This is a genomic window from Streptomyces sp. 12E, from assembly GCF_055633275.1.
This window is the reverse complement of the sequence record NZ_JBVNCJ010000001.1, coordinates 5,350,670-5,408,340: the sequence shown is the minus strand read 5'-3', so window position 1 is coordinate 5,408,340 and position 57,671 is coordinate 5,350,670. Positions and strand designations below refer to the sequence as shown.

Here is a 57,671-nt window from a genome sequence, read left to right as displayed (position 1 = left end):
GTCCGGGTCCGCGAGCACCACGCGCGGCCGGATGGTTCCGTACCCGGCCTTCTGCGTCGGCTTGTCCTTCGCCCACTTGCGGCCCGCCGTGTCGATCAGCGCGCGGGTGACCTGGTTCGCGGTCCAGTCGGGGTGCGCGGACCAGATGAGGGCGGCGGAGGCTGCGGTGATGGCGGTGGCGTGACTCGTGCCCTGACTATCGTGGCAGTAGGTACTGAAATCGGGTCGGCAGTATGCCGGGATGTTCTCCCCTGGGGCTACAAGGTCAACGTACTGCCCATAGGAGGAAAAATTCGATACCTTGCTGGACTCATCGATGGACGAGACGCCCAGGACATATGGGTAGGCTGCCGGATACTCGATGAATTCTTCACCATCGTTTCCCACGGCAGCAATCAGTATCTTTCCCTTCGAAGCGACATGCTTGATCGCCGCTTCAATCTCGGGGTAGGCGATACTCGATCCGAATGACATGCTGACGATCTGCGCATCGGTATCCGCAACCGCTCGGAGGGCTTCCAACGATGTAGCCGTCTTCCGCTTGCCCTCACCGTTCGACTGGGTCTCAAATGAAACCCGGTACGGAACGATTTTCGCTCCGGGGGCAAGGCCTTGGATGCCACCGTTCGCTCCAGTACCGGCGATCAGCTCGGCCATGGTCGTCCCGTGACCGTCGTAGTCATCGGTGGCGCCGTAAGCAACGCTCTCGGGTACTTCGTCGGCGAGTACCTGCCCTTTGAGCGAATCCGTATGGGGATTGACTCCGGAGTCAATAACCGCAACCTTGATGCCCTTGCCCGTGCTGACCTTCCACATCTGCTCGGCTTGCATGGGCTCCAGGTACCACTGCTCCGACTGGACATCGGCGGCAGCAGCACCCGGGGCGAACGCCACGCTCGCCGTGACCAGGGCGCTCACGACGGCGCCCATGGCACGTACGCGTCGTCCTCGACGTGTCCCTGATTTCATGGTGTGGTGAGTCCTCGCTAGCGCTTAGTTGACTGGCGGCGCATCGTGCCGCGGTTTGCCGGTTTCACCCGTCTCCTCGTCTCCGGCCACGCGCGGGGGCCGCTGCGCCCTCTCCGTTCTGCGGTCTTTACCGGGCCTGCCACGGCCACCGGGACCCCGTACCAACCCAGTTCCGCCCTGAGTCATGCCGTTGCGCGTTGCGTTGGCGGCGGACTGTCGTCCAGCAGGGTTTCCGACGATTCCGGGCACAGGGGAGCCTCCTCGGGCGTTGCCTGTGCTCGAACCGGGTCGTGCCGGGGAACCAGCCGCCCCGAAAACACCGGACTGTCCGGGTGCGCCGACCGAGGGCCGGGAACCGGAGACTGTCCCGGCACCGCCCACCGTGCCCTGAGAAATCCTCTGCCCGCCTCCCACCGGGCCCCCGACAGCGGTCGAAGGACGGCCTCCCACTACGCCGCCCGTATTGCCGGCACCAGTGACCGTGCCCCCCATCGCCCGAGGCACCGCCGTACCGCCGGCTCGCGGCGTACCGCCGCTCACCCCCGGCCCCATGGGGAACGACTGGGCTGCGGAGGTCCCGCCCTGAGCGACCGGCGGCACTCCCGCAGCTGCCGCTCGACCCACTTGGCCCAAGGGCGCTCCGGCCGCCGCATGTCCTGGCGTCACGCCCGAAGCACTCCCACGAACCGCACTCGCTCGCCCTTGAGCCGCAACAGGCAAGGTAGGACGCGCACCACTTGGCCGCCCGTCGGAACGACCCGAGAGAACCGGAGGGAGCGGGGAGCCGAAGCCGTTCGTAGCTGGGTTGGCCGTCCCACTCGCGGTACCGGGAACACCAGTGGGTGCCGTCTGTCCTGTGACGGACGCTGGCGAGGGCGGCAGGGTGCCGACACTGTCGATGGTCGTCCCGACGGGTGCGCCGAGGTCGATGCTCTGATTTGTGACGGCATCCTCTGGTACTGCGAGACCGCGCATGCTCTGTGGAGCGGCATGCCCCTCTACAACGTCCGCCGAGCGACGCCCCTCAGCGCCTCCTTCTGTGGCTACCTGGGCCGTTCCGTAAGTCGGCGCTTCGGGCGACTTACGCGGCCGGATGTATTCCGGCTCCGGCTTCGGCACCCCCACATCCGGCATCGCCTTGAACTTCGGCGGCTCCAGCGCCGCCAGTTGTTCCTGGGACACCGCGTAGTACGACGACAACCGGTTCATCTGGTTGATCGCCTCTTGGCGGTTCTTCTCCACCTTCAGGGCCGCGGTGTACTCGTCGTTGCTCTCGACCCGCTCGTCCTTCGGGAACTGGCCGGGGCGCAGGGCCTCCGCGCGGGTGTCGCGAGGGGGCATCGCCTTGCGGACGTCCGCCAGGCCCACGGCGGCGGCGGTGATCTGGTCACCCGCTCCGCCGGCGAAGTCGCTCAGCGCGTACGTGTCGGTGACGAGTGAACGCCCCCACTTGCGGAACGCGTCGCCCGACTCCCCGACCCAGCGGACCCTTTCGATGTGGCCGTCCAGTTCCTTGGCCGCGTCCTTGATGGCGTCCCGAGCCGACCACAGGGCCTTGCCCGAGGACTCCAGGTCCTCCGGGTCGGTCTGCTCGACCAGGTCGACCATGGCGTTGAGGCTGTGGTTCTCGAAGTTCGTACGCCCCTGCAGGGCCTGCCCGACGGGGGTCGATTCGACCGCCGTACGCATCAGCCTGCTGAGGGGGTCGATCGCCGGCCGTTCCTCGAGGCCTCGGGTGAAGTCCGTGAGGAAGTTCTGCTGGGAGACCCGCTCCAGGTCCGCCTCGTGCTTCTTGTCCGTCATCGTCACAGGCTCCCGCTGGTGTCCCCGCCCTTGGCGCGTCGCTCGCCGTCCCTGGCGTCCTGAATCTGCCCGATCTGTACCTGGATCTCATGGAAACGACGGCGCTGTTCCTCTTCGAGGTTGTCGAAGCCCACATGCGCACCCTTGACGGCGATGCCGATCGCCTCGATCTGCAGGTGCAGTGTCCTGGAGAGCGCGGTCAGTTCCTCATGGACGCGGTTGTACTGGAGGTACAGCCCGTGCGCCTCCGGGAAGGCGGCCGTGCTGCCGCTGTTCAGCGACGTGGGCTTGATGGTCTGGTTGCCGACCCGCGTGGGGTGGGCGGCCGAGCTCTCCAGATCGCGCAGGACGCCGTCCACACGCTTCACGAACGTGGTCAGCGCCTCGTCGGCGACTTCCAGGTTCAGTGCCCTGGTGGCGGACACGCCACCCACCATGTCTGCTGGAAGCACGTCGCTCCCTCCCCGTTTCCCCGTGACACCGTCGGCCGAGACCGACCAGTTGGCCAGTTGTGCGCCCTACGTTCGCAAACCAGTCGTGATCGCCACTCTAACGAACGGGTACGACAGAGCCAATCGTGATGTGTGCCAACTCAGTTACGGCTGTGTCCCGGAGATGCCTTTTCGGCCGATGCTCGGCCGGCACCCCCATCGCACCGCGCACGCGGACATGATGACGACATCGAGGTGCGCTTCGCCCGGCATCTCGACCGGAACGAGTGGATCCGCCCAGAACCTTTACGTCAGCAACCGGGTTATGGAAGCCGCAGCGTCTTGGTGCTCTCGGGTGGGTTGCTCACCGGCGCCGGAGTCCGGACGCCGCTGAGCGCCGTCCGACCGGCAACGGCGCTGACGGTCCTGACACACGGGGAAGGTAACCGTCCATGGCATGGGACGAATGGGAGCAGCTCAAGGCCGACGCCCTGCAACGGCAGCAGGGTTCCACGCGGATGCAGCTCAACGAGCTGGACGGGGGCGGTGGTTTCAGCGGCCCCGGCAGGCCGGGCACGTACGGCGGACTCAAGGTCGCCAACGACGGCCTCTCCAAGATCGGCAAGGCCGCCTTCGGGCTCTACAACCAGTTGTGGGACAAGGCGCGGGTCGCCGTGCCCAGCAGCGACTCGGCCGCCGCCGACCTGTCGAAGCAGGGGTTCGCGCTCGGCCCGGGACTCAAGCACGTGTCGAACCGGTGGGAGGAGCAGCTCAAGTCCCTGATGGACGCGTGCGCCCACATCTCGAACCACATGCGGGTGACCAAGAAACTGCACGACAACGACGAGGGCTACATCCAGCGCCAGATGAGCAGCATCGCCGCCCTGGACGCCGGGTTCGACGAAAGGGTCGGGGCTCCGGGCGAGAAGAACAGCATCTACGGGGAGCCGGGCAAGAAGAAGAAAGAGGAGTAGCGGGGCGCTGAGGACGTCTTCTGCCGCGTCCCGCGCTCACCGCTGCTCGCGCCATCTCCCTCAGCCTGCTTCTCGTTTCACTCCCAGGACGTGCATCCATGGAACTCGACACTCTCCGTGACGCCAACTTCACACTGCTCGACGACGCCGTCGAGGACTGGTCGACGCTCGTCAAGAGCCTCGAGGGTCTGAAGAAGGACGCCGAGGACGATCTGCGCAAGAGTGCCAACAGCGCCGATTGGGCCGGCGTGAACGCCAAGGTGTCCAAGGAGTTCATCGGCAAGACGGCCGGCGAGTTCGCGGACGCCCACACCCAGGCGAAGAGCATCCACCAGATCCTCAGCGACACGGTGGGTGAGCTGAAGGGCTACCACCGACAACTCGTCGAGGCCATCGACGGCGGCCGGAAGAAGAACCTCACGGTCATCGGGTACGAGGGCGGCTTCACGGTCACCACGAACGCTCCCCCCGAGGCGCGAAGGGTGATGGATCAGGACAACAAGGATGACATCACGGCCCTTCGCGACGAGATCCAGGGGATCCTCGACAAGGCCACCGAGAGCGACAACTCGGCCAGGACCGTTCTGCAGGCCCTCGCGAACCAGAGCAAGATGGGTTTCGCCGACGCCAGTTACGCGGACCGGGACTCCGCCGCCGAAGCGCTCAGGCAGGCCGACCAGTTGGCCGCCCTTGCCAGGAAGAATCCCGACGACCTGACGGTCAAGGACTTCGACAGGATCAACGCCGGGCTCAAGAAGTACGCCGGTGACGATTTGTTCGCCGAGCGGTTCGCCACGGCGCTCGGACCCAAGAAGACGCTGGAGTTCTGGGCCGGGCTCAGCGATCCGCACAGGGGTGACCGGGGACTGGAGCTCGACCGTCTGGAGCAGTTCGACGATCTGCAGCGGAACCTGGGCATGACCCTGGCGAACGCCACGCAGAGCGATACGGCGGCCATGGCGGACTGGAAGCGCACGATGATCGACATCGGCGACAAGCCGATCCACGGCAGCCGCGGCGGCCCGATGGGCTTCCAGGTCATGAGCAACCTCATGCGCACCGGCGACTACGACGACCGCTTCCTCAAGGACTACGGCACGAAGCTCATGGCCACCGAGCGCAAGTTCACCGGTAACGGTGAGCATGCGAACACCGCCTGGAACAGCGGCCCTGCGACTCCCCGACTCAACCGGATCGGGGAGGACAGCGGGGCCGACGCGTTGACGGGATACCTGAAGGGTTTGTCCAACAGCCCGGACGCGGCCACCGACTTCTTCAACCAGCGGTTCGTATCGAAGGACGACCCCGACAACCCGTTCGAGCGGGATTCCGATGACGAGAACGACTACGAGGGAAAGATCTCCCTCAGCAACTTCCAGTACCTGTTCGAAGAGCGAGACTGGCCCCGGGAGGCAAGCTCCAAGGGAGATGACCTCCACACCGGGCAGAACAACTTGGCACTGGCGCTGGAGGCCGCGATGACGGGACATCCAGCGGGTGAGCTGCCGACGGCGGATACGCCACCGCACAACGCACAGCAGGCGAAACTCATGGAGAGCCTGGTCGCCTCCATCGCGGAAGACCCCGGACGACTGACCAGCAACGGATACATGTCCGACAGTATCGGACAGATCACTTCCGAGTACCTTCCTGACCTGAATCGCGCCTTGAGCGATGTGAAGAGAGATCCTGAGTCCGCAGACTGGCGAGACATTGAAAAGTTGCATCCAGTCGTCGGGGCAGAGGCCGCACTTGCCCACGGCGACGTAACCAGGCTCCTTTTCGCCATTGGACGGAACGAAGAGGGTTACGCTGCCGTGGAAGTCGGCCAGAAGGCGTACATGGGCCGCCTTCTGGACTACCACCTGAATCCCGAACTACCGACGGATCGACGGGTATCCGACAATTACCAACTGCTCATTGAGCAGATCACCGGCAGGTCAGGAGAGATTTCCGGGACGCTTGGACTTGGCGTCCAGGAGGCTATTGGGAAGGAAGCATCAGACAAGGACAAAGGGTACGAACATACGGTCGCCCAGCGAAAGAACATGATCTCCGGCACGGTCGGTACCGTGGTCGGCGTGGGTACGACCTCCATTGCAACACCTTGGGTTGGGGCTGTGATCGGCGGAGGTGTCAGCACCGTAACCAGCGTTGTCCTGGAATCCGTATTCGAAGATGCCGAGGGCAAGGCCAGAGAAAAAGCCCAGATCACAGGTGGACAGTTCTGGGAGAACGGCGTGAGAAGAAACGTCGATATCACGCAAACTGCCGCGCGCGCAGCGGCTGACAAGCACCACACAATCGACTCGGGAGATGCGGCTATTGCCGCACGGGAAGCGAATCGCCAGGGCTACCTTAACGCCCAAGCTATTGTCAACGGCCAAGCTCCCGGCACTATCACAAGTTACTCTTAGTATCACAACAGTCGAAGGAGGCTCATGAAGCCCCACCAAAGGAACTCGCTACATCGCAGGGTTACCTACATCCTTTCAATCACCCTCCCTATAGCCCTCCTTACAGGCTGTAACACAGACGAACAAGCTCGTAATTACACGACGCCTCATAGTTTGTGCGGAATCAAAGTGGATCCCAAAGAACTAACCCCATTTTTACCCCCAGGGGAAAACATTGAAATCGAAAAGGAAAGTCTCTCCGGGGTCACCACGTGCAAAGTCGTAGTGGATGACACTCTCATTTTAACGACCACTCAGGCGTGGCTAAAAAGGGGGGGAACCACCACATACTTCGCTTCCAGCCAGACACTCGAGGACATCAATCTCTCAGCAGAGGGCGACCGTTTCAAATATTCAGGAAACGAAGGGTTCGGAAAAACTCAAAATTGCGTGGATGAAGTCTACGAACAGGAGTTGTATGCAGCGGTACAAGCTTCTGGCTCGGCACATCGCGACCCCGACTCCATGAAGCGACTTATCGTTTCCTACACAGCAGAGGTTGAAAATTCCCCTGAATGCGCCAAATCAGCACTGTGACGGCTCAATCGCCTAAAGGACTGTCCCGTAAATGATCTCTGGATCACCTCGGCCGTGCCTGGTCGCCGTATGTCCTGTTCGTTTATCCAGCAAGAGTGAGGTTGTGCAGGCGGGCGATGCCGCGCATGACGTGGTGGACTCCGTGTGCCGTCCAGGGCCGTCACGGTCTGGTGCGTCGCACCGGTCGGTTCGGCGTCGCTCCCCTACGCGCCGTTCCCGGTGGCCAGGCCGCGGACGTCCATGACGATCATGACTACGGCCATCGTGACCAGCGTCAGGCGTGCGACGACGAAGGTCGAGTCGGGAACGTCGGGGCCGAGGGGTTGAAGGACTCGCGCCAGGCCCGTACGCGGTCGGTCTTGAGGCAGGCCATCGCGAGCAGTACGGCGGCCAGAACCAAGCACACTACCGACAGTTGTGCCAGTGGTGTCATGCGTGGTCTCCCCTTGCTCCGTGCCTGCGTCGTGCGTCCCTCACCGCGACCGCCGTGCCGGCCAGGCCCGCCGCCAGGACGAGACCGCCAACCACCACGTACGTCCCCAGGCGGGTGTTGCGTTCCTCGGCCGTCTCGCCGAGGTGCAGGGGGGCCACGGAGGGCGCCTTCGCGTGGATCTCCCCTTGCTCCGCCCGGGGGGACTCCACGGGGCGGGCCGGATCGACGTCGGTGAGGGCCTTGACGGGGTCGATCACGCCCCAGCCGACCAGGCGGTCGTGGCCGGGGATCGAGCGTTCGGCGGTCTGCTCGATCTGGGCGACGATCTGGCGGGCGGTCCACTTCGGGAACTTGGCCTTCAGCAGTGCCGCGACCCCGGCCACGTACGGGGCCGAGAAGCTGGTTCCGTTGTCCGAGCAGTGGCCGTTGCCGGGGACGGTGGAGATCATGTCCACTCCGGGGGCCGCGACGCCCACGAACTCTCCGGACTGGGAGAAGGGAGCGCGTTCGTTGTTGCGGTCGGAGGACGCCACGGCCAGAACGCCCTCGTAGGAGGCCGGGTAGGTGACCTTGACGTTGCCGCCGAGGCCGTCGTTCCCGGCCGAGGCGACGACCACGACCTTCTGGTCCAGGGCGTGGTCGACCGCCTCCTCCAGGCTCGGGTCGGGCCGAACGGCGTTGGCCGTGTCCTGGGAGATGTTGATGACGTCGGCGCCCGCCTGGACGGCGTAGCGGATCGAGTCCGCGAGGGTCTTGGCGGTGCCGTTGCCCTCCGCGTCGTTCTGCTTGATCGGGATGATCGTGGCCTCGGGGGCCAGACCGACGAAGCCGGTGCCTTCGGCGGGGCGGGCCGCGATGATGCCGGCCACACGGGTGCCGTGGCCGACGGTGTCGGTGGTGCCCTGCGCGTTGCCGCGCTCGATCTTCTCGCCCTTGGCGTTCTTCGACGGCAGGAAGTTCCTGCCCTTCGAGGCGTCGACGGCGTCGGAGAGCTGTGGGTTCTTCACGTCGACGCCCGTGTCGATCACCGCGACCCGGACGCCCTTCCCCTTCGACTGCGCCCACAGCGCGTCGAGGTTGACGCGTTGCAGCGCCCACGGGCGGCCTTCGTACTTCTTGGACGGGAACGTGCACCGTCCGGCGTCGTCCGCCCGTGCCTCGGGGGCCGCCGGGAACACGAGGACGGTCCCCGTGAGGAGGGTCGCGGCGAGCACGGCCCCCGTCGTGCGCGGCAGTGCACGAGGATGTCGGACCGCACGTACGTCGTCGGTCCGTTCGGTGGCGTCGCACCCGGTGGGGATGTTCGTCGGCATGGCTGGTCGCTTCCTGGCGGGCCGTGGCGGTCAGGAACCCTGCGGCTGTCGTGCCGCCGCTTCCGACAGGCGCGGGCCGGTGGGCAGGAACGTCGACCACTGTGCCGGGACGGGAGAGGGGGCCACCTTCTCGTAGCCGAGGCGGGTCTGGGCGATCTTGGCTTCGTTGAGCCCCTGCTCGCGCTGTTCGTCGGAGGTTCCGATCCCCTCGTCGTCCGTGGCGCTGTCGCTGTTGGACTGCAGGGCGTAGCGCAGCCCCGTGTCGGTGACCAGGAAGACTCCGCCGGCGTCGGTCTCCGTGCCCTGGAACTGCCGGTAGAGCTGGCCGGAGCCCGGGGTGACGTAGGCGCTGGACGAGCCGGTGGGCAGCTGCGCGGGGAAGTCGGTGCCCGCCCAGGTGGACAGGGTCGTCCGGCCGTTCTTGGCGTCCACCGAGCGCAGGACGCTGCAGACGGTGTTGGTGCCGGACGTCGCGGTGGTGCCGTCGTTGACCGTCTCCGGCCGGTACTCGGGCCAGTTCCGCTGCCCCTCGAACTCCGTGCTGTCGACGACCGCGCCGGGGCTGACCTGCTGGGCCTCACCCGCCTGCCCGACACCGACCAGGTCGCCGCTGTTGAGCAGCAGGGTGGCGGTGAACTCGGAGATGCGTGCCACCTCGCCGGTCAGGACGACGTAGTACTGCATGCGCCGGCCGTCGTACGCCTTGATGACCATGCCGACCTTGTCGTACTCGCGGAGTGCCTCGGCGGCTCCCGCCTCCGCACCCGGGGTGCCCTCGATCTCCGGGATGGAGACCGGGTCGCCCTGGTGGAGGGTGTCCAGCCACTCCTGGGAGACGCGCTGCGGGGCGCGCCCCTGGGTGTCGAGGGCCTTGAGGAGTTCCTTGTCGGCCGGGTCCGCCAGCGGATAGGCGTAGCCGCGGGAGTCGACCACGTACTGGGAGGTGCCGTCGGGGCCGACGACGTACATCAGCTCGCCCCCGGTGAGCTTGCCGGAGCCCTCGGTCCTGGACCACTCCTTCTTCCCGAGGACGAACGCCGCCTTCTGGATGGCGCGTCCGCCGGCGCCGGGCCGCTCGCAGACCGCCCAGCGCTTGGCGGCCTCGGCCTCCTCGGGCGAGGGCAGCCGGTCGGGCGCGTAGGGGATGCCGATCGTGGCGCCGTGCGGTGGTTCGCCGCTGTCGAGGACCTTCTCCTTGACGGTGATGACGCTGTCCTTGTCGGGGTCCAGGAGGAGTTTGGCGGACGCCATGTTGAGGACGGGGTGCAGTTGCGTCTTCCCTTCCGTCTTGAGCACGACGTACCGCGTGGTGGAGTCGCTGGCCACGATCACGTGCGCCCCCGGTTCGTCCCACCCCTTCGGGGCCGTCGGACTGAACAGGCCGATCGCGCCGAAGACGGCGAGGACGACCACGGCGACGATGACGCCCGGCACGACTGCTCTGAGCGGCTTGGGGGCGTCCTCTTCCGAGCCCGAGGGGGAGGGGCGCAGGAAGGACGCGAGCGTGCGGCGCTTCGCGAAGGTGTAGGCGTTCAGTTCGTCGCGCCGTGATGCCATCTGCTTTCGCTCTCTCCCCGTGCGAGGAAGTGGAGGACCGGTGGATGTTCAGTGGGCGACCACTGAACGTCCGTCCCCACACCCCCGGCTGCCTCTGGAACCCCGACTGTCGGTCTCGGCCCCTACTATGCCTGCTGCGCGTCCGGGTGTGCGGCACGGGTAGGGTGCTGGGGCCCTGCCGGTTTCCTGCGGGCAGTGTTTTAGGGAGAGTTCGGGGGTTTTTCAGTGATGGCTTCCGCGCCGCGGACCCGGTCGCGATCGCAATCGACGACGTCGAGGGCCGTCGCGCCCCGTCTGCGGACGCGTTCGGGACGCGGTGGGTCCTTCCTGGTCCAGCGGCTGGTGCTGCTGGAGTTGGCGGCCGCCCTGGTGGTGTGCGGTTGGCTCATCGGCCCTGTCGTCCTGGTGCCGGGTGCCGTCGTCGCCTTCTTCCTCTGCGTGCTCGCGGTCGTACGGCGTCGGGGACACTCCCTGCCGGAATGGCTGGGCAGTCGGCTGGCTCTGCGCGCGCGCCTGCGGAGAGCGGGGAAAGCGCCGGTACCGCCGGACGTCGATCCCGGTCTGGTGCCCGCGGTGGAGTGCGAGCCGAACCTGCGGACGCACACCTACAGCCACGGCGACGACCGGGACCGGCGGCCGGTGGGCATGGTGGGCGACGGGAGTTTCCTCAGCGCCGTCCTCCAGGTGGAGGCCGACGCCGGTGCTCTGCGTGCCGAGCGCGGTCGCAGGCCGCTTCCGCTCGCTCTGGTCCGGGACGCGCTGGACGTGGACGGCATCCGTCTCGAGTCGGCGCAGATCGTGCTGCACACTCAGCCCGCACCCGCGCCGCACCTGCCCCAGCAGTCGGTCGTGGTGACGAACTACCAGCAGTTGCAGACCGGAACCGACTCGCCGGCGGTCCGCATCATGTGGATCGCGCTGAAACTCGACCATGAGCTCTGTCCCGAGGCGGTGGCCGCGCGTGGCGGCGGGCTCCTCGGGGCGCAGAAGTGCCTGGTGCGGTCGGCGGAGCACCTGTCCAGCCGGCTGACGGGCGCCGGTTTCCGGGTGAGCCTGCTGACCGAGGAGGAACTGACGGCCGCCATCAGCACGTCGGTGTGCGCCAACCCCATGGTGACCGCCCAGGCCGGACAGAGCGACGCGCCCCGGCGGCGGACCGAGGAGTCCAGCCGCAGCTGGCGCTGCGACAACCGCAGGCACACCACGTACTGGGTCCGTCGCTGGCCCCCGCTCGGCGGCCCCGGCGGCGGTCTGCCCCAGCTCGTCGCCGGGTTGACGGCGGTTCCCGCGCTGGCGACGACGTTCAGCCTGACGCTGGCCCGCAGCGGACAGCGGGACGTGGCGGTCACCGGACACGTGCGGGTCACCGGCCGCAGCAGCACCGAGCTGGCCGCCGCCCGCCGCGCACTGGAGCATGCCGCACGCCAGGCGCGCACCGGGATCGTACGTCTGGACCGGGAGCAACTGCCCGGTGTGCTCGCCACTCTGCCGCTCGGAGGTGCCCGCTGATGGTCCTGTCGACCTCCACCACACCGGCCGGTCCGGCCGCCGGTGCGCAGCCGCCCGCCGGCCTCCGGGACCGTCTGCGCACCGGGTTCGGGTTGCTGGGACCCCGGCATCCACGGCACACCCTGTCCTTGGCCGAGGCCGACATGCTGGCCCTGCCCGTGGGCGACGACGGAGTCGTGGTGGGTGTGAACGCCGAGGGACAGCCCGCCGTCCTCGGGGTGAACCGCCCGACGCCGTTCGACATCCTGCTCATCGGTGGTCTGTGGACGACGCAGGTGCTGGCGCTGCGCGCGGCGGCGACGGGGGCGCGGGTCGCGGTGGAGACCGGCCGGCCCGCGCACTGGGCGCAGGTCGTGCAGGCGGTCGGCGGCGGCCAGTCCGGGATGACGGTGCACGAGGTGGGCCGGGTACCGCCGCTCGGCGCCTCGGCGACGGGCCCCGTCCTGGTGATCCGGGACTGCGGCATGCGGCCGCCGCGCGGGCGGGTGACCTCGGCGCCCTGGCAGTCCGTTCTCACGCTCCTGCCCTATCTGAGTCCGGTCGCGCCGAGGCTGGCGCGTCAGGCACGCCTGGTGGGCGTGCAACGCGTCTCGCCCGACGAGGCGGTGGAGATCGGGCGGGTGACGGGACTGCCCCGGGCCGAGTACGAGGCGCTTCCCACGCTCGCCGACGGCGTCACCCTGTGGTGCACGGAGCGGGACCGGCAGTACGTGATGACGCAGCCGACGGATGCCGAGATCGGTCTGATGGGAACGCCGCGCCGCATGGACTGACCGGTCGGCCCACGGTTCTTCGGGCGTCATGTGCGGTTTGACGCTTCCGCGGGTGTTTGTCGGCCGGCGGGTGACGGCGCTCGACGCGATCCACGGGTGCTGCCGGCGGGCGGGGCTGACGGGGCGGGGCTACTGGTGATTAGGCTGGTACCCGGCGCGACGCCAGAACCCGGGGGCCGGGCATCGGCGTCCTATCGGGAGGGCCGGTTCGGACGACTTCGTTTCCCTTTCGGACACGTCGGACGACGAGAAATGGTCGCCCCAGCACGGCACAAGGGTGCTCGACCACACCAGGAGGAACTGTGAGCAGCGATCGGGACGGGACGCGCGGGGGCTGGGCGACACCCGGCGATGACCAGCCCGACGCCGAGTCCGCCATCGAGACGACGGGCGAGTTCACCATCGACTACGCGCCGCCGGCCTGGTACACGCAGAACGCCTCGGGGAGTTCGGATTCGGGGGCGCCGTCCGCCTCGTCCGCTCCGTCACCCTCCGGTTCCTCGCCTTCCCACCCCGCTTCGGCCCCTTCCTCCAACGGGCCCGTTCCGCCGCCGCCCGCGCCCGCGTCAGGGGCGCCCTTCCCTCCGTCCGCGCCCGCGTCCGCACCGGGCGCCCCGTTCACGCCGCCCCCGCCGTCCGGGGAGCCGGTGGCCGTGCCGAGGCTTCCGGTGGGAAGCGGGTTCGAGCCGCAGCGGCCGGAAGCGGAGAAGGAGCCCGGGGAGTCGGGCACGGCTTCCCCCCCGGCCGACAACGGTGATCTGGAGAGCGGTGCGACGATCCGCTTCTCCGCCGCCGCGCTGAAGCGGGAGATCGCGGAGCGCGAGGCCGAAGCCGAGGCGGGCGCGGAAGCGGAGACCGCGGCTGAGGCCGGGGGGCGGCTGGAGCCGTCCGCCGGTGAGGGCGGGGCCGACGATGCCGCCGGGAGCGCCGCGGAGACCTCCGACGGCCCGTCGGACGCCGACGGCTCCGAGGAGGCTTCCGGTACGGCCGACGCGTCCGGAGCCGGCGCGGTCTCCGACTCCGGGGACATCGCGGCCGATGACGTGGTCACCGAGGAGGGCGAGTCCTCGGTGACCGGCGTGGCGGACGACGCCGCGCCGGTGGAGCCGAAGGCCGAGTCCGAGGACACCGGGCCGGTGGACGACGCGGTGCAGGCCGACGCGGCTCCCGCGGACGACACGCCCCAGGGCACCGCCCCGGCCGCGCCCGCCGCCCCGCCCACCTGGAATCCCCCGGCGCCGCAGGGCGTGCCCCCGGCGCCGCAGGGCGTGCCCCCGGCGCCGTCGGCGTACCCCTCCGCCCCGGCGCCGGCCGGCCAGTGGCCCGCGCAGCCGCCGCAGGCACCCGGCCTGCCGACGGACGCGGGCGCGCAGCCTCAGTCCGCGGCGGCACAGGGCCAGCCGGCCGTCCCTGCCCAGCAGCCACCGTTCCAGCCCCAGGCTCCGCAGCCCGCGCCCGCCGCCTGGAACCCGCAGGCCGGTCACGGCTTCCCGCAGCCGGGTACCGCTCCGACTCCCCCGGCCCAGCCCGCCGGTCACGGCTTCCCACCCGCCGGTCCCCCCGGCGCGGCGACCCCGCAGGCCGGTCACGGCTTCCCGCAGCCTCCCGCACAGCAGCCCGGGGCCCCGGCCGCGCCGGCGCCCCACGCCCCCGCCGGCTACGGCTTCCCGCAGCCGGGTACCGCTCCGACTCCCCCGGCCCAGCCCGCCGGTCACGGCTTCCCACCCGCCGGTCCCCCCGGCGCGGCGACCCCGCAGCCCGAGGCCGCCCCCGCGCCCGGCCCGCAGGCCGGCTCCGGCTACGGCTTCCCCCAGCCGGGCGTCGCCCCGGCGCCGGCCCCTCAGCCCGGGGGCCCGCCCGTGCTCGGCCCGCAGGCCGGTTACGGCTTCCCGCAGCAGCCCGGCGTGCCCCCGCAGCAGCCCGTGGATCCGCGTACCGGGGCCGCCTGGCCGCAGCCCGTCCAGCACGACCAGCGGCAGCCGACCAACCCCGGTGCGGCGCCCCTCGGTTACACCGCCGCCGTGGAACTGTCCTCGGACCGGCTGCTCAACAGCAGGAAGCAGAAGGCGAAGAGCAGCCGTCCCGCGGCCGGCGGTTCGCGCTTCAAGCTGGGCGGGAAGAAGGAGGAGGCCGAGCGGCAGCGGAAGCTGGAGCTGATCCGCACGCCGGTGCTGTCCTGTTACCGCATCGCCGTCATCAGCCTCAAGGGCGGCGTCGGCAAGACGACCACGACCACCGCCCTCGGGGCCACCCTCGCCACCGAGCGGCAGGACAAGATCCTCGCGATCGACGCCAACCCGGACGCCGGTACGCTCGGCCGCCGTGTGCGGCGCGAGACCGGGGCCACCATCCGCGACCTCGTCCAGGCGATCCCGTACCTCAACTCGTACATGGACATCCGGCGGTTCACCTCCCAGGCGCCGTCCGGTCTGGAGATCATCGCCAACGACGTCGACCCGGCCGTGTCCACGACGTTCAACGACGAGGACTACCGGCGCGCGATCGACGTGCTCGGCAGGCAGTACCCGGTCATCCTGACCGACTCCGGTACGGGTCTGCTCTACAGCGCCATGCGCGGCGTGCTGGACCTCGCCGACCAGCTGATCATCATCTCCACACCGTCCGTGGACGGTGCGAGCAGTGCCAGTACGACGCTGGACTGGCTGTCCGCGCACGGGTACGCGGACCTCGTCTCGCGGTCCCTCACCGTGATCTCCGGGGTGCGCGAGACCGGCAAGATGATCAAGGTCGACGACATCGTGGCGCACTTCCAGACCCGGTGCCGGGGCGTGATCGTCGTACCGTTCGACGAGCACCTGGCCGCCGGTGCGGAGGTCGACCTCGACATGATGCGGCCGAAGGTGCGGGAGGCGTACTTCAACCTCGCGGCGATGGTCGCCGAGGACTTCGTGCGGCATCAGCAGTCGCACGGCCTGTGGACCTCCGACGGCAATCCGCCGCCGGTCGCCGCCCCGCCGCTGCCGGGCCAGCCCGTCCCGGGCCAGCCCTTCCCCGGCCAGCCCATGCCCGGCCAGGCCGTCCCGGGTCAGCCGGGCCCGTACCCCCAGCAGCCGCAGCCCGGGCAGCCCCCGGCCCAGCCCGGCCCCCCGTACCCGCAGGCTCCGGGCCACCCCTACCCTCCGCACCCCGGCCCGCGGTAAGGCACCGCAGCAGAGCGGCCCCTTTCGAGGGGCCGCTTTCGCGTGCGGGGCCGGACTCCGCCGTCAGCCCCTGGCCAGCGACGCGTCATCGGTCTCGACCAATGAGCGCGTCCTGCGCGTCAACTCATCGTTTTCGCAGGCCACATGGGGTGTCCGCGCCGTTGACGCCCGCAGTGGTCGCTGATAGACACACTCATCACCCACCTGATCAGCCCGTCCTTCCCGTGCGAGCGATGACGCGAGGTCAGCGACCATGGAAACGAACGATCAGTACGGCGGTCACCTCCGCACCCCGGGCCGCGCCCGGCTCGTCATGGCGGCCGGCGCCGCCGCGCTCGTCCTCGGCGCCGGGCTCGCCGCCCCGCTCGACCCGGCGCCGCAGCAGGCCCAGGCGGCCGAGGACGGCGGCAAGGTTCTGACCGTCGCGGTGGCGCAGAGCGTCGACTCGCTCAGCCCGTTCCTGGCGGTACGGCTGCTCAGCACGAGCATCCACCGGCTCACCTACGAGTACCTGACGAACTACGACCCCGAGGACAACCACGTCATCCCCGGCCTGGCCACCCGGTGGGAATCGTCACCGGACAAGCTGACCTGGACGTACACCATCCGCTCGGACTCGACGTGGTCGGACGGCGAGCGGGTCACCGCCGAGGACGCGGCCTGGACGTTCAACACGATGATGTCCGACCCCGGCGCCGCCACCGCGAACGGCAGCTACGTCGCCAACTTCGAGAGGGTCACCGCGCCGAGCCCCACCCGGCTGGTCATCGAGCTGAAGAAGCCGCAGGCCACGATGACCGCGCTGGACGTGCCGATCCTGCCCAAGCACGTGTGGGAGAAGGCCGGCGACTACTCCGAGTTCAACAACGACAAGGACTTCCCCGTCGTCGGCAACGGACCGTTCGTCCTCACCGGCTACAAGGCGGACAGCCATGTGCGGCTGAAGGCCAACAAGGACTTCTGGCGCGGGGCGCCCGAGTTCGACGAGCTGGTCTTCCGCTACTACAAGGACCAGGACGCCGCGGTGTCGGCGCTGCGCAAGGGCGAGGTGTCGTTCGTCGCCGGGTCGCCGTCCCTGACGCCCGCCCAGGCGGACTCGCTGAAGGGCGAGAAGAACATCCGCGTCAACGACGCGCCGGGGCGCCGCTTCTACGCGCTGGCCACCAACCCGGGCGCCAGGGCGAAGAACGGCGAGAGGATGGGTGACGGTCACCCCTCGCTGCTCGACCGGCGGGTGCGCAACGCGCTGTTCATGGCGGTGGACCGGAAGACCATCATCGACAAGGTGTTCCAGGGGCACGCCGTGGAGGGCGCCGGCTACATCCCGCCCCGTTTCCCGCAGTACTACTGGGAACCGTCGGCCGACCAGGAGCTGGCGTACGACCCGGCGGAGGCGGCCCGGCTGCTCGACCGGGCCGGGTACCGGAGGAACGGCGACGGCGAACGGGTCGGCAAGGACGGCGAGCCGCTCGATTACCGCGTGCTGTGCCACGCCACCGACCCGAACGACAAGGCGGTCGGCCAGTACCTCGAGGAGTGGTGGGGCGACCTGGGTATCGGGGTGAGACTCAACTGCCTGGACAACGTGACCGATCCCTGGCTCGCCGGTGAGTACGACCTCGCCTTCGACGGCTGGTCGGTCAACCCGGACCCCGATTTCGTGCTGTCCATCCACACCTGTGCGGCGCTCCCGGCGACCCCGGAGGAGACCGGCGCGACCGACAACTTCATCTGCGACAAGACGTACGACGAGCTGTACGCCCGGCAGCTCGCCGAGTACGACGCCGGCGAACGGGCGGACATCGTCAAGCAGATGGAGTCGCGGCTGTACGACCTCGGGTACATGAACGTCATGGCGTATCCGAACGCGGTCGAGGCGTACCGCACGGACCAGATCGAGTCGATCACCACCATGCCTGCGAAGGCGGGCAACATCTACGGCCAGGACGGCTACTGGAGCTGGTGGTCGGCGGTGCCCGCGGACTCCGGTGACGCGGGCGGTGGTTCGTCGTCGACGGGCGTGGTCATCGGGATCGTCGCGGGTGTCGTGGTCCTCACGGGGCTGGGGGCGTTCGCGGCGATGCGGCGACGGGCCACGGCCGAGGACCGCGAGTAGACGGCGAACGGGCGTCCATGACCTCCGACGCGACATCCGCACCCGTAGGCGGGGGCACGGGCGACGCCGGCGGTTCGCCGACGGACGGCGGCCGCGCCGCCACCGCCTGTCCCCGGTACGTGGCGGGCAAGGTGGCCGGCGCGGCCGTGTCCCTCCTCGCCGTCCTCGTCACCAGCTTCTTCCTGTTCCGGCTGATCCCCGGCGATCCGGTGAAGTCCATGACCGGCGGCCGGCAGGTGTCGGCCGAACAACTGGCCGCCTACCGGGAGCAGTTCGGTCTCGACCTGCCGCTGTGGCAGCAGTTCGCCGACTACTGCGGCAAGGCGCTCACCGGTGATCTGGGGACGTCGTACCAGTTCAACGCGCCCGTGGCCGAAAAGATCACGGAGGCGTTGCCGAACACACTGCTGCTCACCGGCACCGCCTTCGTGCTGTACACGGCGCTCGGCATCGTCCTCGGCGCCCGGTCGGCGTGGCGGCACGGGCGGTTCGGGGACCGGTTCCACACGGGGCTGGCGCTGCTTCTCCACTCCCTGCCGTCGTTCTGGCTGGGGCTGCTGCTGATCGTCACGCTGTCCGTGGGGATCGGCCCGCTGCCCGGGCTGTTCCCGACCGGCGGCATGGAGTCGGGCGGCGAGGAGGGCTTCGCGTACGTCGTGGACGTGGCGCACCACCTCGTGCTGCCGGTGATGACGCTGGTGGCCGTGGAGTACGGGCAGACCCTGCTGGTGACCCGGTCGGCGCTGCTGGACGAGATGGGCAGCGACTACCTGACCACCGCGCGCGCCAAGGGGCTGCGCGACGACCTGGTACGGCGTCGGCACGCGGTGCCCAACGCCCTGCTGCCGACCGTGACACTGATCTTCATCAACCTCGGACGGACGGTGGCCGGTGTGATCCTGGTGGAGACGGTCTTCTCCTGGCCGGGCCTCGGCGGGCTGTTCTACCAGGCGCTGAGCGTGCCCGATCTGCCCTTGGTGCAGGGGCTGTTCTTCGTGTTCGCCGCCGCGGTGATCGTGATGAACACGCTCGCCGATCTGATCTATCCGCTGTTCGACCCCCGGGTGGGCCGATGACGACCGGGAAGCGGCCGGCCGCACGCCCTCGCGCCCTGGCGTGGCAGCGGCGCCGGGCCTCGGCCGCGCGTTCCTGGCGGCAGTACCGCACGCACCGGGCCGGTGTCCTCGGTCTGGCCACGCTCGCGCTGTTCGTGCTGCTCGCCCTGGCCGCTCCGCTGCTCGTCGGATCCGACGTGACCGACGTGACCGACGCGCCGGGCAGCCCGATGGAGCGACCGAGCGGTGAACTGCCCCTCGGAGCGGACCGGTTCGGACGGAATCTGCTCGGCCTGGTGATCTGGGGCGCACGGGTGTCACTGCTGGTGGGACTGTTCGCGGCCGTGCTGTCGGTGGCGATCGGCACGGTGATCGGGGTGACGGCGGGGCACTTCCGGGGCTGGTACGCGACGGTGGTGATGCGGATCACCGACTGGTTCCTGGTGATGCCGACGCTGGTGCTGGCGATCGCGCTGGCCACGGTGATGTCCCGCTCGCTGCTGACCGTCGTCGTGGCGATCGGGGTGACGACCTGGCCGACGACGGCCCGGCTGGTGCGGGCGCAGACACTGGCGGTGGAGACCCGGCCGTACATCGAGCGGGCGCGGGCGCTGGGCGGCGGGCACTGGCACGTCATGTCCCGGCACGTGCTGCCCAACGTGATGCCGCTGGTGCTGGCGCAGACGACGCTGATCATCTCCTCGGCGATCCTGGCGGAGGCGACACTGGCCTTCCTGGGGCTCGGTGATCCGACGGTGGTGTCGTGGGGCGGGCTGCTCCAGGACGCCCGGGAGGCGGGCGCGGTCAGCGCCGGGCACTGGTGGTACCTGGTGCCGCCGGGCATCGCCATCGCCCTGGTGGCGCTGGCGTTCACACTGTGCGGACGGGCCGTGGAGTCCGTCCTCGACCCCAGGCTGGGGGTGTCCCGTTGAGTCTGCTCGACGTCAGGGGGCTGACGGTCACGTACGCGGGCGGGACGGCCGCCGTGCGCGGGGTGGACCTGCGACTGGAGGCGGGCCGCAAGCTGGGGATCGCCGGGGAGTCGGGCTGCGGCAAGTCCACCCTGGCGCTGGCGCTGCTGCGGCTGCTGCCGGCGGGGACCCGGGTGGGCGGCGAGGTCCTGCTGGACGGCGAGGACGTACTGGCCATGAGGTGGGGCCGGGTCCGGGCGGTCCGGTGGGCCGGGGCGTCCATCGTGTTCCAGGGGGCGATGCACTCCCTCAACCCCGTGCGGCGCATCGGCGACCAGATCGCCGAGCCGGTCCTGCTGCACCGGAAGGCGACCCCGGCCGGGGCCCGGAGGAGAACCGGGGAACTGCTGGAGCAGGTCGGTCTTCCGGCCGCCCGTGCGACGGCCCACCCGCACGAACTGTCCGGCGGGCAGCGGCAGCGCGTCATGATCGCCATGGCACTGGCCTGTGATCCGCGGCTGATCATCGCCGACGAACCGACGACCGCGCTGGATGTGATGGTCCAGGCGCAGATCCTGCGGCTGATCGAGCGGCTGGTCACGGACCAGGACGTCGGGCTGATCATGATCAGCCACGATCTGGCGGTGCTCGCCGGCACGTGCGACCGGCTCGCGGTGATGTACGCGGGCCGGGTGGTCGAGGAGGGCCCGGCGGGAGAGGTGTACGAGGCCGCCCGCCACCCCTACGCCCGGGCGCTGTCGGACGCGTTCCCGCGCATCGGCGACCCGGCGGCGCGCTTCGCGCCGCGCGGTCTGCCGGGCGACCCTCCGGATCCGGCGGCGCTGCCGTCGGGCTGCGCGTTCCATCCACGGTGCCCGGTGGCGCTGGACTCCTGCACCACGGAGGACCAACTCCTGGCAGACGCGGGGCCGGACCGGCGGGTGGCGTGCGCACGGGTCACCGCGGAGAACAGGACGGCCGACGAGCCGGTTCCCCTGCGGGACACGGGGGCCGACGACTCGGACCCCCGGCACGGCAAGGCGGCCGGCGGACCGGACCCCCGGCACGGTACGGCGGCCGGCGAACCGGGGGTCCCGGAGGAAAAGAGGCCCAGTACCCCATGACCACCCCCACCTCCCCCCTCCTCAGCGCCCAGGGCGTGCGCATCGCCTTCCCGGGACGGCGTGGCGCCCCGGACGTCCGGGCCGTGGACGGTGTCCACCTGGACATCCGTCCCGGCGAGATCGTCGCCCTGGTCGGTGAGTCGGGCTGCGGCAAGACGACGCTGGCCCGCGCCCTGCTGGGCCTGGTCGAGCCGACCGCGGGCCGGATCACCTTCGACGGGCGGCCGCTGGAGTACTCCGGCCGTTCCCTGAAGGCGTACCGCAAGCGTGTGCAGCTGGTGCTGCAGGACCCCGGCGGCTCGCTCAACCCGCGGCACACGGTGTACGACGCGGTGGCCGAAGGGCTGCGCGTCCACGGTCACGGCGGTGACGAGCGGGCCGTGGTCGCCGACGCCCTGTCGCGGGCCGGGCTGCGCCCGCCGGAGCGCTTCTTCCTGCGCCGCCCGCACGAGCTGTCCGGCGGTCAGCGGCAGCGCGTGGTGATCGCGGGCGCGCTGGTGCTGGAACCCGAGCTCCTCGTCGCCGACGAGCCGGTGGCCTCCCTCGACGCGTCGGTGCGCGGGGAGATCCTCGCCCTGCTGCTGCGGCTGCGCGCCGAGCTGGGCCTGTCCGCGCTGGTGGTCACGCACGATCTGGGGCTGGCCTGGAACATCGCCGACCGGGTCGCGGTGATGTACCTGGGCCGGATCGTGGAGACCGGACCGGTGGAGCAGGTCCTGACGGCGCCCCGGCACCCGTACACCCGGGCCCTGCTGTCGGTCCTCCCCGAGGCGCCGGGCGAGCCGGTGGTCCTCACAGGCGAGCCCCCGGACCCGTCCCGCGTCCCCTCCGGGTGCCGGTTCCACGCCCGCTGCCAGGTCCTGGCGGACGGCGGGGCGGACCGGGCGGGCGTGGCGGAGGCGTGCCGGGACCGGGACCCGGAGATCCTCGACGGGGGCGGCGCGGCCCAGGTGGCGTGCCACTGGGCGCACGCCGGGAAGGGCTGACGGACTACGGTCTCCCGGCCGCGGCCACGAGGGCCTTGCAGCGCTCGACGTCCTCGGCCATCTGCTCCAGCAGCGCCTCCAGCGTGTCGAACTTCGCCTGCCCGCGCACGAAGGCCAGGAAGTCGACGGCGACGTGGAGCCCGTACAGATCGAGGCCGACGCGGTCGACGGCGTACGCCTCGACCGTGCGCTCGGTGCCGTCGAACTGGGGGTTGGTGCCGACGGAGATCGCGGCCGGCATGGCCTCGCCCTGGGCGTGCAGCCAGCCCGCGTAGACGCCGTCGGCGGGGATCGCCGTGTGCGGGAGGGTCTCGACGTTGGCCGTGGGGAAGCCCAGGTCGCGGCCGCGCTGGGCGCCCCGGACGACGACGCCCTCCACCCGGTGCGGGCGGCCCAGGATCTCGGCGGCGCCCTCGACCTCGCCCTCTGCGACCAGGCGGCGGGTGAGCGTGGAGGAGAACGGCTCGCCGCCGCCCGCCTCGCCGGTCACGTACAGGTCGACGACCTCGACGTCGAAGTCGTAGACCTCGCCCTGCTCGGCGAGGAACTCCACGGTGCCCGCGGCCTTGTGGCCGAAGCGGAAGTTGGGGCCCTCGACGACCGCCTTGGCGTGCAGCTTGTCGACCAGGACCTTGACGACGAAGTCGGCGGCGGACAGCTTCGAGAACTCGGTGGTGAAGGGCAGGACGAGGACCGCGTCGACGCCGAGGCCGGCCATGAGCTCGGCGCGCCGGTGGTGCGGGGCGAGCAGCGGGGGGTGGCTGCCGGGGCGGACGACCTCGCTGGGGTGCGGGTCGAAGGTCACGACGACGGCGGGGACGCCGAGGTCCCGGGCCCGGTCCACGGCATGCCGGATGATCAGCTGGTGTCCGCGGTGGACACCGTCGTAGGAGCCGATGGTGACGACGCTGCGCCCCCAGTCCTGGGGGATGTCCTCCAAGCCACGCCAGCGCTGCACTGTGCCTGCTCCTTGTCGAAACCTCGTCGAACGAACCCGAGTCCACGGACTTCCCTGCGCAGCTCTAAGGGTGCCATGCCGCATGCCGGGGGCCCGCATCGGCATGGGACCTGTGTGACGGGGTGCACGTGCCGGGCGGGGTCAGGCGGGGGCGTCCGCGCCGGCCGGGTCCTCGATCGTCCTGCGGATGGCGGGCCCGGTCAGCGCGGCCCACTCGTGTGGGGCGTCCGTCAGCCAGCCGGTCAGGGCGGCGGCGAAGCCCGGCACGTGACGGGCCAGGTCGGCCAGGCAGCGGTCGAAGCGGGCGGCGCCCTCCGCGGTGCGGGCGAGGAGCAGCCCGGTGCGGTGGACGAGGACGCGCGGTTCGGGGCCGGTGTTCCGGGCCGCGGCGCGCAGCACCGCCTCCAGGACGGAGGCGTCGGACTCGCGGGCGAGCAGGGTGTCCAGCAGTTCGCGGCGCAGCGGACGGGAGTCAGGTGTCCCGGGGCCGGCGAGGACACCGGCGAGGGCCACCCGGAGCGGTTGCGGGCCGCCGTCGAGCAGGCCGGTGAGCAGGCTCCTCAGCGCGGCACGGGCGGCCGGGCCCCGCTCCAGCCTCCCCTCGGCGTACGCGGCCACGTGCCCCGTGAGCTCGGGGCGCCGCTCCACCGCCTCCCGCACGAGTGCGGCGACCGGGCGGACCAGGGCGGGCGGGGCCGCGTCGGCGAGGGCGCGGAACGCCTCGTCCGCACCCTCGCCGAGCCTGGTCCGGAAGGCGTCGAGGACGGGCTCCGGGTGGGTGTCGAGGGCGGGGGTGAGCGCGCTCGGCGGGAGGTGGGGATCGCCGGCCCTGAAGCGCTCCAGGGCCCGTGGGAGGTGGCGGTCCCTGCTGTTCGGGTCGCGGACCAGGAGGGCGAGGGCGCCGCCGTGCAGATCGCGGTCGGCGGTGCGGACGAGGACGGCGAGCGCCGCGTACCGCAGCAGGGTCCGGTCGGCGTCGTCGCGCGCGTACGGCGCGACCCGCAGTCCGTGGGTGACGGCCGTGGCCCGGCGGGCGGGCCGTTCGTCCTTCGCCCACCGGTCGACGGCCCTGCACATCACGGCGGGCTCCTCCTCCGTCAGCACCGTGAGCAGCTGGTCGGCCCGCCGGTGCCCGCTGTCGGCGAGCGCCTCCGTCAGCGCGTCCGGGGCCGCCTGCCGGTGGGTGTACAGCAGCGCCTGCGCGGCGGTCGCCACGGTGGCGTGCGGGGTGGCGGGCAGCGGCCGCTCGTCCTCGAACCAGCGGACGAGGTACGGCGGTACGGCAACGGGGTCGGCGGCGAGCAGCCGGGCGGCGGCGTCGAGGAAGCGGGGCCCGTTCTCGCACGGGGGGCCGTCGGCGTGGACAAGCCGGCGCAGCAGCGCGCAGCGCGTCTCCAGCGGCAGCCGGAGAGCGGTCCAGAAGGCGGGCCCCAGCTCCGGCGGCACGTCCCGCCGCTGCTCCCGCCAGGCCACGAGACGGTCGGCCAGCAGCCGCAGCACGTCCGTGTACGGCGTCGCGTCGGTCACGCGCGCGAGGGTTCCGCGGAGCAGGCGGGCGGCCCACCAGGAACCCGGAGCGGCGTCGAGGGCGTGCACCAGGTCCGTGAGCCGTGAGGAGAGCGCCCGGCTCCCGTGCCGCCGTGCGAGGAACAGCAGGGCCTCGACGACGACGCCGAGGCGGTGGTGCGGGACGGGGGCGACGGCCGGAGGGGCGGCTTCGGCGTCGGGGGCGGTCCGGCGGCCGGCCGGTGGGAGACGGAGGCCGGCCGCGGACCGCGCCCGTGCGTCGGGACCGGCGGCGGGCGGTACCGGACGTCCGACGGCCGCGCCGGCCCCACCGTCCTCGGCGGCGAGTCCCGGGTGGGCGCCGGCCGCCGCGCCGTCGCGGCCGACGGACCCCGTCGGCAGGAGGCCGTCGTCGGCAGGCCGGTGGCCGGTGTCGGCGACGGCCCAGGGGTCGGGGCCGGCGACGGTCCAGGGGTCGAGAGCGACAGCGGGCAGAGCACGACGGCCGGCGGCCGGGTCGGCCCGGCGACCGGGCAGCGGGAGAAGACCCTCCGCGGCGTCCCCGCCGCCGGAAGCGGCCCGCACGGCCCGACGTCCGTCAGCCGCACCGGTCCTGCGGCCGGGCACCGGAAGAAGGTCCTCCGCGTCACCCCCGTCACCGGGGGCGGCGGCGGGCCGCGGAGTACGGCCGTCATGGGCGGCCGGGGCGGCGGGGGCGGTGTGGACCAGGGCGCGCAGGGCGTCGTCCACGTCCAGGTGGGTGCCGTGGAGCCAGTCGGCCAGCTCCTCGTCCGCGAACCGGTGGCCGGTCGCCCCGGCCGGGACGAGGAGCCCTTCGGCGAGGACGGCCGAGGCCCAGCCGGTGCCGCCGCCGAGCCGGCCGGGGGCGGGCCCCCGGGGGAACACCGCCTCGAACGCCTCCCGGTCCAGCTCACCCGTGCCGAGGCTGCGCCGGGCGGCCTCGTGCACCTGTCCGGCGACCTTGGCTGCGAGCCGGCGTACGGCGGTGCCGCGGATCCCGCTCCCGTCGGCGAGGCGGACGGCGATCCGCAGGCACACCAGGTCCAGGTGGGCCGAGAAGACGTCGTCCCGGTCGACGGGGACGTCGGGGGCGGTGTCGCCGAGGGCGGCCCGGACCTCCGCGAGCATCCGCAGGGTCAGGGGGTGGCGGGCGTCGGCGTCGGCGACCGTGCCTTCGGGGATGCCGTGACGGGCGCGCGCCTCGCGGGCCTCCTCGGCGGTGAGGTCGCCGAGGACCACACAGGCGGGGAGCCCGACGGGGCGGGGCGCGCCGGCGTGCAGCAACTCTTCCGGGAACCCCGTCTCCTCCCAGTGCTCCGCCCGGCACGCCACCACCAGCCGGGCCCCCGTCGCCCGCAGCCACCGCACGGTCCCGGCGGTCCACCCGGCCGGGTGGGAGAGCGCCGCCTCCTCGGGGCCGTCGAGGAGGAGCAGCAGGGGGTGGCCGGCCGTGCGGGCGAGTCCGGCCAGGTGCTCCGGGCTCACGTCGCCGAGGGCGTCCGGGCCGGCCGGGAACGGGGCGCGGGAGGCGGCGACGACGGCGGCGGCCCGGTCCAGTGCCCGGCGGGCGGCGTCGGCGACCGAGCCGTCGCCCTCCCTCACGTCGGCGCCGCGCAGCCGGAGCGTGGGCCGCCCCGCGCGGTGCCGGCGGGCGGCGAGCGCCTCGAGCTGCGTCGTACGACCGCTGCCGGGCGGGCCGACCAGCCCCAGCACCGCCGCCTCGCCCCGCTCGAACGCGGCGAACTCCGCCAGTACGGCGGGCCGGCCGACGGGGTCCACGGCACCGGCCGGCCCGTCCCCTCCGGCCGGGACGGCCGTGAGCCGCACCACCCCGGCGAGGTTGAGATCGGCTCCGTGGGCCGGGACCGTCGCCGCGTTCTCGGCCAGCAGCCCGGCGAGCGGGCCCTCGGCACGGGCCGCGGGCGGCAGCGGTACGGCGAAGCCCCCGTCGCGGTCGTCCGCGCGGAGCGCGGTGCCGAGGACGCCCAGCACGGCGTTGGTGGTGGCGTCGAGCACCGGGCCGCCGGCGGCTCCGCCGCCGAGCCGCAACGCGTCCCGGCCCGCGGTGCCGACCGCCAGCTCCAGGGCGCCGCCGAGGGGGTACGTGCGGTCGGTGGCGGTGTAGGTCACGGGTCTCGTGCCCAGCACGCGCGCCCCGCGCCAGCCGCCGGCGGCGATCCGCACATAGGTGCCGGGCCGGACGGTGCGCCGCGCGGTGACCGGCAGCGGTGCGACGCCGAGCCCCTCGCTGCGGACCAGGGCCAGGCCGAGCGCGGGCAGTGGGGTCACCGCGTCCGCGGTCACCACGCACTGGCGGCCGGCCGCCGCGCGCAGCACGAGCCGGGACAGACCGTCGACCGCCTCGTGACTGGTGAGCACCGTGCCGTGGTGGTCGGCCACGAAGCCGGTCCCGCGCGGCCGGCCGGCGAGGTCGTGCAGGCGGACCAGGACGTCGCACGGGCCCGGAGTCCCGTCCGGCGTGTCCCGTTCGTGACGGGGTTCGTAGGGGGACGGCATCGTCGAAGCCTCCCGTCGCGCATCCGTGCCCTCGGCTGCGACAGTAGGGCCGGGATGATCAGCGGGACAGATCACCCGGTGAACGCGCCCCCTTCCGCTCCCCCGGTTCACTCCGAGCGCCCGCACTTACGGGTGAACAGGCGGGGGTGGATGGATAACCCTAGGGGTGGGGGAACCGAGGGGGGCCGTGGAGCGGCGTCATGTGCGTCATATGACGCCGCTCCACGGGCGGACCCGCGGCGGCGGTCAGCCGAAGACGGCCAGGCTCCTGGCCTTGCCCCGCTGTTCCTCGACGAGCGCCAGGAACCGGCTCTCGGGGCCGAACACGGCCACGGCTCCGGAGCCGGCGTACTCCTCGGGCATCTCGAGCCGCACCCCGTTGGTGAGCAGCCTGGCCCGCCGGCCGTCGACGTCCCAGCGCGGGAACGCGGCCGTGGCGGCCTCGGCGATCGGCATCACCGTCAGCTCCTGCTGGAGCTGGTCCAGCGTCTTCGCGGAGTCCAGCTTGTACGGGCCGACGCGGGTCCGGCGCAGCGCGGTGAGGTGCCCGCCGACCTCCAGGCCGGCGCCCAGGTCGCGGGCGAGGGCGCGGATGTAGGTGCCGGAGGAGCAGACGACCGACACCACAAGGTCCAGTACCGGGGTGCCGTCCCCGGCGACCGCCTCCCGGACGTCGTAGACGGAGAACGAGGAGACGGTGACCGGCCGGGCGGGGATGTCGAACTCCTCGCCCTCCCGGGCCCGCTTGTAGGAGCGCACCCCGTTGATCTTGATGGCGCTGACCTTGGACGGCACCTGCATGATGTCTCCGGTCAGCGCGGCGACGCCGGCGTCGACGGCCTCGCGGGTGACCGCGGAGGCGTCGGTGGAGGAGGTGATCTCCCCCTCGGCGTCGTCGGTGAGCGTGTTCTGCCCGAGCCGGATGGTGCCCAGGTACTCCTTCTCGGTCAGCGCGAGGTGGCCGAGGAGCTTGGTCGCCCTCTCGACGCCGAGGACGAGGACGCCCGTCGCCATCGGGTCGAGGGTGCCGGCGTGGCCGACGCGCCGGGTGCGCGCGATGCCGCGCATCTTGGCGACCACGTCGTGCGAAGTGAAGCCCGACGGCTTGTCGACGATGACGAGGCCGTCGGGCGTGGTGTGCTTCTGGGTCATTCGGCGGTGTCGTCCGTCTCGTCGTCTTCCGGCTTGCGGTACGGGTCGGCATCGCCGGCGTACGTGGCGCCCGCGGACGCCTCGCGCACCTTCGCGTCGGACTCGCGCGCCTTGTCGAGGAGGTCCTCGATGGTGCGTGCCGTGTCCGGGAGCGCGTCCATGACGAAGGCCAGGGTCGGGGTGAACTTCACGCCCGCCGCCCGGCCCACCTCGGAGCGCAGGACGCCCTTGGCGCTCTCCAGGCCCGCCGCGGCGGCCTTGCGCTCCTCCTCGTCCCCGTACACCGTGTAGAAGACGGTCGCCTCCCTGAGGTCACCCGTGACCCGGGTGTCCGTGATGGTGACGTGCGAGCCGAGCCGCGGGTCCTTGATCCCGCGCTGCAGCTTCTGGGCAACCACCTCTCGGATGAGGTCCGCCAGCCTTTTCGCCCGCGCGTTGTCGGCCACTGGTCCGTCTCCCGTTCTTTCCTGTCTGCGTATCTCTGGGCTGTGATCGTCAGTCGTCTTCGCCGTGGAAGCGCCGCCTGACGGACAGCAGTTCCACCTCCGGGCGCCCGGCGACCAGCCGCTCGCAGCGGTCCAGCACGTCGGTCAGGTGCGCCGCGTCGCCGGACACCATGGCCAGGCCGACGACCGCCCTGCGATGGAGGTCCATGTGATCCACCTCGGCCGCGCTCACCGCGTACTTGCGCTGGAGCTCGGCGACGATCGGGCGGACGACGGAGCGCTTCTCCTTCAGCGAGTGCACGTCGCCGAGGAGGAGGTCGAAGGACAGTGTCCCCACATACATGTGTGCAACCGGTTCACCCGCCGGCACGGGATCGGTGGCCCCGCCGTCCGTGGTGGGCGGGGACACCAGAACCGTACAACGAAGGGGACGCGGCGATCGACGGATATTGCGCCCGGTCGGCCGCGCCGCCGGGCGCCTCCGCACACACGCGCCGGCCGGCGGGACCCGGATGGATCCCGCCGGCCGGTGTGCACCGTGGGGTGTTACGCCCGCGGCTTCTCGCGCATCTCGTACGTCGCGATGACGTCGTCGACCTTGATGTCGTTGAAGTTCCCGAGGTTGATACCGCCCTCGTAGCCTTCGCGAATCTCGGTGACGTCGTCCTTGAAGCGGCGCAGACCCTCGATGTTGAGGTTCTCCGCGATGACCTTGCCATCGCGCAGCAGGCGCGCCTTGGTGTTGCGCCTGACCTCTCCGGAGCGGATGAGCACACCCGCGATGTTGCCCAGCTTGGACGAGCGGAAGACCTCGCGGATCTCCGCCGTGCCGAGCTCGACCTCTTCGTACTCCGGCTTGAGCATGCCCTTGAGGGCCGCCTCGATCTCCTCGATCGCCTGGTAGATGACCGAGTAGTACCGGACGTCCACGCCCTCGCGCTCGGCCATCTGCGCGGCACGCCCGGCGGCGCGCACGTTGAAGCCGATCACGATGGCGTCGGAGCCCATCGCCAGGTCGATGTCGGACTCCGTGACCGCACCGACGCCGCGGTGCAGGACGCGGATGTCGACCTCTTCGCCGACGTCCAGCTGGAGCAGCGAGGACTCGAGGGCCTCGACCGAACCGGAGGCGTCACCCTTGATGATCAGGTTCAGCTGCTGGACCTCGCCGGCCTTGAGCACCTTGTCCAGGTCCTCCAGCGACACGCGGCGCGTGCGCTTGGCGAACGCGGCGTTGCGCTCACGGGCGGCGCGCTTCTCGGCGATCTGACGGGCCGTACGGTCCTCGTCCACGACGATGAAGTTGTCGCCCGCACCCGGGACGTTGGTCAGGCCCAGGACCTGGACCGGCGTCGACGGGCCCGCCTCGGCGACGTTGTTGCCGTTGTCGTCGAGCATGGCGCGCACGCGGCCGTAGGCGTCGCCCACCACCATCGTGTCGCCGACCCGCAGCGTGCCTCGCTGGACGAGGACGGTCGCCACGGCACCGCGGCCGCGGTCGAGCCGGGACTCGATCGAGATGCCCTGCGCGTCCTGCGTGGGGTTGGCCCGCAGGTCGAGCGAGGCGTCCGCGGTGAGGATGACGGCCTCGAGGAGGCTGTCGATGTGCAGACCCTGCTTGGCGGAGATGTCGACGAACATGGTGTCGCCGCCGTACTCCTCGGCCACCAGGCCGTACTCGGTCAGCTGACCGCGCACCTTGGTCGGGTCGGCGCCCTCGACGTCGATCTTGTTGACCGCGACGACGATCGGCACGTCGGCCGCCTTCGCGTGGTTGAGCGCCTCGACCGTCTGCGGCATGACGCCGTCGTTGGCCGCGACGACCAGGATCGCGATGTCGGTCGAGCGCGCACCACGGGCACGCATGGCGGTGAACGCCTCGTGACCCGGGGTGTCGATGAAGGTGATCTTGCGCTCTTCTTCGTTGACCTCGGTCGCGACCTGGTAGGCACCGATGTGCTGGGTGATGCCGCCGGCCTCGCCCGCGATGACGTTCGTCTTGCGGATGGCGTCGAGCAGTCGGGTCTTTCCGTGGTCGACGTGACCCATGACGGTGACGACCGGCGGGCGGACCACCAGGTCCTCCTCGTCGCCCTCGTCCTCGCCGAACTCCAGGTCGAAGGACTCGAGCAGCTCGCGGTCCTCCTCCTCCGGGCTGACGATCTGAACCGTGTAGTTCATCTCGCCGGCGAGGAGCTGGAGCGTCTCGTCGGAGACGGACTGGGTCGCGGTGACCATCTCGCCGAGGTTCATCATGACCGCGACGAGCGACGCCGGGTTGGCGTTGATCTTCTCCGCGAAGTCGGTGAGCGAGGCACCGCGCGACAGGCGAATGGTCTCGCCGTTGCCGCGGGGCAGCATCACGCCGCCGACCGACGGGGCCTGCATGGCCTCGTACTCCTGGCGCCTCTGCCGCTTCGACTTGCGGCCGCGACGCGCGGGACCGCCGGGACGACCGAAGGCGCCCTGCGTGCCACCACGGCCACCGGGACCACCGGGACGGCCGCCGAAGCCGGGACGGCCACCGCCGCCGGCGAAGCCGCCGCCACCACCGGGACGGCCGGCGAAGCCGCCGCCGCCACCGGGACGGCCGGCACCGCCACCGCCGCCGGGACGGCCGGCGAAGCCGCCGCCGCCGGGACGGCCGGCGCCGCCGGGACGACCCGCACCGCCCGGACCGCGGCCGCCGGGGCCACCGCCGGGACGCGGGCCGGCAGCGGGACGCTGCGGCATCATGCCGGGGTTCGGACGCGGACCGCCGGGGCCGCCGCCGGGACGGGGACCGCCCTGCGGACGCGGCATCGAGCCCGGGGTCGGGCGCTGCCCGCCCGGAGCCTGCGGACGCGGACCGCCGCCCTGGCCACCGGGGGCCTGCGGACGGGGACCGGCGCCGCCGGGACCACCCGGACCGGGACGCGCGCCGCCCTGCGGGCGCGGAGCCTGCGGACGGGCCATGCCGGTGGAGCCACCGGAGGTGAAGGGGTTGTTACCGGGACGCGGACCGGCCGGGCGACCGCCCGGACGCGGTGCGCCGCCACCGGGACGCTGGCCCTGACCGGCGGGACGGCCCTGACCGCCCTGGCCGCCCTGCCCCTGACCCTGACCGGCGGGACGACCGCCGGGCTTGGGGGCACCGGGACGCGCGCCACCGGGCTTCGGACCGGACGGCGCCGGCGCCGGCGCCGCCGCGGGCGGGGCCTGGAACTCCGGGGCCGCCGGAGCCGGACGCGGCGCGGGGCGCGGGCCCGGCGTCGGACGCTGACCGGAGGCCGCCGGCGCGGGCGCCGACGGAGCGGACGGAGCCGCCGGCGGCTGGGCCGCGGCGGGCTTGGGTGCGGCCGGCGGCTTCGGGGCGGCCGGACCCGGACGGGCCGCCTGCGCCGGGGACGGCGCGGCGGGCCTGGGGGCCGCCTTGCGGGGCGCGCCGGGCTTCGCGGCGGACTTGCCGTTGCCCCCGCCCTGCTGGAAGGCGTCGGTCAGCTTGCGTACTACGGGCGCTTCGATGGTCGAAGACGCCGAACGGACGAATTCACCGAGTTCCTGGAGCTTGGCCATGACGACCTTGCTCTCCACACCGAACTCCTTGGCGAGTTCGTAGACCCGGACCTTAGCCACTTCGCTCCTCTGAGGTCCGGGTTGCGTCCGGACCGTCGCTAGTTCATGGGCGTACTCATCGCGTACTCATCGAGTGCTCATCGCAATCTCGACCTGCTTTCGACTCGCGAGGTACCAGACCGCACGGGAACTTCCGTGCGGCATGTTCTTACGTGTTGCCTGCCCAGCCGGCGTGATGCCGCTGCTCAGCAACCTTGTGCCTGCTCGACGTAGTGGCGCAACGCCTTTACGTCGAGCGGTCCCGTGACGCGGAGCGCCCGCGGGAACGCCCTGCGGCGCACTGCCTGGTCGAGACAGACCGGGACGGGATGCAGATACGCACCCCGGCCGGGCAGCGTACCGCGAGGATCGGGGACGCACACGTCCTCGATCACCGCGACCCGCAGCAGCTCGCTCTTGACCGCTCGCTCCCGGCACCCCACGCAGGTGCGCTCGGGGCATACGCCAGCACGTGTCCGGCCAGACACTCCTCAGTCTACCTCCCCGCGCCGACCTCACCCCTTTGGGGCAAGAATCGAACACTTGCCGTGCGCAAAGCTGTCGTGATCTCAGCGACCTGCGGCTTGGATCTATTCCCCGGCCTGTTCCGTGTCCGGCCGGATGTCGATCCGCCAGCCGGTCAGCCGGGCGGCGAGGCGGGCGTTCTGCCCCTCCTTGCCGATCGCCAGGGACAGCTGGTAGTCCGGCACGGTGACCCGGGCGGACCTGGCGGCCATGTCGACGATGTCCACCTTGGAGACCCGGGCCGGTGACAGCGCGTTCGCCACCATCTCGGCCGGGTCGTCGGACCAGTCGACGATGTCGATCTTCTCACCGTTCAGCTCGCCCATGACGTTGCGCACCCGGCCGCCCATGGGGCCGATGCAGGCGCCCTTGGCGTTCAGGCCCGAACGGGTGGAGCGTACGGCGATCTTGGTGCGGTGGCCGGCCTCGCGGGCGATCGCGGAGATCTCGACGGAGCCGTCGGCGATCTCCGGCACCTCCAGGGCGAAGAGCTTCTTCACCAGGTTGGGGTGGGTGCGCGACAGGGTGACGGACGGGCCGCGCACGCCCTTGGCCACCCGGACGACGTAGCTGCGCAGCCGCATGCCGTGCGGATAGGTCTCGCCGGGCACCTGCTCCTGCACCGGCAGGATGGCCTCCAGCTTGCCGATGTCGACCAGCACGTTCTTCGGGTCGCGGCCCTGCTGGACCACTCCGGTGACGATGTCGCCCTCGCGGCCGGCGTACTCGCCGAGCGTCGCGTCGTCCTCGGCGTCGCGCAGGCGCTGCAGGATGACCTGCTTGGCCGTGGTGGCGGCGATACGGCCGAAGCCGGACGGGGTGTCGTCGAACGCGCGGGCCTCCTGGCCCTCCTCGAGGTCCTCGGGGTCCTCCTTCGCCCACACGGTCACATGCCCGGTCTCCCGGTTGAGCTCCACGCGCGCGTGCCGGCGGCTTCCCTCGGTGCGGTGATAGGCGATGAGGAGGGCCGATTCGATCGCTTCGACCAGCAGGTCGAGGGAGATCTCCTTCTCCCTGACCAAGAGCCGAAGTGCACTCATGTCGATGTCCACGATTACGCCTCCTCTTCCTTCTCGTTGTCCTTGCGGTTGAACTCGACCTGGACGCGCGCCCGGGTGATGTCGTCGAAGGCGAGCCGACGTGCGGTGGCCTTGCGGCCCTTCACTCCGGGCACCTCGAGGTCGAGGCCGTCGTCGTCCGCCTCGACGATCCTGGCGACCAGTTCGCCGCCCTCGGCCAGCTGGAACCGGACCAGGCGGCCGGTGGCGCGCACGTAGTGCCGGTGTTCGGTGAGGGGGCGCTCCGCGCCCGGGGTTCCGACCTCGAGGGTGTACTCCCCGCCGCCCATCGCGTCCGTCTCGTCGAGCTTCGCCGAGAGCGCGCGGCTCACATCGGCGACCCGGTCGAGGTCCGCTCCGGTCTCGGAGTCGACGACGACGCGCAGCACACGCTTGCGGCCGACCGCGTCCACGGCGATCTCTTCGAGGTCCAGGCCCTGGGAGCTGACGAGCGGCTCCAGAAGTTCTCGAAGCCTCTCGCTCTGGGTGGTGCTCATCCGGGTGACTCCTCGGCCGCGTGTGCTGTTGTGGGACGGTGCGCGTGTCTGGTCAAAGGGTATCCGGTCGCGGAGGGTGTTGCTGTCCACCCGGTCACGGAGGGTGCCGCTGAGCACCCGCGCGCGGGCGCACGGGTACGGTGATCACGGGCCCCCGGCCCCTCCCTTCGTCGCTGTGTTCGTACGAGCCCCCGAGGACGTCTGCCGTGTCGTTCCCCCCGTCTCCGCGCGCCCGTTCGGGGCCGCGCAGAAGGAGTCTGCTCACCGTCGCCCCGACGGCCCTGCTGGTGGCGGGCTGTTCCGCCGGGTCCGAGGACTCCGGCGCCTCCGCCGGCAGCCGTGCCTCGGCCGCCGACCGGGAACGCGCGCGTGCGGCCCGGGACAGCAGGGAGCTGGCCGCGCGGTACGACGCGGTCGCGGCCGCGCATCCGAAGCTGGCGAAGCGGCTGCGTCCGCTGCGCGCGGAGGTCGTACGGCACGCGGAGGCGTTCGGGGGCACGGCGGAGCCCTCGCCGTCGTCCGGGGCGGGCTCGCCCCCGGCCTCCCCGCCGGCCGCCGTGCCCACGAAGGAGAAGGACGCCCTCGCCCGACTCGCCGCCGCCGAGCGGGAGATCGCCGACCGGCGCGCGAAGGCGCTCCTCGACGCGCCGGGCGAGCTGGCCCGGCTGCTGGCCTCGGTGGCGGCGGCCGGCGCGGCGCACGCGTACCTGCTGACGGAGGCACGAGGGTGAGCGAGTCGCGCGAGGCGAAGGACCGGGAGCTGCGGGCCCTGCAGGCCGCCCTGGCGGCGGAGCACGCGGCGGTGTACGGCTACGGGGTCGTCGGCGGCCGGATCGGCGCGAGCCGGCGCACCGAGGCACGGACGGCGTACGACGCGCACCGGGCGCGCAGGGACGCGCTGGTGCGCGCGGTGAAGGACGCGGGGGGCGCGCCCGTCGCCGCCGCCGCGGGGTACGCGCTGCCGTTCCCGGTGCCGGACGCCGCGGCGGCGGTCCGGCTGGCGGCGGAGCTGGAGGACAGGGTGGCCGGGGTGTACGCCGACCTGGTGCGCGCGAGCGGGGGCGAGCAGCGGCGGGGGGCCGCCGAGGCGATGCGGGAGGCGGCGGTGCGGTCGGCGCGCTGGAGCGGCGAGAGCGTAGCCTTCCCTGGGCTCGCCGAGCGGGGCGGCACGGCTTCGGGGACCCCGGCGCCGACGGCGTGACGGGGCGGCGGGCACCGCGTACGGCAGGAAGGGAACGACTCGCGCATGGTTTTCGAACCGCCGAAGCGTCTGGTGCGGGCGCTCCGTGAGACGGCGCCCGAGGGTGACGACTGGCTGGAGAGGCTGCCGGAGACGGCGCGCGAGGCCGTCGCACGGCGCGAGTTGGCCGTGGAGCGGGTGCAGGTGCCGGGCGGGCGCAGCAGCCTGGTCGTGCTGGTGCGGACGGCCGACGGGACGCCCGCCGTGCTGAAGCTGGCGCCGCCCCGGGCGCGCCCGGGGAGCGAGCGGGCCGCGCTGGCCCACTGGGACGGCCGGGGAGCGGTCCGGCTGCTGGAGACGGCCCCGGGGGCGACCGAGGGGGTGCTGCTGCTGGAGCGGTTGCACCCGGACGTGTCGGTGCGGTCGCTGCCGGAGGCGAAGGCGTTGCTGGAGGCGGCGGGAACGCTGCGCCGGCTCTGGGTGGACCCCCCGGAGGGGCACGGCTTCGAGACGGTGGCCGAGCGGACGGGGCGGCAGGCCCGGGCGATGCGGGCGAGCGCGGTGGCCGACCCGGAGGTGGCTCCGCTGGTGGAGGCCGCGCTGACGGCCCGCGAGGAGCTGTTGGCGGCGCCGCCCGAGCAGCGGCTGCTGCACGGCACGTTCCGGCAGAGCAAGGTGCTGTCGGGGGAGCGGACGCCGTGGCTGGCGGTGGGGCCGGATCCGGTGGTCGGTGAGCACGCGTTCGATCTGGCCCGGCTGGTGCGGGACCGGGTGGAGGACCTCATCGCGCAGACGTCGGGGGCGACGACGACGCGGCGGCGGGTGAAGCGCCTGGCGGAGTCGCTGGAGGTCGACCGGGAGCGGCTGCGGGGGTGGACGCTGTTCCGGGCGGTGGAGTCGGGGGTGCGGGCCCGCCGCGTGGGCCGGGAGCAGGACGCGGAGCTCCTCCTGGAGTTCGCGAGCTGGCTCTGAGAGGCGCCGTTCGGACCTCGTCGAGGCCGCGGACCCCGGCACCGCTCCCCCACGCCCGGCTTCGCTCGGACGGGGGGTCCCCCTGCACGGGAGGTCGCCCCGCCGCCGGACCCCGCTCGGCTCGACGGCGGGTCACCGCTCACCGGAGCCGGCCTGATCCGAACGACGCCCCCTGGGCCGGTTCCCGGTCCGCGGGCTCCGTCGGACCTCTCCTTCGCGATCCGTCAGGTCGGTGTCAGCAGGTGAACCGGTCCGGAGGAGACGGAAATGGCGACGCGTTCGATCGCGGCGGAGAACCCGACGGTTCCGCGGGTGGCCGAGGACCCCGCGGAGCTCGTTCCCGAGCCGGCGGAGGTGTCGGCGGCGCTGTTCGGGGTCACCGGCAACGGGCCGGTGCCACGCTCCACGATCAGTCCGGTCCGGCTGCGCGCCGGCCAGATCGCCGACAGCACCTGCCTGGCCGTCCTGCGCAAGACCGGGCAGTCGGAGAAGCGGATCGCCCCGATGGCGTCCTGGTGGGACTCGCCGTACTTCACCGGTGCCGAGCGGGCCGCGCCGGCCCTCGTGGAGGCCGTGCTCCAGCCGTCCGCGGACGGCGAGCGGGTCCCCGACGCGCTGTACGCCGAGGCGGCCGGGCACTACGAGCCGAAGGCGTCCGCCACTCTGGTGTTCGCGATCGGTCAGGTCGACTTCTTCACGGCCGTCGCGCTCGTCGCCAAGCCGGTGCCCGGCCGGTCGTTCACCGACCCGTGGAAGTGGGACGGGCCGGGTGGGACCCGGGGCCCGTGCGGCCGGTTGCCGGCACGGGCCCGTGACGCCGTTACGCCGTGAGGCGGGCGACCGCCTCGTCGACCGTGAGCTCCTCGCGCTCGCCGCTGCGGCGGTCCTTGAGCTCGACGACGCCCTCGGCGGCGCGGCGGCCCGCGACCAGGATCCACGGGACGCCGATCAGCTCCGAGTCGGTGAACTTCACGCCCGGGGAGACGCCGGGGCGGTCGTCGACCAGGACGCGCAGGCCCGCGGCGGACAGCTTCCCGGAGACGTCCAGGGCCAGCTCGGTCTGGAGGGCCTTGCCCGCGGCGACCACGTGGACGTCGGCCGGGGCGACCTCCGCCGGCCAGCACAGGCCCTTGTCGTCGGCGGTCTGCTCGGCGAGCGCCGCCACCGCGCGGGAGACGCCGATGCCGTAGGAGCCCATGGTGACGCGGACCGGCTTGCCGTTCTGGCCCAGCACGTCGAGCTTGAGGGCGTCGGCGTACTTGCGGCCCAGCTGGAAGATGTGACCGATCTCGATGGCGCGGTCGAGCTTGAGGCCGGTGCCGCACTTGGGGCACGGGTCGCCCTCCTGCACCACCACGACGTCCACGTACTCGTCGACCTCGAAGTCACGGCCCGCGACCACGTTCTTCGCGTGCGTGTCGGCCTTGTTGGCGCCCGTGATCCAGGCGGTGCCCGGCGCCACGCGCGGGTCGGCGACGTACTTCACCTTGTCCAGGCCCTGCGGGCCGACGTAGCCGCGCACCAGGTCGGGACGGGCGATGAAGTCGGCCTCGGTGACCATCTCCACGGCGGCCGGGGCGAAGTGCGCCTCGACCTTGTCCATGTCGACCTCGCGGTCGCCGGGGACGCCCACGGCGACGATCTCGCCGTCGACCTTGACCAGCAGGTTCTTCAGCGTGGCCGAGGCCTCGACGCCGAGCGAGGCGGCGAGGGTATCGATGGTCGGGGTGCCGGGGGTGGGGATGTCCTCGGCGGCCGGGACACCGGCGGCGTCGACCGGCTTCAGCTCGTAGGCGATCGCCTCGGTGTTCGCTGCGAAGTCGCAGTTCGGGCAGTCCGCGAAGGTGTCCTCGCCGGCTTCCGCGGGGGCCAGGAACTCCTCGGACTTGGAGCCGCCCATGGCGCCGGCGGTGGCCGCGCAGATGCGGTAGTCGAGGCCGAGGCGCTCGAAGACCTTCTGGTACGCCTGGCGGTGCAGGGCGTACGACTTCGCCAGGCCCTCGTCCTCCAGGTCGAAGGAGTAGGAGTCCTTCATCAGGAACTCGCGGCCGCGCAGGATGCCGGCGCGGGGGCGGGCCTCGTCCCGGAACTTGGTCTGGATCTGGTAGAGGATCACCGGCAGGTCCTTGTAGGAGGACGCCTGGTCCTTCACCATCAGGGTGAAGATCTCCTCGTGGGTGGGTCCCAGGAGGTAGTCGCCGCCCTTGCGGTCCTGGAGGCGGAACAGCTCGGGGCCGTACTCGTCCCAGCGGCCGGTCGCCTCGTAGGGCTCACGCGGCAGCAGGGCGGGGAGCAGCACCTCCTGGGCGCCGATGGCGTCCATCTCCTCGCGGACGATGCGCTCGACGTTGGCGAGGACCTTCTTGCCGAGGGGCAGCCAGGTCCAGATGCCGGCGGCGGTGCGGCGCACGTAGCCGGCCCGGACGAGAAGCTTGTGGCTGAGGACCTCGGCGTCCGCCGGGTCGTCGCGCAGCGTCTTCGCCATCAACTGGGACATGCGCTGGACCGGTGCGTTCGCCATGGTTCTCGTACTCCTGCTGCGTCTGGGTGGATGACAGGGAGGTTAGCCGGGCGGGACGCGGCGGCGGAAATCGATTGTCCGCCGTCCGCCGTCCGCTATCCGCGGGGGAGCGGCAGCGGGGCGCCCATGACGGCGTACGGCTTGACGGCGCTGGGGAAGTGGACCTGGCGGGCGAGGTCCTGGTAGCCGAGCGAGCGGTACAGGTGCCGGGCCGGGCTCTCGACGTCGATGGCGGAGAGGATGGAGCGGGGCTGCTCGGCGCCGTCGGTGATCGTGGTGATCAGGGCGCGGCCGATGCCGTGCTTCTGGTACCGGGGGTGGACGTGCAGCTCGGTGATGACGAAGGAGTCGTCGAGCCAGTCGTCGTGGCCCCGGGCGCGCAGATAGGGCTCGACGACGGTGGACCACCAGTGGGTGCGGTCGTTGGGCATGCCGTAGACGAAGCCGACCAGGCGGCCCTTGACGGTGGCGCCGAAGGCGCGGGCGCCGGGGAAGGTCATGTGGCGCAGCACGATCTGCCGGCGTACGGCCACCTCGTCGGGACCGAGCCCGAACGCCACCGCCTGCACCGCAAGCGCCTCGTCGACGTGGCCGGGGAGGTCGAGGGGGCCGATCACGATGTCGTCGGGGTGGGAGCGGCCGTGACCGGGAAAGCTCAGCATGCCGGGGAGACTACAGGCCGGGGGGAGCGCGGGGCGTGCCCCGTCAGAACAGCACGCTCATGAAGGCGCCGACTTCCTGGAAGCCCACCTTCTCGTAGGTCCTGCGGGCGGGCGTGTTGAAGTCGTTGACGTAGAGGCTCGCCACGGGGGCTATCTCCGTCAGGGCGTAACGGAGGACGGCCGCCATACCGGGTGCGGCGACGCCCTTCCCCCGGTGCTCGGGGGCCACCCAGACGCCCTGGATCTGGCAGGCGCGGTCGGTCGCGGCGCCGATCTCGGCCTTGAAGACGACCTTGCCGTCGGCGTCGAAGCGGGCGAAGGAGCGGCCGGCGCCGACGAGTTCGGCGACCCGGGCCTGGTAGAGCAGGCCGCCGTCGCCGGCCAGCGGGGAGACGCCGACCTCCTCGGTGAACATCGCCACGCACGCCGGCATGACCGCCTCCAGTTCGTCCTTGCGGACGCGGCGGACGAAGGGGTCCGGGGCTATGACGTCGGACATGCGGTCGGTGACCATGAGGGGCTGGTGGGCGCGGACCTCGCGGGCCGGGCCCCACTGGGGTTCGAGCAGCCGCCAGAGCGCGGCGGTGGGCTCGGCCGGGCCGACGACGGAGGAGCAGCGGCGGCCGGCCCGGCGGGCACGGTCGGCGAAGGCGCGGACGGCCCGGGGGGTGGCGCAGATGGGCACCAGGTTGGCTCCGGCGTAGCACAGGGAGGTCAGGACGCCCCCCTCGTACCAGCCCCACATCTCGCCGCCGAGCCGCCACGGGTCCAGGCCCGCGATCCGGACGCGGGCCGTCACGAAGGCGTTCGCGACCGGCTCGCGGTCGAGTACGGCGAGTGCGGCGTCCAGGTCGCTCGGCTCGAGGACCCGGGATGTGGTCTGCGTCAACACGCGCGGGGCCTCACACACGGGGGTCTGCTGATTTCTCCGCACTGTACCCGCGGAATCCGGGGGACGCCGCCCCCGGACCCCGCTCCGGTCCGGTACCGGCCCCGCCCCGGAGGCCGGACGGGCCGGACGACGTCGTCAGCCGGCCACCGAGATCTGCGGCTCGCCCGACGTCACGCCGTCCTTCTCCATCTCCTCGGCGATCTTCATCGCCTCCTCGATCAGCGTCTCCACGATCTTCGACTCGGGCACGGTCTTGATGACCTCGCCCTTCACGAAGATCTGGCCCTTGCCGTTGCCGGAGGCGACGCCGAGGTCGGCCTCGCGGGCCTCGCCGGGGCCGTTGACCACACAGCCCATGACGGCCACCCGCAGCGGCACCTCCATGCCGGTGAGGCCGGCGGTGACCTCCTCGGCGAGCTTGTAGACGTCGACCTGGGCGCGGCCGCAGGACGGGCAGGAGACGATCTCCAGGCCGCGCTGGCGCAGGTTCAGCGACTCCAGGATCTGGATGCCGACCTTGATCTCCTCGACCGGCGGGGCCGACAGCGAGACGCGGATGGTGTCGCCGATGCCCTGGGAGAGCAGCGCGCCGAAGGCGACGGCCGACTTGATGGTGCCCTGGAAGGCGGGGCCGGCCTCGGTGACGCCGAGGTGGAGGGGGTAGTCGCACTGGGCGGCGAGCTGCCGGTACGCCTCGACCATGACGACCGGGTCGTTGTGCTTGACGGAGATCTTGATGTCCCGGAAGTCGTGCTCCTCGAAGAGGGACGCCTCCCACAGGGCGGACTCGGCCAGCGCCTCGGGGGTCGCCTTGCCGTACTTCTGGAGCAGGCGCCGGTCCAGCGAGCCGGCGTTCACGCCGATGCGGATCGGGGTGCCGTGGTCCTTGGCCGCCTTGGCGATCTCCTTGACCTTGTCGTCGAACTGCTTGATGTTGCCGGGGTTGACGCGGACCGCCGCGCAGCCGGCCTCGATGGCCGCGAAGACGTACTTGGGCTGGAAGTGGATGTCGGCGATCACCGGGATCTGCGACTTCTTCGCGATCACCGGGAGGGCGTCGGCGTCGTCCTGCGTGGGGCAGGCCACACGCACGATCTGGCAGCCGGACGCGGTGAGCTCGGCGATCTGCTGGAGGGTCGCGCCGATGTCGGACGTGCGGGTCGTCGTCATCGACTGCACGGACACCGGGGCGTCCCCGCCCACCGCCACGGATCCGACCTGGATCTGCCGGCTCTTCCGGCGCTCGGCGAGCTTGGTCGGAACGGACGGCATGCCGAGAGAAATCGCAGTCATCTGCTGTGCAACCCCAAGTCGTGGATCAAGGTCCGGCTCCCCGTGAGCAGCGGGCTCCGGGCTCCGAGATTACGGCACCGGCCGACGCCCGGGCACATCGCTCCCTCAAACCCGCCCGAAGGACGACGGCCCGGGGCCCCAAGGGCTCCGGGCCGTCGTGAACGGCGGGTGTCGCGGCCCGGGGGCTAGGAGATCCGCACCGGGTTCACCACGTCCGCGATCAGGACGAGGAGGGTGAAGCAGACGAAGATCCCGGCCACCACGTAGGCCACGGGCATCAGTTTCGCCACGTCGAACGGGCCGGGGTCGGGGCGGCGCAGCACCTTGGCCAGGTTGCGGCGCAGCGACTCCCACAGGGCGCCCGCGATGTGTCCGCCGTCGAGCGGGAGCAGCGGGAGCATGTTGAACAGGAACAGGGAGAGGTTGAAGCCCGCGAGCAGCATCACGAACATGGCCATCTGCTGTGAGGCGGGGATCTCGAGGGTGGCGATCTCTCCGCCGACCCGGGCCGCGCCGACGACGCCCATCGGGGAGTCGGGTTCGCGCGGGCCGTCGCCGAAGGCGGCGTCCCACAGGGCGGGGATCTTGGACGGCAGGGCGGCGAGGGAGTCGACGGCGTCGCCGACCCGGTCGGTCATCCAGACCACGGAGTCCCCGAAGTCCTGTTTGACGACGCCGGTGGCCGCGCTGAAGCCGAGGAAGCCGGCCTTGACGTACTCGCCCTCGACGTAGGCGCCGTTGCCGTCCTTCTTGGCGACCATGTTGGTCGCGATCGTCGCCTGGAGGGTCACCTCCCGGCCGTCGCGGTCGACGACGATCGGCACCTGCTTGCCGGCGCTGTCGCGGATGAGGTCCGAAAGGGTGTCCCAGTCGTCGGTCCGGACGCCGTCGAAGGCGACGATCCTGTCCTCGGCCTTCATCCCGGCCGCGGCGGCCGGGGACCGGGGGTCGGACTTCTCGCACTCGTCGCGGTTCTCGCTCTGCGCGATCACGCACTGCGAGACCGAGCTGACCGTGGTGGTCTGCTGCTGGATGCCGAAGCCCATCAGCACCGTGAGGAACAGCGCCACGGCGAGGACCAGGTTCATGAACGGGCCCGCGAACATCACGACGACCCGTTTCCACGGCTTGCGCGTGTAGAACAGGCGTTTCTCGTCGCCGGGCCTGAGCTCCTCGAAGGCGGCGGAACGGGCGTCCTCGATCATGCCGCGCCACGGTGAGGTGGAGCGGGCCTCCAGCCGGCCGTCGGGGCCGGGCGGGAACATGCCGATCATGCGGATGTAGCCGCCGAACGGGATCGCCTTGACGCCGTACTCGGTCTCGCCCTTCTGGCGCGACCAGAGGGTCGGGCCGAAGCCGACCATGTACTGGGGCACGCGGATGCCGAACATCTTGGCCGTGGACAGATGGCCCAGCTCGTGCCACGCGATCGAGAACAGCAGGCCGGCCGCGAAGACGACTATGCCGAGGATGAACATCAGGGTCGTCATGCACGCGCCTCCGCGCTCGCCGTCCGGTCTGTCAGTTCCCGGGCCCTCGTCCGCGCCCAGGTCTCCGCTTCGAGGACGTCCGACACGGTCAGCGGAGTTCCCGTCGCCGGGGTGCCGTGCTCCTCGACCACCCGGGTGACGGTCTCCATGATCCCGTTGAAGGGCAGCGCGCCGGCGCGGAACGCCTCCACGCACTCCTCGTTCGCGGCATTGAACACCGCCGGGGCGGTTCCCGCGAGCTCGCCGACGCGCCGGGCGAGGCTCACCGAGGGGAACGCCTCGTCGTCGAGGGGGAAGAACTCCCAGGTGGACGCCTTGCTCCAGTCGAAGACCGGGGCTGCGTCGGGGACCCTTTCGGGCCAGCCGAGGCCGATGGCGATGGGCCCGCGCATGTCGGGGGGCGTCGCCTGGGCCAGTGTCGATCCGTCCGTGAACTCAACCATCGAGTGGACATACGACTGCGGGTGCACGACGACCTCGATGCGGTCGAAGGGAATGTCGTACAGCAGGTGCGCCTCGATGACCTCCAGGCCCTTGTTGACGAGGGTCGCGGAGTTGATCGTGATGACCGGGCCCATGGCCCAGGTGGGGTGGGCGAGGGCGTCCTCGACCGTGACGTCCGCCAGCTGCTCCTTGGTGCGGCCGCGGAAGGGGCCGCCGGAGGCGGTGACGACGAGCTTGCGGACGTCGGCGCGGGTGCCGGCGGCCAGCGCCTGGAAGAGGGCGGCGTGCTCGGAGTCGACCGGGATGATCTGACCGGGCTCGGCGAGCGCCTTGACCAGCGGGCCGCCGACGATGAGCGACTCCTTGTTGGCGAGCGCGAGGGTGCGGCCCGCCTCCAGGGCGGCGAGGGTCGGGGCGAGACCGATGGAGCCGGTGATGCCGTTGAGCACGGTGTGGCAGTCGGAGGCGGCGAGGTGGGTGGCCGCGTCCTTCCCGGCCAGGATCTCGGGCAGCGGCTCCCCCGCCCCGTACTGCGCGGACAGCGCCTCGCGCAGCGCCGGTACGACGTCCTCGCGGGCGACGGCGACCGTACGCACCCGCAGCCGGCGGGCCTGCTCGGCGAGGAGGGCGACCCGGCCGCCGTTGGCGGACAGGCCGGTGACCCGGAAGCGGTCGGGGTTGCGCAGCACGAGGTCGATGGCCTGGGTGCCGATCGACCCGGTGGAGCCGAGGATCACCACGTCCTTCGGTCCGTCTCCCGCCACGGGGTCGTAGACGAGGTGCGGGTCGGCGAGGGGGGCTGGAGCGTCGGTCATGGACCCCATTGTGTCGGGTCGCGGGCACGGCCCCGGCCCCGCCCCGGCGGCCGGGCGCGTGTCCCGCGCGGAGGGGAGGCCCCGGTTTCCCGGGACGTCCCCTCCCCGCCGTCCGCGTGGATCAGCGGATCGGACGGTGGGCGTTCTCCCGCCGGGAGGGGCCCGGAGTGGCGTCCGCGATCCAGGGGCCGTCGTCGGAGGGGTCGATGACGCCCCGTTCCAGCCATGCGTAGGTGCCGGAGAGCACGCCCTTGACGACCTTGCGGTCGAGGTCGTCGGTGTTGGTCCACAGCCGTCCGAAGAGCTCCTCGACGCGGATGCGGGCCTGGCGGCAGAAGGCGTCGGCGAGCTGGTAGGCCTCACGGCCGTTCTCGTCCCGGCCGCGCAGGAGTTCCGCGCGGACGCAGGCGGCGCTCATGGCGAACAGTTCCGCGCCGATGTCGACGATCCGGCCCAGGAAGCCCTGCTTGGTCTCCATCCTCCCCTGCCAGCGGGACATGGCGTAGAAGGTGGAGCGGGCGAGCCTGCGGGAGGTGCGCTCGACGTAGCGCAGGTGCGGTGAGAGGTCGACGTCGTGCCTGAACTCGCCGTACGCGCCGGGGAGCTGTCCGGGTCCCGCGACGAGTTTCGGCAGCCACCTGGCGTAGAAGAGGCCCGCGCCCGCGCCGGCCCTCGCCTTGTCGCCGAGGGACTTCTCCGGGTCGATCAGGTCGCCGGCGACGGACAGGTGGGCGTCGACGGCCTCGCGGGCGATCAGCAGGTGCATGATCTCCGTGGAGCCCTCGAAGATGCGGTTGATGCGCAGGTCGCGCAGCATCTGCTCGGCGGGGACCGCCCGCTCGCCGCGCGCCCGCAGGGACGCGGCGGTCTCGAAGCCGCGTCCGCCGCGGATCTGGACCAGTTCGTCGGCCATCAGCCAGGCCATCTCCGAGCCGTACAGCTTGGCGAGGGCGGCCTCGATGCGGATGTCGTTGCGGTCCTCGTCGGCCATCTGCGAGGAGAGGTCGACCACGGCCTCCAGGGCGAAGGTGGTCGCCGCGATGAACGCGATCTTGGAGCCGACGGCCTCGTGCAGCGCCACCGGCTTGCCCCACTGCTCCCGGGCCGCCGACCACTCGCGGGCGATCTTCAGGCACCACTTGCCGGACCCGACGCACATCGCGGGCAGGGAGAGCCGGCCGGTGTTGAGCGTGGTCAGGGCGATCTTCAGGCCCTGCCCCTCCTCGCCGATGCGGTGGGCGGCGGGGACGCGGACCCGGTGGAAGCGGGTGACGCCGTTCTCCAGTCCGCGCAGGCCCATGAAGGCGTTGCGGTTCTCCACGGTGACGCCCTCGGAGGCCGCCTCGACCACGAACGCGGTGATGCCGCCCCGGTGGCCCTCGGACTTCGGTACCCGCGCCATGACCACGAGGAGGTCGGCGACCACACCGTTGGTGGTCCACAGCTTCACTCCGTCGAGGACGTAGTCGTCGCCGTCCGGTACGGCGGTGGTGGCCAGGCGCGCCGGGTCCGAGCCCACGTCCGGCTCGGTGAGCAGGAAGGCCGAGATGTCGGTGCGGGCGCAGCGCGGCAGGAACGTCTCCTTCTGCTCCCGCGTGCCGAAGATCTTCAGCGGTTGCGGGACGCCGATCGACTGGTGCGCGGAGAGCAGCGCGCCGATCGCCGGGCTGGCGGAGCCGACCAGGGCCAGGGCCTTGTTGTAGTACACCTGGGTGAGGCCGAGGCCGCCGTACTTGGTGTCGATCTTCATGCCGAAGGCGCCGAGCTCCTTGAGCCCGGCGATCACGTCGTCGGGGATCAGGGCGTCGCGCTCGATCCGGGCGCCGTCGATCTTCGTCTCGCAGAAGTCGCGGAGCTTGGCGAGGAACTCCTCGCCGCGCTGGACGTGCTCGTCGTCGGGCAGGGGGTGGGGGTGGATCAGGTCGAGCCGGAAGCGGCCGAGGAACATTTCCTTGGCGAAGCTGGGCTTGCGCCAGTCCTGTTCCCGGGCGGCCTCCGCCACCTGACGGGCCTCCCGTTCGGTGACCGTGGGCCGAGACGGAGACCGGGGTGTCTCGGGTACTGCGGACATGAGGCTCACCTCGCCGCGAAGGGGACGGTGTCATTACATGACCGAATGGGTGTTACTCGATCGTATGTACCCGATCCGTAGCCGCCCCGCCACCCTTCGTGCGGCCGTACGGCCGATGCTCCGCGCTTCGGCGGGCGGGCGGCGGTGAGGGACAATTCCTCCGACGCCCCTGTGGTCCGGCCCGGTTTCGAAGAAAGCTGTCGAAGCGCTTCGACGACCTATGGACACCCGTCATCCTGTGGGACTACTGTCGAACCACCCTCACCTGCCCCCTACACGTTGCGCGCACTGTCGAAGCGCTTCACAAGCTTGGAGACTGGATGGTCACCCTCGCCGAGGTCGCCCAGCACGCCGGAGTCTCCGCGAGCACGGTGAGTTACGTCCTCAGCGGCAAGCGGTCCATCTCCGTGAACACCCGGCAACGGGTCGAGCGGAGCATCCGCGAACTCGGGTACCACCCGAACGCCGGGGCCCGTGCCCTGGCCAGCAGCAGGTCCAACATCATCGCGCTGATGGTCCCGCTGCGCACGGACATGTACGTGCCGGTGATGATGGAGATCGCCATCGCGGTGGCCACCACGGCCCGCACCCACGGGTACGACGTGCTGCTGCTCACCGGCGAGGAGGGCCCGGACGCGGTGCGCCGGGTCGCGGGCAGCGGACTCGCCGACGGCATGATCCTGATGGACGTCGAACTCGACGACGAACGGCTGCCGCTGCTCAGGGAGACCGACCAGCCCGCGGTGCTCATCGGGCTGCCCGCCGACACCACCGGGCTGACCTGCGTCGATCTCGACTTCAAGGCCACCGGAGCGCTGTGCGTGGAGCACCTGGCGAAGCGGGGGCACCACGACGTCGCCGTCATCGGCGAGGCCCCGGCGGTCTACGAACGGCACACCGGTTTCGCCGAGCGCACCCTGGACGGGCTGCGCGGCCGGGCCCGCGAGCTGGGGCTGCGGCTGCTGCACCGGCCGTGCGAGGGCGGGTACGACGCGCTGGCCGTGACCCTGGCCCGGATCCTCGACGAACGCCCCGGCACCACGGGCTTCGTCGTGCAGAACGAGTCGGCGGTGGAACCGCTGCTCGCCCTGCTGCGACAGCAGGGGCGGGCCGTGCCCGAGGACGTCTCGGTGGTCGCGATCTGCCCGGAGCAGGTCGCCGTGCAGGCCTCGGTACGGCTGACGTCGGTCGCCGTCCCCGCGCAGGAGATGGGCCGGCTCGCCGTGGAACAGCTGGTCGCCAAACTCGGCGGGCGGGGCGGCGACGAGGTCGTGCTGATCGCGCCCGAACTGACGGTCCGCGCGAGCTCGGGCCCGGCCCCCGGCCGGTAGCCGGCCCGCGTGCGAAGGGGCCGGTCCCGCCGGGACCGGCCCCTCGCCGCTCGGGGCCCGGGTCAGCCGCCGCTGACCGTCAGGTTGTTGGTGCGGAAGTCCAGCCCGCCGGCCGACGAGGTGATCTCGTAGCCGAACTGCACGTCACCGATGGTCTCGTTGCCCATCCAGCCCTTGGTGTCCTTGATCCACCTGAGGATCGGGAGGATGTCGACGGTGCCGGAGTTCGAGTCCGAGGTGCGCAGGAACGAGAAGACCTCGTTGGCGCCGTTGGTCCCCTTGTACACGTTCCAGGTGTGGCCGCCGAGGCTCACGGTGCCCTGTGAGCTGCCGAGCGGGCCCACGGCCCCGTTGTGGTTGACCCACAGCATGATCTCGTAGTCGTAGTCCGTGTCCCAGATGTCGTACGAGGTGTTGTACGCGCCCGAGGACGGGACGGTGACGTTGTAGCTGCTGGTCAGCGAAGTCAGGGAGGTGATCGGCTTGTTGATCACCTTCTTGGAGTTCGGGTAGGACTTGATGCCGCCGGTGTCGGGGTGGTTCGCCCACACGCCCCAGTCGGTGCCGGAGTTGGCCCAGACGCACTGGGCGCCGGCGCCGGAGCCCCAGATGTTGTTGTAGAGGGTGTAGCCGTTCAGGCCGGTGTTGCCCCACTGGTCGCAGGAGCTCCAGACGGCGGCGTGCGCGGGGGCGGAGGCGAGGCCGACCGTCGCGCCGAGCGCGAGGGCGGGTGCCAGCAGGGCCTTGGTGATCCTGCTCAAGGTGCTTGGTGCCATGGGATTCCTTCCATGGGTGGGGGGAATTGCGGGGGTCACCGCGTCTTCGGCGTCAGGACGCGGTCTTCTCCGGCGACCAGGTCGAGCGGCTCGGCGCCGGCGGAAGTCCACAGGTCGATGCGGTGGGTGCGGGTGGGCCGCAGCACGGCGGTGGCGCCGTCCGGGGTCCAGGTGAGGTCGAGTGAGGCGCCGAAGCGGGTGCGGATCCCGCGCAGTGCGCCGCTCGGGTACGCCGGGAGCGGCGCCGGCAGCAGCACCAGCCGGTCGGGGGTGGACTGGACGAGCGCCTCGATCAGCACGGCGGGCAGGGTGTGGGCGGCGTCCGCGTTGTAGACGTGGCGGTGCGGGTAGTGCGCGCTCATCAGGGAGGCGTGGAAGAAGTCGCCGTCGAGGACCTGGCCGAGCGCGTGGGCGACCCGTTCGCCGTCCCGCAGGCGGGCCGCGATCAGCGCGTGGTGCAGATGGCCGTGCGCGGAGTCGTTCTCGGCGCCGCGCAGTTCCAGGGCGCGGTGGGCGGCGGCGGCCAGGTCCGGGGTGTCGTAGGGGGTGATCTCGTCCAGCGGCCAGACGCCGTAGAGGTGGCTGAGGTGCCGGTGGTCGTAGGAGTCCTCCAGGCCGGGCCACGCCCATTCGGCGAGCGCGCCGTCGGCGTTGATCCGGTGCGGGGGCAGCCGGTCGGCGAGCGCCCGCCAGCGGTCGGCGTGCTCCGGGTGGTACGCGGCGGCGGTCCGCAGGGCGTGCCGGGCCGCGGAGAGGTCCATGGCCGCGTTGACGGCGCCCCAGCTCGCGTTGGCGGGCCGGTTCTCGGGCGAGTAGGAGGGGACGACGGCCAGCCGGCCCTCGCTGTCGGTGCGGGTGAGGAAGTCCTCGTAGAACAGGGCGACCTCGGCGAGCGCGGCGGCGGTGCGCGGGTCGCGCCCGCCACGGGTCTCGTCGTGGTCGACGAGGGGCTTGAGCAGCCAGTCGGCGCCGGCCGTCCACAGGTGCAGCGGGTACTCGCGGCTGAAGTGGTACGAGTGCCCCGACTCGCCGTCGCTGTGGGCGGGCGCGACGACGCCCCGGGCGCCGAAGACCGTGCGGGCGTTGTCCCGCCAGTCGGGCAACTGCCGCTGGATCAGGGCGGCCAGGGCCTCGGTGACCTCGGGGAGGGCCGCGGCGGCGGCGGAGGCGGTCTGGAGGTTGAGGTTGGCGTCGTTGGTGAAGGCGCCGGACCAGGCGGTGTCCCAGTCGCCGGTCCACAGTCCGGTGAGGCGGGGCGGGAACAGGCCGCTGGAGGACAGCAGGTGGTAGCGGCCGGCCGCGAAGAGCCTCTCGAGCAGGGCGGCGCTGCGCGGCCGGGTGAGCAGCTCGGAGCCCGGCAGGGCGCGTTCGTCCGGGTCGGCGGCCAGGTCGAGGGTGACCCGTTCGTAGGCGGTGCGGTGCAGGGGCAGGTGGCGGGCGAGGAGGCCGTCGTACGAGGTCCCGGGGGCGTCGTCGAGCAGATCGCGCAGGGCCCGGCCCTCGGCGACCACGTCGATCTCCCCGGTGTGCCGCCGCACCCGGGTGAGCAGCAGCACGGACCGGGCGCCCTCGACGCGCACGCCCGGCGGGGCGAGCGCCGTCCGGCCGCCGGTGACGACGACCAGGGTGACGCCGGTGCAGGCGAGATCGCTGCCCGGGTAGCGGGCGCGCAGGCTCAGCAGGGCGCCCTCGGGGGTGAGGACGGCCCCGTGGCCGACGCCCAGGCCGGCGGGGGCGCCGGGGAGCCTGTGGTCCAGGGAGACGTCGAGGGCGAGTCCGGGCCCGGTGACGTGCTGGACGATCACGTCGTCGGCGCGGGAGACGAAGACCCGGCTGGTCCAGTCGGCGCGGGTGGCCTCCGTGACGCCGGTGGCGAAGTCGACCGCGCGGCGGTATCCGCCCCGGTCCGGGTCGCCGTCCGGGCGGCGCGCCCGGAGCTGGAAGGCGGGGTGGAAGGGCTGCACCCACTGGAGCGGGCGGCCGTCGGTGAAGCCCTCCGCGGCGGTCGGGTCACCGGCGAGCAGCCGGTCCTGGAGGCCGGGCAGTGCGTCGGCCAGCCGGGGTGGCAGCCGGTTCCGGTCGGCGTCCTCGCCCGGACGGACGAGGGTGTGATGGGTGACGACGGTCCGGTCGTCGTCCGGATCGCCGAACACGAGGGCGCCGTGGCGGCCGTTGCCGCTCAGGAAGGCGTCCTCCCAGCGGGCGGCCGGCCGTGGCTCCCAGGTTCCGTGGACGGGCGTGGCGCTCATGGCTTCAGCACCGCCGCGCCGTAGCGTCCGAGGGTGATCCGGTCGGTCACGGCGGCCTCCGTCAGCAGGTCGTGATGGGTTCCCGGGACGTCCACGGTGACCGGCTCGCGGTCGTGGTTGAGCAGGAACAGCAGGTCCCCGCGGCGGACCGCCTCGACTCCGTCCGGGAGCCCGTCGAGCACCGGCCGCACGCCCGCGCCGGTGGCGACGCGGGTCAGGAGCGCGCGCAGCGCCTCGGGTTCGGGGAGCGTCGAGACGTACCAGGCGCGGCCCTTGCGCAGCACGGCGGGCAGCCCGTCGAGTTCCCCGCCCTCGTAGGGGACGGTCTCGTCGGCGGTGCCGTCGGGCTCCAGCTCCTCGGACCACAGGGTGCCGCGCAGGCCGCCCTCGCAGTCGGCGGTCTCCCCCGGCTCCAGCGGCCACCATTCGTGCAGGGTGCGGATGCCGAAGAGGTCCCGCAGCCGGGCGTCCATGCCGCCGGGCCGCACCCGGTCGTCCTGGTCGGCGACGCCGGTCAGGAAGCCGCAGACGAGGGTGCCGCCGCCGCGCACGTAGGCGAGCAGGTTGTCGACGGCCGCGTCGGTGAGGAGGTAGAGCTGCGGGACGACGACCAGCCGGTAGCCGGACAGGTCGTGTCCGGGGTGGGCGAAGTCGGTGGTGAGGCGGGCCTGCCAGAGCGCGCGGTGCCAGGCGCTCAGGACCTGCGGGTAGTCGACCTCGTGGGAGGGCCGGGCCTCCTGGTCGCCGGCCCACCAGGAGTGCCAGTCGTGCAGCACGGCGACGTCGGCGGTGATCCGGCCGCCGGTGACGTGCGGGGCGATCCGGGCCAGGTCCGCGCCGAGCTGCTTGACCTCCTGGTACGCGCGCCCCTGCTCGCCGGCGTGGCCGACCATCCCGGAGTGGAACTTCTCCGCGCCCTGCCGGGACTGGCGCCACTGGAAGTAGCAGACGGCGTCCGCTCCGCGGGCGACGGCCTGGAGCGACCACAGGCGGTTGAGGCCGCGCGGCTTGGGGGGGTTCACGCGCCGCCAGTTGACCGGCCCGGCCGCCTGTTCCATCACCATCCACGGGCCGCGGGCCTGGGAGCGGGTCATGTCCTGGACCAGGGCGCCGCTCTGGGCGCCGAGCGGGTCGCGCGGGTCGGGGTAGAGGTCGACGGAGACGACGTCCTCCTCCTCGGCCCAGCGCCAGGCGTCCTGCCCCGCCCACAGCGGCATGAAGTTGGTGGTGACCGGGAGGTGCGGGGTGTGCCGGCGGACGATGTCGCGTTCGGCGGTGTAGCACTCCAGGAGCATGTCGGAGGTGAAGCGCTTGAAGTCCAGCACCTGGGTGGGGTTCTTCAGGTAGTGCGCGTGGCGGGGCGGCAGCACCTCGGCCCAGTCGCCGTAGCCCTGGCTCCAGAAGGCGGTGCCCCAGGCGGTGTTGAGGGCGTCGAGTGAGCCGTAGCGGTGGCGCAGCCAGTCGCGGAAGCGGGCGGCGGCCTCGTCGCCCCAGTCGTAGGTGCAGTACTCGTTGTTGATGTGCCACAGGGTGAGGGCCGGGTGGCCGGCGTAACGGGCGGCCAGGTCCTCGGTGATGGCGGCGGCGTACCGGCGGTAGGTGGCGCTGGAGTGCGAGAAGTGCTGGCGTCCGCCCCACCACTCGGTCCGGCCCTCCGCGTCCCGGGGCAGGGTGTCGGGGTGGAGGTGCCCCATCCAGGGCGGCGGGGAGGCGGTCGGGGTGGCGAGGACGACGCCGACGCCGTTGTCGTGCATCAGGTCCATCAGCCGGTCCAGCCAGCCGAAGTCCCGTTCTCCCGGGCGGGGTTCGAGCTTCGACCAGGAGAAGACGCCGAGGGTGACGGAGTTGACCCCGGCCTCCTTCATCAGCCGGACGTCCTCCTGCCAGACCTCCTCGGGCCACTGCTCGGGGTTGTAGTCGCCGCCGTAGAGGAGGCGGCCGCGGGTGACATCGCTCAGGTTCGGCATCAGGCGGGCTCCCCGTACTGGATGCCGCGCCCGTTGGTGGCGAGGTAGACCCGGCCGTACACGCGCGGGTCGCCGGTGATGGTCTCGCCGGTCCAGCCCCACTGGTGGTCGTCGTCGTTGATGCGCACCCAGGTCCTCGCCTCGTCGTCGGAGCGGTACACGGCGGTGATCGCCCCGGTGGAGCCGACCTGGTAGACCGCCGGGTAGCCGGCGCCGGCGGCGGCCTTGCCGAAGCCGAGGGTGTGGGAGGCCCGGCAGGTCTCCACCTTGGCGAAGCTCTCGCCCCCGTCGGTCGATCGGTACAGCCCGTTCCCCTTCGTGCTCAGCCACAGGTCGCCGCTGCGGCCGGGCGCCACGGCCAGCTTGAACTGGCTGTCGCCGGCGGGCAGTCCGGTCGCACGGGCGGTGAAGGAGCGGCCGCCGTCGGTGCTGGCGAGCAGCGTTCCCGTGTCGGTGTCGTACGCGTAGAAGAGCGCCGGGTCGGCCGGGTCGGCGACCGGGACGGCACCCTTCGGGAAGGAGGGGACCTCGGCCCAGGTGGCGCCGTTGTCCGCCGAGCGGTGGGCCGGGTACTTCGTTCCGTCCCAGTGCACGAAGGACCACAGGAGCACGCTGCCGTCGGCGTTGGCGGCGATCGGCCCCGGCGCGTCCTTGGCGAGGGAGGGCTGGGCCGCGAAGGGCGCCCAGGTCCGCCCGCCGTCGTGGGAGTACGCGCCGTTGCCGTTCTCGCCCCAGCCCGCCCGGACGACGTACGCCGGTCTGCGCGCGGCCTGCGCGAGTCCCGTCGCCGATCCGAAGACGGGGTTCGTCGCCATGCCGTGCGCCGGGGACGAGGTGAGCCGCTCGTGGTACATCACGCCGATGTCCCGCGACCCGCTGATCAGGTGTGCCCTCCCGGTCGGGGGCGAGACCAGCTGGGTCACGGACGCCTCCTCCAGGCCGCGGATCCGCGGGGCCCAGTGGCGCAGGTCCCGGGTGCCGTAGAGGGTGGCGCCGGTGCCGTACACCAGGTGCTCCGAGTCGTACGGGTCGAGGGCGAGCGCCTGGATCCACCAGCCGAACTTGGGCTCGCCCTCGCCCCACTCCAGGTACGGGGTCTCGGAGACGTCGAGCACGGCGGTGTCCTTCAGCGAGCGCCAGCTGCGGCCGCCGTCGGTGGACCGGTACAGCGTGTCGACCGCCGCCCAGCGGTTGTTGGTGGAGACGACGACGGTGCCGGGCCGGCGGGCGTCCACGGCGACCCCGCCGTAGCCGAAGGTGTCGGCGGCGCCTTCGGCCGTGGTCCCGCCCGGCTTCACGGGCGTGACCTCGGTCCACCCGCCGCCGGCGGTGCGCAGCTTGTGCACGCTGCCGTCGGACTGGCCGTTGGGGCCGGCCGCGTCGGCGTAGGTCACGTACAGCTCGCGGGTGTGCCGGTCGTACGCGGCCCGGATCGGCACGCGCGCGGCGGTACCGGACGGCTGCCCGGGGACCGCCTCCCAGGTGGCGCCGTCGAAGGTGCGGAACAGGTTCGCACCGCCGCCGTCGCCCCAGCCGGCGTAGACGGTGCGCCCGGCGGCGACCAGGAGCGTGACGCCCTGACCGGTGGCGGACGGGGTGGCGGGGAATCCGCTCGCCGGCGCCCAGGTGGCGCCCCGGTCGGTGGACCTGAGCAGTCCGTCGTGCCGGGTGCCGAGCCACAGGGTGTCGCTGTCCCGGGGGTCGACGAGGAGCCGCTCACCGGCGCCCCGGCCGTCCTCGTTGGCGCCGAGCTTCACGGTGAGGTCGGTGCGCCGCCAGGTGGCGCCGCGGTCGTCCGAGCGCAGCACCGCGCCGTTGTCCGCCCACGACTGGGCGTAGGTGCCACAGGCCAGGTAGATCCGGTCCGGGTGGGCGGGGTCGACCGCCATCGCCTCGACCCCGAGCAGGTTCCAGTCGTCCCACCCGATGTGGTCGAGCAGCGGGATCCAGCGGTCGCGCCGGTCGTCCCAGCGGTAGGCGCCCCCGATGTCGGTCCGGGCGTAGGCGAGCCCGCGCACCCGGGGGTGGAACAGCACACCGGTGATGAACCCGGTCCCGCCGATGACGACGTTGCGCCAGCGGTAGGCGGAGACCCCGGCGGCCTCCGCCGGGCCGGCGAGGGCGGGAACACCGGCGACGGCGGCGGCGGCCGCCGCTCCGGCGAGAACGGCACGGCGGCTCAGAAGGGACGCGAACATGACAGGGTGACCTCGCATCGGGAGTGAGCGGAGACGCTTCAGGGGCGCGGGGCTGTGTCCGGCATGCGGCTTTGCCGCGCGGGCGCGACCAGCCACGGCGAACCCGCGGCCGAACGACCGCGCAGCCCCCGGAAGGACAAGGGCGTCAGCCCTTCACCGCACCGGTGAGCATGCCCTTCTTGAAGTGCTTCTGGACGAACGGCGACAACACGGCCACCGGCAACAACGCCATCACCATGACGGCCATCTGCACGGCGAGACCGGACAGCTCACCGGTCTTGATCGCCTGGCCCAGGCCGACCGGCGCCTCCTGCTTCTGTACCAGCTGGATCATGACGTTCTGCAGCGGCAGCATGTCCTGGTCGTTCAGGTACAGGGAGGCGTTGAACCAGGCGCTCCAGTACCCGACGGCGTAGAACAGCGTGATCACCGCGACGACCGCACGGGAGAGCGGCAGCACGATCTGCCACAGGATGCGCAGGTCCCCGGCGCCGTCGATGCGGGCGCTGTCGATCAGCTCCTGCGAGATGCCCATGAAGAAGCCGCGCAGCACCAGGATGTTGAAGACGCTGATCGCGCTGGGCAGGATCAGCGCGAGGTAGGTGTCCGTCAGGCCCAGGGACTGCACCAGCAGGTAGGTGGGGATGAGGCCGGCGCTGAAGAACATCGTGGCCAGCAGCACCATGAGGAGCCAGCGGTGGCCCAGGGAGCCGCTGCGGGACAGCCCGTAGGCGCACAGCACCGACACCACCATCGAGAACACGGTGCCGACGAGGGTGATGCCGATGCTGACGAGCGCGGCCCGGGTGACCTGGCCGCCGCTGAGCAGCTCCTGGTAGGCGACGAAGGTGATGTCCGTCGGGATCATCACCAGCCCGCCGGCCTCGTCGATGGCCTTGCGCGTGGACAGGCTGGTGACCACGACGATCCACAGCGGGAACAGGATGGCCAGGCAGGCGAAGAGCAGGACCAGCCCCTTGCCGGCGAGCCCGGCCCGGCTGGGCTTCTCCTCCCACACCGGCCGCGGCGGGGCCGCCCAGCGGCCGGGCGTGCGCGCGGGCTTGTCGATGACGGCGCTCACTTCTTGTACACCCCCTGCTCGCCCATGAGATGGGCCACCTTGTTCGCTATCAGGACCAGGCCGAGACTGATGACGCCCTTGACGAGTCCCGCGGCGGCCGCGTAGCCGAAGTCCTGGTTGCGCACGCCGTTCCACCACACGAAGGTGTCGAGGACCTCCGAGGCCTCCGGTCCGACCATGTCGCGCTGCAGCAGGATCTGTTCGAAGCCGACCGTCAGGGCGTCGCCGACGCGCAGCACCAGCAGCAGGGCGATCACCGGGCGCAGCGCGGGCAGCGTGACGTGCCACATGCGGCGCCAGCGGTTCGCGCCGTCCATCGCGGCGGCCTCGTACAGGTCGGGGCTGACCGAGGCCAGCGCGGCGAGGAAGACGATGATCCCCCAGCCGGCGTCCTTCCACACGCTCTGCGCGGTGACCAGGAACTTGAAGGTCTCCGGGTCGGTCATGAGGCTGAGCCCGTCGTACCCGTGGTCGCGCAGCAGCTGGGACAGCAGCCCGGCGCCGCCGAACAGCTGCTGGAAGACGGCTATGACCAGCACCCACGAGAAGAAGTGCGGCAGGTAGAGGATCGCCTGCGAGACCGCCCGCACCCGGGGCCTGACCACGCTGTTGATGAGCAGCGCGAGCAGGATGGGGATCGGGAAGTACAGCACCAGCTGGAGGAAGAACAGCACCAGTGTGTTCTGCACCGCGTTCCAGAAGGCGGAGTCCTCGAAGATGCGCTGGAAGTTCTCCAGGCCCACCCACGGGCTGTGCAGGATGGAGACGACCCCGTTGTCACTGACGTAGGGGTCGTACTCCTGGAACGCGACGACGTTGCCGAGGATCGGCACGTAGTTGAAGAGCAGCACCAGCAGGATCGCCGGCAGCGTCATCAGCAGCAGGACGCGGTCGCGTCGGAACCTCAGCCGCAGGCTGAGCTTCCCGGCGGGTGGCTTCTTCGTGGCCCCGGTGGCGCCGCCGTGCGCCGCCGGGGAATTCTCCGTCGCTTCGGCCTCGGTGTCGGTCCGAGGCACCGTGCTGTGGGACACGGCGGTTCTCCTTGCCTCGGTCCCCGGTCAGCCGGCCGCCGGGCCGTTCTCGTCGAGGATCTTCTTGTACCAGTCGCGGAGCTCGTCGCCGCCCTTGCTCTTCCAGTCGGAGACGGCCTGCTGCACGTCGCTGACCTTCTTGCGGCCGCGGACGACGTCGTCCTCCAGCTGCTCGAAGTCGTTGGAGAGGTTGGTGTAGCGGGCGGGCTCGGTGATCTGCATGCCGTAGAAGGACGGCTTCCTGGTGAAGGCGCCCATCCGCTGCTGCCACTCCACCTGTCCCTTGGCGACCTCGGGGAAGTCGGGGTGGGCGATG

Annotated in this window: 45 protein-coding genes (2 of these 45 running past the window's edge); 16 read left to right on the top strand and 29 right to left on the bottom strand. The window is 71.8% G+C overall.

Annotated elements, in window-relative coordinates; translation table 11 throughout:
• From ACZ8ZB_RS25010 to ACZ8ZB_RS25000, 3 genes are all read right to left on the bottom strand, one after another.
• Positions 1 to 930: the 5' portion of a S8 family serine peptidase gene (locus ACZ8ZB_RS25010; protein WP_470739876.1), read on the bottom strand. The gene continues 303 nt to the left of window position 1, outside the view; only the first 930 of its 1,233 coding nucleotides appear in the window; it begins with the start codon at positions 928 to 930; its stop codon lies beyond the left edge, outside the window.
• Between the two features lie 63 nt (positions 931 to 993).
• Positions 994 to 2,772: a WXG100 family type VII secretion target gene (locus tag ACZ8ZB_RS25005; RefSeq protein ID WP_470739875.1), complete on the bottom strand. Its 1,779-nt coding sequence runs from the start codon at positions 2,770 to 2,772 to the stop codon at positions 994 to 996.
• Between the two features lie 2 nt (positions 2,773 to 2,774).
• Positions 2,775 to 3,224: a hypothetical protein gene (locus ACZ8ZB_RS25000; protein WP_470739874.1), complete on the bottom strand. Its 450-nt coding sequence runs from the start codon at positions 3,222 to 3,224 to the stop codon at positions 2,775 to 2,777.
• Between the two features lie 431 nt (positions 3,225 to 3,655).
• Here ACZ8ZB_RS25000 and ACZ8ZB_RS24995 point away from each other — a divergent pair, with 431 nt between their 5' ends.
• The 3 genes from ACZ8ZB_RS24995 to ACZ8ZB_RS24985 all read left to right on the top strand — a co-directional run bounded on the left by ACZ8ZB_RS24995 (position 3,656) and on the right by ACZ8ZB_RS24985 (position 7,170).
• On the top strand, positions 3,656 to 4,177 hold the full coding sequence (locus tag ACZ8ZB_RS24995) for a hypothetical protein (RefSeq protein WP_470739873.1): 522 nt from the start codon (positions 3,656 to 3,658) through the stop codon (positions 4,175 to 4,177).
• Between the two features lie 98 nt (positions 4,178 to 4,275).
• Positions 4,276 to 6,594 (top strand): hypothetical protein, encoded by a 2,319-nt coding sequence (locus ACZ8ZB_RS24990; RefSeq protein WP_470739872.1) that lies wholly within the window; start codon positions 4,276 to 4,278, stop codon positions 6,592 to 6,594.
• A gap of 168 nt (positions 6,595 to 6,762) precedes the next feature.
• Positions 6,763 to 7,170, top strand: a complete 408-nt coding sequence (locus ACZ8ZB_RS24985) for a hypothetical protein (protein WP_470739871.1) — start codon at positions 6,763 to 6,765, stop codon at positions 7,168 to 7,170.
• Between the two features lie 274 nt (positions 7,171 to 7,444).
• Here the strand turns inward: ACZ8ZB_RS24985 and ACZ8ZB_RS24980 are convergent, their stop codons facing one another.
• Genes ACZ8ZB_RS24980 through eccB form a run of 3 tightly spaced genes read right to left on the bottom strand, consistent with a single transcriptional unit; the run spans position 7,445 to position 10,473 of the window.
• On the bottom strand, positions 7,445 to 7,603 hold the full coding sequence (locus ACZ8ZB_RS24980) for a hypothetical protein (protein WP_470739870.1): 159 nt from the start codon (positions 7,601 to 7,603) through the stop codon (positions 7,445 to 7,447).
• Positions 7,600 to 8,916, bottom strand: a complete 1,317-nt coding sequence (gene mycP, locus ACZ8ZB_RS24975) for a type VII secretion-associated serine protease mycosin (RefSeq protein WP_470739869.1) — start codon at positions 8,914 to 8,916, stop codon at positions 7,600 to 7,602. Before mycP ends, ACZ8ZB_RS24980 begins: the two co-directional genes overlap by 4 nt.
• A gap of 30 nt (positions 8,917 to 8,946) precedes the next feature.
• On the bottom strand, positions 8,947 to 10,473 hold the full coding sequence (eccB, locus tag ACZ8ZB_RS24970) for a type VII secretion protein EccB (protein WP_470739868.1): 1,527 nt from the start codon (positions 10,471 to 10,473) through the stop codon (positions 8,947 to 8,949).
• A gap of 228 nt (positions 10,474 to 10,701) precedes the next feature.
• On the opposite strand from eccB, the gene eccE reads away from it, so the two are divergent.
• From eccE to ACZ8ZB_RS24930, 8 genes are all read left to right on the top strand, one after another.
• Positions 10,702 to 11,982, top strand: coding sequence for a type VII secretion protein EccE (gene eccE / locus ACZ8ZB_RS24965; protein WP_470739867.1), 1,281 nt, complete (start codon positions 10,702 to 10,704; stop codon positions 11,980 to 11,982).
• Positions 11,982 to 12,755, top strand: a complete 774-nt coding sequence (locus ACZ8ZB_RS24960) for a hypothetical protein (RefSeq protein ID WP_470739866.1) — start codon at positions 11,982 to 11,984, stop codon at positions 12,753 to 12,755. Before eccE ends, ACZ8ZB_RS24960 begins: the two co-directional genes overlap by 1 nt.
• Positions 12,756 to 13,057: 302 nt before the next feature.
• The gene (locus ACZ8ZB_RS24955) at positions 13,058 to 15,916 is read left to right on the top strand and encodes an SCO5717 family growth-regulating ATPase (RefSeq protein ID WP_470739865.1); all 2,859 of its coding nucleotides are present in this window, start codon (positions 13,058 to 13,060) and stop codon (positions 15,914 to 15,916) included.
• 253 nt (positions 15,917 to 16,169) lie between these two features.
• Positions 16,170 to 18,032: an ABC transporter substrate-binding protein gene (locus ACZ8ZB_RS24950; protein ID WP_470739864.1), complete on the top strand. Its 1,863-nt coding sequence runs from the start codon at positions 16,170 to 16,172 to the stop codon at positions 18,030 to 18,032.
• Positions 18,033 to 18,049: 17 nt separating this feature from the next.
• Positions 18,050 to 19,108 (top strand): ABC transporter permease, encoded by a 1,059-nt coding sequence (locus tag ACZ8ZB_RS24945; protein ID WP_470739863.1) that lies wholly within the window; start codon positions 18,050 to 18,052, stop codon positions 19,106 to 19,108.
• Positions 19,105 to 20,019 carry an ABC transporter permease gene (locus ACZ8ZB_RS24940; protein ID WP_470739862.1) on the top strand — a complete coding sequence of 305 codons (915 nt, stop codon included), beginning with the start codon at positions 19,105 to 19,107 and terminating at the stop codon, positions 20,017 to 20,019. The genes ACZ8ZB_RS24945 and ACZ8ZB_RS24940 overlap by 4 nt, the downstream gene beginning before the upstream one ends.
• Positions 20,016 to 21,122: an ABC transporter ATP-binding protein gene (locus tag ACZ8ZB_RS24935; protein ID WP_470739861.1), complete on the top strand. Its 1,107-nt coding sequence runs from the start codon at positions 20,016 to 20,018 to the stop codon at positions 21,120 to 21,122. Before ACZ8ZB_RS24940 ends, ACZ8ZB_RS24935 begins: the two co-directional genes overlap by 4 nt.
• Complete coding sequence (locus ACZ8ZB_RS24930) at positions 21,119 to 22,108, top strand: oligopeptide/dipeptide ABC transporter ATP-binding protein (RefSeq protein ID WP_470739860.1); 990 nt, start codon at positions 21,119 to 21,121, stop codon at positions 22,106 to 22,108. Before ACZ8ZB_RS24935 ends, ACZ8ZB_RS24930 begins: the two co-directional genes overlap by 4 nt.
• A gap of 4 nt (positions 22,109 to 22,112) precedes the next feature.
• Here ACZ8ZB_RS24930 and ACZ8ZB_RS24925 read toward each other — a convergent pair whose 3' ends face one another.
• The 9 genes from ACZ8ZB_RS24925 to rimP form a co-directional block, all read right to left on the bottom strand.
• Complete coding sequence (locus tag ACZ8ZB_RS24925; protein ID WP_470739859.1) at positions 22,113 to 23,066, bottom strand: bifunctional riboflavin kinase/FAD synthetase; 954 nt, start codon at positions 23,064 to 23,066, stop codon at positions 22,113 to 22,115.
• Positions 23,067 to 23,207: 141 nt separating this feature from the next.
• Positions 23,208 to 27,110, bottom strand: coding sequence for a trypsin-like peptidase domain-containing protein (locus ACZ8ZB_RS24920; RefSeq protein ID WP_470739858.1), 3,903 nt, complete (start codon positions 27,108 to 27,110; stop codon positions 23,208 to 23,210).
• Positions 27,111 to 27,356: 246 nt separating this feature from the next.
• The gene (gene truB / locus ACZ8ZB_RS24915; RefSeq protein WP_470739857.1) at positions 27,357 to 28,262 is read right to left on the bottom strand and encodes a tRNA pseudouridine(55) synthase TruB; all 906 of its coding nucleotides are present in this window, start codon (positions 28,260 to 28,262) and stop codon (positions 27,357 to 27,359) included.
• Positions 28,259 to 28,708: a 30S ribosome-binding factor RbfA gene (rbfA, locus tag ACZ8ZB_RS24910; RefSeq protein ID WP_470739856.1), complete on the bottom strand. Its 450-nt coding sequence runs from the start codon at positions 28,706 to 28,708 to the stop codon at positions 28,259 to 28,261. The genes truB and rbfA overlap by 4 nt, the downstream gene beginning before the upstream one ends.
• A 49-nt stretch (positions 28,709 to 28,757) precedes the next feature.
• The gene (locus ACZ8ZB_RS24905) at positions 28,758 to 29,051 is read right to left on the bottom strand and encodes a DUF503 domain-containing protein (protein ID WP_470739855.1); all 294 of its coding nucleotides are present in this window, start codon (positions 29,049 to 29,051) and stop codon (positions 28,758 to 28,760) included.
• Between the two features lie 203 nt (positions 29,052 to 29,254).
• Positions 29,255 to 32,323 carry a translation initiation factor IF-2 gene (gene infB, locus ACZ8ZB_RS24900; protein ID WP_470739854.1) on the bottom strand — a complete coding sequence of 1,023 codons (3,069 nt, stop codon included), beginning with the start codon at positions 32,321 to 32,323 and terminating at the stop codon, positions 29,255 to 29,257.
• 185 nt (positions 32,324 to 32,508) lie between these two features.
• Positions 32,509 to 32,790 carry a YlxR family protein gene (locus ACZ8ZB_RS24895; RefSeq protein WP_470739853.1) on the bottom strand — a complete coding sequence of 94 codons (282 nt, stop codon included), beginning with the start codon at positions 32,788 to 32,790 and terminating at the stop codon, positions 32,509 to 32,511.
• A gap of 102 nt (positions 32,791 to 32,892) precedes the next feature.
• Positions 32,893 to 33,879, bottom strand: a complete 987-nt coding sequence (gene nusA, locus ACZ8ZB_RS24890; RefSeq protein WP_030834503.1) for a transcription termination factor NusA — start codon at positions 33,877 to 33,879, stop codon at positions 32,893 to 32,895.
• 2 nt (positions 33,880 to 33,881) lie between these two features.
• Entirely contained in the window at positions 33,882 to 34,382 is a 501-nt protein-coding gene (rimP, locus tag ACZ8ZB_RS24885) for a ribosome maturation factor RimP (RefSeq protein WP_470739852.1), read from the bottom strand.
• 206 nt (positions 34,383 to 34,588) lie between these two features.
• On the opposite strand from rimP, the gene ACZ8ZB_RS24880 reads away from it, so the two are divergent.
• The 4 genes from ACZ8ZB_RS24880 to ACZ8ZB_RS24865 all read left to right on the top strand — a co-directional run bounded on the left by ACZ8ZB_RS24880 (position 34,589) and on the right by ACZ8ZB_RS24865 (position 37,365).
• A complete protein-coding gene (locus tag ACZ8ZB_RS24880) occupies positions 34,589 to 35,113 on the top strand; it encodes a hypothetical protein (protein ID WP_470739851.1) in 525 nt (174 codons plus the stop codon).
• Positions 35,110 to 35,583 carry a ferritin-like domain-containing protein gene (locus tag ACZ8ZB_RS24875; protein WP_470739850.1) on the top strand — a complete coding sequence of 158 codons (474 nt, stop codon included), beginning with the start codon at positions 35,110 to 35,112 and terminating at the stop codon, positions 35,581 to 35,583. The genes ACZ8ZB_RS24880 and ACZ8ZB_RS24875 overlap by 4 nt, the downstream gene beginning before the upstream one ends.
• A 45-nt stretch (positions 35,584 to 35,628) precedes the next feature.
• Positions 35,629 to 36,534: an aminoglycoside phosphotransferase family protein gene (locus ACZ8ZB_RS24870; RefSeq protein ID WP_470739849.1), complete on the top strand. Its 906-nt coding sequence runs from the start codon at positions 35,629 to 35,631 to the stop codon at positions 36,532 to 36,534.
• A gap of 267 nt (positions 36,535 to 36,801) precedes the next feature.
• Positions 36,802 to 37,365 (top strand): carboxymuconolactone decarboxylase family protein, encoded by a 564-nt coding sequence (locus tag ACZ8ZB_RS24865; RefSeq protein WP_470739848.1) that lies wholly within the window; start codon positions 36,802 to 36,804, stop codon positions 37,363 to 37,365.
• On the opposite strand, the gene ACZ8ZB_RS24860 is transcribed toward ACZ8ZB_RS24865, so the two are convergent.
• The 7 genes from ACZ8ZB_RS24860 to ACZ8ZB_RS24830 form a co-directional block, all read right to left on the bottom strand.
• The gene (locus ACZ8ZB_RS24860; protein ID WP_470739847.1) at positions 37,355 to 39,055 is read right to left on the bottom strand and encodes a proline--tRNA ligase; all 1,701 of its coding nucleotides are present in this window, start codon (positions 39,053 to 39,055) and stop codon (positions 37,355 to 37,357) included. The genes ACZ8ZB_RS24865 and ACZ8ZB_RS24860 overlap by 11 nt on opposite strands.
• Before the next feature lie 95 nt (positions 39,056 to 39,150).
• Positions 39,151 to 39,717: a GNAT family N-acetyltransferase gene (locus tag ACZ8ZB_RS24855; protein WP_470739846.1), complete on the bottom strand. Its 567-nt coding sequence runs from the start codon at positions 39,715 to 39,717 to the stop codon at positions 39,151 to 39,153.
• A gap of 43 nt (positions 39,718 to 39,760) precedes the next feature.
• A complete protein-coding gene (locus ACZ8ZB_RS24850; protein ID WP_470739845.1) occupies positions 39,761 to 40,609 on the bottom strand; it encodes a GNAT family N-acetyltransferase in 849 nt (282 codons plus the stop codon).
• 135 nt (positions 40,610 to 40,744) lie between these two features.
• Complete coding sequence (gene ispG, locus ACZ8ZB_RS24845; RefSeq protein ID WP_470739844.1) at positions 40,745 to 41,902, bottom strand: flavodoxin-dependent (E)-4-hydroxy-3-methylbut-2-enyl-diphosphate synthase; 1,158 nt, start codon at positions 41,900 to 41,902, stop codon at positions 40,745 to 40,747.
• A gap of 185 nt (positions 41,903 to 42,087) precedes the next feature.
• Positions 42,088 to 43,380 (bottom strand): M50 family metallopeptidase, encoded by a 1,293-nt coding sequence (locus tag ACZ8ZB_RS24840; protein ID WP_470741575.1) that lies wholly within the window; start codon positions 43,378 to 43,380, stop codon positions 42,088 to 42,090.
• 8 nt (positions 43,381 to 43,388) lie between these two features.
• Entirely contained in the window at positions 43,389 to 44,651 is a 1,263-nt protein-coding gene (gene dxr, locus ACZ8ZB_RS24835) for a 1-deoxy-D-xylulose-5-phosphate reductoisomerase (protein WP_470739843.1), read from the bottom strand.
• Positions 44,652 to 44,772: 121 nt separating this feature from the next.
• Complete coding sequence (locus ACZ8ZB_RS24830; protein ID WP_470739842.1) at positions 44,773 to 46,722, bottom strand: acyl-CoA dehydrogenase family protein; 1,950 nt, start codon at positions 46,720 to 46,722, stop codon at positions 44,773 to 44,775.
• Positions 46,723 to 47,042: 320 nt separating this feature from the next.
• Between ACZ8ZB_RS24830 and ACZ8ZB_RS24825 the strand changes: the two genes are divergently transcribed.
• Positions 47,043 to 48,053, top strand: coding sequence for a LacI family DNA-binding transcriptional regulator (locus ACZ8ZB_RS24825; protein ID WP_470739841.1), 1,011 nt, complete (start codon positions 47,043 to 47,045; stop codon positions 48,051 to 48,053).
• A gap of 62 nt (positions 48,054 to 48,115) precedes the next feature.
• On the opposite strand, the gene ACZ8ZB_RS24820 is transcribed toward ACZ8ZB_RS24825, so the two are convergent.
• The 7 genes from ACZ8ZB_RS24820 to ACZ8ZB_RS24790 form a co-directional block, all read right to left on the bottom strand.
• Positions 48,116 to 48,829 carry a glycoside hydrolase family 12 protein gene (locus ACZ8ZB_RS24820; RefSeq protein ID WP_470739840.1) on the bottom strand — a complete coding sequence of 238 codons (714 nt, stop codon included), beginning with the start codon at positions 48,827 to 48,829 and terminating at the stop codon, positions 48,116 to 48,118.
• Positions 48,830 to 48,864: 35 nt separating this feature from the next.
• Positions 48,865 to 51,078 carry a glycosyl hydrolase family 95 catalytic domain-containing protein gene (locus tag ACZ8ZB_RS24815; RefSeq protein ID WP_470739839.1) on the bottom strand — a complete coding sequence of 738 codons (2,214 nt, stop codon included), beginning with the start codon at positions 51,076 to 51,078 and terminating at the stop codon, positions 48,865 to 48,867.
• A complete protein-coding gene (locus tag ACZ8ZB_RS24810; protein WP_470739838.1) occupies positions 51,075 to 53,045 on the bottom strand; it encodes a beta-galactosidase in 1,971 nt (656 codons plus the stop codon). The genes ACZ8ZB_RS24815 and ACZ8ZB_RS24810 overlap by 4 nt, the downstream gene beginning before the upstream one ends.
• On the bottom strand, positions 53,045 to 55,243 hold the full coding sequence (locus ACZ8ZB_RS24805; RefSeq protein WP_470739837.1) for a 1,4-beta-glucanase: 2,199 nt from the start codon (positions 55,241 to 55,243) through the stop codon (positions 53,045 to 53,047). The genes ACZ8ZB_RS24810 and ACZ8ZB_RS24805 overlap by 1 nt, the downstream gene beginning before the upstream one ends.
• Before the next feature lie 145 nt (positions 55,244 to 55,388).
• Complete coding sequence (locus tag ACZ8ZB_RS24800; RefSeq protein ID WP_470739836.1) at positions 55,389 to 56,324, bottom strand: carbohydrate ABC transporter permease; 936 nt, start codon at positions 56,322 to 56,324, stop codon at positions 55,389 to 55,391.
• Positions 56,321 to 57,355, bottom strand: coding sequence for an ABC transporter permease (locus ACZ8ZB_RS24795; protein ID WP_470739835.1), 1,035 nt, complete (start codon positions 57,353 to 57,355; stop codon positions 56,321 to 56,323). Before ACZ8ZB_RS24795 ends, ACZ8ZB_RS24800 begins: the two co-directional genes overlap by 4 nt.
• A gap of 27 nt (positions 57,356 to 57,382) precedes the next feature.
• Positions 57,383 to 57,671, bottom strand: the 3' end of a protein-coding gene (locus ACZ8ZB_RS24790) for an extracellular solute-binding protein (protein WP_470739834.1). It continues 1,406 nt past the right edge of the window; only the last 289 of its 1,695 coding nucleotides appear in the window; its start codon lies off the right edge, out of view; the stop codon is at positions 57,383 to 57,385.

Excerpts from the sequence above, each read along its gene's own strand:
- ACZ8ZB_RS25005 (WP_470739875.1), bottom strand. The coding sequence starts at position 2,772 with ATGACGGACAAGAAGCACGAGGCGGACCTGGAGCGGGTCTCCCAGCAG.
- ACZ8ZB_RS24995 (WP_470739873.1), top strand. The coding sequence starts at position 3,656 with ATGGCATGGGACGAATGGGAGCAGCTCAAGGCCGACGCCCTGCAACGG.
- ACZ8ZB_RS24990 (WP_470739872.1), top strand. The coding sequence starts at position 4,276 with ATGGAACTCGACACTCTCCGTGACGCCAACTTCACACTGCTCGACGAC.
- ACZ8ZB_RS24980 (WP_470739870.1), bottom strand. The coding sequence starts at position 7,603 with ATGACACCACTGGCACAACTGTCGGTAGTGTGCTTGGTTCTGGCCGCC.
- mycP (WP_470739869.1), bottom strand. The coding sequence starts at position 8,916 with ATGCCGACGAACATCCCCACCGGGTGCGACGCCACCGAACGGACCGAC.
- eccB (WP_470739868.1), bottom strand. The coding sequence starts at position 10,473 with ATGGCATCACGGCGCGACGAACTGAACGCCTACACCTTCGCGAAGCGC.
- eccE (WP_470739867.1), top strand. The coding sequence starts at position 10,702 with ATGGCTTCCGCGCCGCGGACCCGGTCGCGATCGCAATCGACGACGTCG.
- ACZ8ZB_RS24960 (WP_470739866.1), top strand. The coding sequence starts at position 11,982 with ATGGTCCTGTCGACCTCCACCACACCGGCCGGTCCGGCCGCCGGTGCG.
- ACZ8ZB_RS24950 (WP_470739864.1), top strand. The coding sequence starts at position 16,170 with ATGGAAACGAACGATCAGTACGGCGGTCACCTCCGCACCCCGGGCCGC.
- ACZ8ZB_RS24945 (WP_470739863.1), top strand. The coding sequence starts at position 18,050 with ATGACCTCCGACGCGACATCCGCACCCGTAGGCGGGGGCACGGGCGAC.
- ACZ8ZB_RS24940 (WP_470739862.1), top strand. The coding sequence starts at position 19,105 with ATGACGACCGGGAAGCGGCCGGCCGCACGCCCTCGCGCCCTGGCGTGG.
- ACZ8ZB_RS24930 (WP_470739860.1), top strand. The coding sequence starts at position 21,119 with ATGACCACCCCCACCTCCCCCCTCCTCAGCGCCCAGGGCGTGCGCATC.
- ACZ8ZB_RS24920 (WP_470739858.1), bottom strand. The coding sequence starts at position 27,110 with ATGCCGTCCCCCTACGAACCCCGTCACGAACGGGACACGCCGGACGGG.
- truB (WP_470739857.1), bottom strand. The coding sequence starts at position 28,262 with ATGACCCAGAAGCACACCACGCCCGACGGCCTCGTCATCGTCGACAAG.
- ACZ8ZB_RS24905 (WP_470739855.1), bottom strand. The coding sequence starts at position 29,051 with ATGTATGTGGGGACACTGTCCTTCGACCTCCTCCTCGGCGACGTGCAC.
- rimP (WP_470739852.1), bottom strand. The coding sequence starts at position 34,382 with ATGAGCACCACCCAGAGCGAGAGGCTTCGAGAACTTCTGGAGCCGCTC.
- ACZ8ZB_RS24870 (WP_470739849.1), top strand. The coding sequence starts at position 35,629 with ATGGTTTTCGAACCGCCGAAGCGTCTGGTGCGGGCGCTCCGTGAGACG.
- ACZ8ZB_RS24865 (WP_470739848.1), top strand. The coding sequence starts at position 36,802 with ATGGCGACGCGTTCGATCGCGGCGGAGAACCCGACGGTTCCGCGGGTG.
- ACZ8ZB_RS24860 (WP_470739847.1), bottom strand. The coding sequence starts at position 39,055 with ATGGCGAACGCACCGGTCCAGCGCATGTCCCAGTTGATGGCGAAGACG.
- ACZ8ZB_RS24855 (WP_470739846.1), bottom strand. The coding sequence starts at position 39,717 with ATGCTGAGCTTTCCCGGTCACGGCCGCTCCCACCCCGACGACATCGTG.
- ispG (WP_470739844.1), bottom strand. The coding sequence starts at position 41,902 with ATGACTGCGATTTCTCTCGGCATGCCGTCCGTTCCGACCAAGCTCGCC.
- ACZ8ZB_RS24840 (WP_470741575.1), bottom strand. The coding sequence starts at position 43,380 with ATGTTCATCCTCGGCATAGTCGTCTTCGCGGCCGGCCTGCTGTTCTCG.
- dxr (WP_470739843.1), bottom strand. The coding sequence starts at position 44,651 with ATGACCGACGCTCCAGCCCCCCTCGCCGACCCGCACCTCGTCTACGAC.
- ACZ8ZB_RS24830 (WP_470739842.1), bottom strand. The coding sequence starts at position 46,722 with ATGTCCGCAGTACCCGAGACACCCCGGTCTCCGTCTCGGCCCACGGTC.
- ACZ8ZB_RS24825 (WP_470739841.1), top strand. The coding sequence starts at position 47,043 with ATGGTCACCCTCGCCGAGGTCGCCCAGCACGCCGGAGTCTCCGCGAGC.
- ACZ8ZB_RS24820 (WP_470739840.1), bottom strand. The coding sequence starts at position 48,829 with ATGGCACCAAGCACCTTGAGCAGGATCACCAAGGCCCTGCTGGCACCC.
- ACZ8ZB_RS24815 (WP_470739839.1), bottom strand. The coding sequence starts at position 51,078 with ATGAGCGCCACGCCCGTCCACGGAACCTGGGAGCCACGGCCGGCCGCC.
- ACZ8ZB_RS24810 (WP_470739838.1), bottom strand. The coding sequence starts at position 53,045 with ATGCCGAACCTGAGCGATGTCACCCGCGGCCGCCTCCTCTACGGCGGC.
- ACZ8ZB_RS24805 (WP_470739837.1), bottom strand. The coding sequence starts at position 55,243 with ATGTTCGCGTCCCTTCTGAGCCGCCGTGCCGTTCTCGCCGGAGCGGCG.